At 52.9% G+C, this 57,671-nt stretch carries 52 protein-coding genes, 1 tRNA gene and 1 pseudogene (1 of these 54 running past the window's edge); 25 read left to right on the forward strand and 29 right to left on the reverse strand.

Annotated elements, in window-relative coordinates; genetic code table 11:
* Positions 1–143 precede the first annotated feature (143 nt).
* Complete coding sequence (gene cbl / locus WB371_RS18380; RefSeq protein WP_336221477.1) at positions 144–1,094, reverse strand: HTH-type transcriptional regulator Cbl; 951 nt, start codon at positions 1,092–1,094, stop codon at positions 144–146.
* Between the two features lie 101 nt (positions 1,095–1,195).
* A complete protein-coding gene (gene nac / locus WB371_RS18385; RefSeq protein WP_336221478.1) occupies positions 1,196–2,113 on the reverse strand; it encodes a nitrogen assimilation transcriptional regulator NAC in 918 nt (305 codons plus the stop codon).
* Positions 2,114–2,439: 326 nt separating this feature from the next.
* Here nac and WB371_RS18390 point away from each other — a divergent pair.
* The 5 genes from WB371_RS18390 to WB371_RS18410 all read left to right on the forward strand — a co-directional run bounded on the left by WB371_RS18390 (position 2,440) and on the right by WB371_RS18410 (position 8,143).
* A tRNA-Asn gene (locus WB371_RS18390) sits at positions 2,440–2,515 on the forward strand.
* Between the two features lie 161 nt (positions 2,516–2,676).
* A complete protein-coding gene (locus WB371_RS18395; protein WP_336221479.1) occupies positions 2,677–3,936 on the forward strand; it encodes a tyrosine-type recombinase/integrase in 1,260 nt (419 codons plus the stop codon).
* Between the two features lie 356 nt (positions 3,937–4,292).
* Complete coding sequence (locus tag WB371_RS18400) at positions 4,293–4,931, forward strand: DUF2913 family protein (RefSeq protein ID WP_336221480.1); 639 nt, start codon at positions 4,293–4,295, stop codon at positions 4,929–4,931.
* A gap of 312 nt (positions 4,932–5,243) precedes the next feature.
* Positions 5,244–6,287 carry an SIR2 family protein gene (locus WB371_RS18405; protein ID WP_336221481.1) on the forward strand — a complete coding sequence of 348 codons (1,044 nt, stop codon included), beginning with the start codon at positions 5,244–5,246 and terminating at the stop codon, positions 6,285–6,287.
* Positions 6,284–8,143 carry an ATP-binding protein gene (locus WB371_RS18410; protein WP_336221482.1) on the forward strand — a complete coding sequence of 620 codons (1,860 nt, stop codon included), beginning with the start codon at positions 6,284–6,286 and terminating at the stop codon, positions 8,141–8,143. Before WB371_RS18405 ends, WB371_RS18410 begins: the two co-directional genes overlap by 4 nt.
* Before the next feature lie 66 nt (positions 8,144–8,209).
* Here the strand turns inward: WB371_RS18410 and WB371_RS18415 are convergent, their stop codons facing one another.
* The 26 genes and pseudogenes from WB371_RS18415 to tssB all read right to left on the reverse strand — a co-directional run bounded on the left by WB371_RS18415 (position 8,210) and on the right by tssB (position 41,183).
* Complete coding sequence (locus WB371_RS18415; RefSeq protein WP_336221483.1) at positions 8,210–8,812, reverse strand: site-specific integrase; 603 nt, start codon at positions 8,810–8,812, stop codon at positions 8,210–8,212.
* A gap of 233 nt (positions 8,813–9,045) precedes the next feature.
* Positions 9,046–9,933 (reverse strand): hypothetical protein, encoded by an 888-nt coding sequence (locus tag WB371_RS18420; RefSeq protein ID WP_336221484.1) that lies wholly within the window; start codon positions 9,931–9,933, stop codon positions 9,046–9,048.
* Positions 9,934–10,369: 436 nt separating this feature from the next.
* Positions 10,370–10,753 (reverse strand): hypothetical protein, encoded by a 384-nt coding sequence (locus WB371_RS18425; RefSeq protein ID WP_336221485.1) that lies wholly within the window; start codon positions 10,751–10,753, stop codon positions 10,370–10,372.
* Between the two features lie 157 nt (positions 10,754–10,910).
* Positions 10,911–12,275, reverse strand: a complete 1,365-nt coding sequence (locus WB371_RS18430; protein ID WP_336221486.1) for a VasL domain-containing protein — start codon at positions 12,273–12,275, stop codon at positions 10,911–10,913.
* 25 nt (positions 12,276–12,300) lie between these two features.
* On the reverse strand, positions 12,301–12,756 hold the full coding sequence (gene tssE, locus WB371_RS18435; RefSeq protein WP_336221487.1) for a type VI secretion system baseplate subunit TssE: 456 nt from the start codon (positions 12,754–12,756) through the stop codon (positions 12,301–12,303).
* Positions 12,757–12,758: 2 nt separating this feature from the next.
* Positions 12,759–13,298: a type VI secretion system lipoprotein TssJ gene (gene tssJ / locus WB371_RS18440; RefSeq protein WP_336221488.1), complete on the reverse strand. Its 540-nt coding sequence runs from the start codon at positions 13,296–13,298 to the stop codon at positions 12,759–12,761.
* Positions 13,276–14,361, reverse strand: coding sequence for a type VI secretion system baseplate subunit TssG (tssG, locus tag WB371_RS18445; protein WP_336221489.1), 1,086 nt, complete (start codon positions 14,359–14,361; stop codon positions 13,276–13,278). Before tssG ends, tssJ begins: the two co-directional genes overlap by 23 nt.
* Complete coding sequence (gene tssF, locus WB371_RS18450) at positions 14,325–16,085, reverse strand: type VI secretion system baseplate subunit TssF (protein WP_336221490.1); 1,761 nt, start codon at positions 16,083–16,085, stop codon at positions 14,325–14,327. The genes tssG and tssF overlap by 37 nt, the downstream gene beginning before the upstream one ends.
* A 93-nt stretch (positions 16,086–16,178) precedes the next feature.
* Positions 16,179–16,454: pseudogene (locus tag WB371_RS18455) on the reverse strand (PAAR domain-containing protein); the annotation flags it as partial.
* A 30-nt stretch (positions 16,455–16,484) separates the two neighbouring features.
* Positions 16,485–18,077, reverse strand: coding sequence for a type VI secretion system protein TssA (gene tssA / locus WB371_RS18460; RefSeq protein WP_336221491.1), 1,593 nt, complete (start codon positions 18,075–18,077; stop codon positions 16,485–16,487).
* Between the two features lie 20 nt (positions 18,078–18,097).
* Positions 18,098–19,120 (reverse strand): hypothetical protein, encoded by a 1,023-nt coding sequence (locus tag WB371_RS18465; protein ID WP_336221492.1) that lies wholly within the window; start codon positions 19,118–19,120, stop codon positions 18,098–18,100.
* Positions 19,083–22,556, reverse strand: coding sequence for an ImcF-related family protein (locus WB371_RS18470; protein ID WP_420704062.1), 3,474 nt, complete (start codon positions 22,554–22,556; stop codon positions 19,083–19,085). The genes WB371_RS18465 and WB371_RS18470 overlap by 38 nt, the downstream gene beginning before the upstream one ends.
* Before the next feature lie 12 nt (positions 22,557–22,568).
* A complete protein-coding gene (locus WB371_RS18475) occupies positions 22,569–23,789 on the reverse strand; it encodes a hypothetical protein (RefSeq protein WP_336221493.1) in 1,221 nt (406 codons plus the stop codon).
* A gap of 217 nt (positions 23,790–24,006) precedes the next feature.
* Complete coding sequence (locus WB371_RS18480) at positions 24,007–24,447, reverse strand: DUF6708 domain-containing protein (RefSeq protein ID WP_336221494.1); 441 nt, start codon at positions 24,445–24,447, stop codon at positions 24,007–24,009.
* A gap of 2 nt (positions 24,448–24,449) precedes the next feature.
* Positions 24,450–24,836, reverse strand: coding sequence for a hypothetical protein (locus tag WB371_RS18485; RefSeq protein ID WP_336221495.1), 387 nt, complete (start codon positions 24,834–24,836; stop codon positions 24,450–24,452).
* Entirely contained in the window at positions 24,833–25,681 is an 849-nt protein-coding gene (locus WB371_RS18490) for a DUF6708 domain-containing protein (RefSeq protein WP_336221496.1), read from the reverse strand. The genes WB371_RS18485 and WB371_RS18490 overlap by 4 nt, the downstream gene beginning before the upstream one ends.
* Before the next feature lie 10 nt (positions 25,682–25,691).
* Positions 25,692–28,835 (reverse strand): T6SS effector BTH_I2691 family protein, encoded by a 3,144-nt coding sequence (locus WB371_RS18495; RefSeq protein ID WP_336221497.1) that lies wholly within the window; start codon positions 28,833–28,835, stop codon positions 25,692–25,694.
* Positions 28,825–29,721 (reverse strand): hypothetical protein, encoded by an 897-nt coding sequence (locus tag WB371_RS18500; protein ID WP_336221498.1) that lies wholly within the window; start codon positions 29,719–29,721, stop codon positions 28,825–28,827. Before WB371_RS18500 ends, WB371_RS18495 begins: the two co-directional genes overlap by 11 nt.
* 11 nt (positions 29,722–29,732) lie before the next feature.
* Entirely contained in the window at positions 29,733–32,075 is a 2,343-nt protein-coding gene (locus tag WB371_RS18505) for a type VI secretion system tip protein VgrG (protein WP_336221499.1), read from the reverse strand.
* The gene (gene tssH / locus WB371_RS18510; RefSeq protein ID WP_336221500.1) at positions 32,068–34,722 is read right to left on the reverse strand and encodes a type VI secretion system ATPase TssH; all 2,655 of its coding nucleotides are present in this window, start codon (positions 34,720–34,722) and stop codon (positions 32,068–32,070) included. The genes WB371_RS18505 and tssH overlap by 8 nt, the downstream gene beginning before the upstream one ends.
* A 177-nt stretch (positions 34,723–34,899) precedes the next feature.
* Positions 34,900–35,391, reverse strand: coding sequence for a type VI secretion system effector Hcp (gene hcp, locus WB371_RS18515; RefSeq protein ID WP_042716788.1), 492 nt, complete (start codon positions 35,389–35,391; stop codon positions 34,900–34,902).
* A 14-nt stretch (positions 35,392–35,405) separates the two neighbouring features.
* Positions 35,406–37,112 carry an OmpA family protein gene (locus tag WB371_RS18520; RefSeq protein WP_336221501.1) on the reverse strand — a complete coding sequence of 569 codons (1,707 nt, stop codon included), beginning with the start codon at positions 37,110–37,112 and terminating at the stop codon, positions 35,406–35,408.
* A complete protein-coding gene (gene tssL / locus WB371_RS18525) occupies positions 37,109–37,774 on the reverse strand; it encodes a type VI secretion system protein TssL, short form (RefSeq protein WP_336221502.1) in 666 nt (221 codons plus the stop codon). The genes WB371_RS18520 and tssL overlap by 4 nt, the downstream gene beginning before the upstream one ends.
* Positions 37,771–39,108, reverse strand: coding sequence for a type VI secretion system baseplate subunit TssK (gene tssK, locus WB371_RS18530; protein ID WP_336221503.1), 1,338 nt, complete (start codon positions 39,106–39,108; stop codon positions 37,771–37,773). The genes tssL and tssK overlap by 4 nt, the downstream gene beginning before the upstream one ends.
* A 12-nt stretch (positions 39,109–39,120) precedes the next feature.
* The gene (gene tssC / locus WB371_RS18535; protein ID WP_336221504.1) at positions 39,121–40,671 is read right to left on the reverse strand and encodes a type VI secretion system contractile sheath large subunit; all 1,551 of its coding nucleotides are present in this window, start codon (positions 40,669–40,671) and stop codon (positions 39,121–39,123) included.
* Positions 40,672–40,688: 17 nt separating this feature from the next.
* On the reverse strand, positions 40,689–41,183 hold the full coding sequence (gene tssB / locus WB371_RS18540; protein ID WP_336221505.1) for a type VI secretion system contractile sheath small subunit: 495 nt from the start codon (positions 41,181–41,183) through the stop codon (positions 40,689–40,691).
* 717 nt (positions 41,184–41,900) lie between these two features.
* Between tssB and WB371_RS18545 the strand changes: the two genes are divergently transcribed.
* The 10 genes from WB371_RS18545 (at position 41,901) to WB371_RS18590 (ending at position 48,311) form a co-directional block, all read left to right on the forward strand.
* Positions 41,901–42,122, forward strand: a complete 222-nt coding sequence (locus WB371_RS18545) for an AlpA family transcriptional regulator (RefSeq protein ID WP_336221506.1) — start codon at positions 41,901–41,903, stop codon at positions 42,120–42,122.
* On the forward strand, positions 42,115–43,554 hold the full coding sequence (locus tag WB371_RS18550) for a ParB family protein (RefSeq protein ID WP_336221507.1): 1,440 nt from the start codon (positions 42,115–42,117) through the stop codon (positions 43,552–43,554). Before WB371_RS18545 ends, WB371_RS18550 begins: the two co-directional genes overlap by 8 nt.
* Positions 43,551–44,144: a DUF2857 domain-containing protein gene (locus tag WB371_RS18555; RefSeq protein ID WP_336221508.1), complete on the forward strand. Its 594-nt coding sequence runs from the start codon at positions 43,551–43,553 to the stop codon at positions 44,142–44,144. Before WB371_RS18550 ends, WB371_RS18555 begins: the two co-directional genes overlap by 4 nt.
* On the forward strand, positions 44,137–44,343 hold the full coding sequence (locus WB371_RS18560; RefSeq protein ID WP_336221509.1) for a TraR/DksA family transcriptional regulator: 207 nt from the start codon (positions 44,137–44,139) through the stop codon (positions 44,341–44,343). Before WB371_RS18555 ends, WB371_RS18560 begins: the two co-directional genes overlap by 8 nt.
* A 282-nt stretch (positions 44,344–44,625) precedes the next feature.
* A complete protein-coding gene (locus WB371_RS18565; protein WP_336221510.1) occupies positions 44,626–45,456 on the forward strand; it encodes a PFL_4669 family integrating conjugative element protein in 831 nt (276 codons plus the stop codon).
* Positions 45,440–45,928 (forward strand): DUF3158 family protein, encoded by a 489-nt coding sequence (locus tag WB371_RS18570; protein WP_336221511.1) that lies wholly within the window; start codon positions 45,440–45,442, stop codon positions 45,926–45,928. Before WB371_RS18565 ends, WB371_RS18570 begins: the two co-directional genes overlap by 17 nt.
* 16 nt (positions 45,929–45,944) lie before the next feature.
* Entirely contained in the window at positions 45,945–46,346 is a 402-nt protein-coding gene (gene ssb, locus WB371_RS18575) for a single-stranded DNA-binding protein (protein WP_336221512.1), read from the forward strand.
* A 126-nt stretch (positions 46,347–46,472) separates the two neighbouring features.
* On the forward strand, positions 46,473–47,480 hold the full coding sequence (locus WB371_RS18580) for a phosphoadenosine phosphosulfate reductase family protein (protein WP_336221513.1): 1,008 nt from the start codon (positions 46,473–46,475) through the stop codon (positions 47,478–47,480).
* A 213-nt stretch (positions 47,481–47,693) separates the two neighbouring features.
* Positions 47,694–47,915, forward strand: coding sequence for a hypothetical protein (locus WB371_RS18585; protein WP_336221514.1), 222 nt, complete (start codon positions 47,694–47,696; stop codon positions 47,913–47,915).
* A gap of 27 nt (positions 47,916–47,942) precedes the next feature.
* On the forward strand, positions 47,943–48,311 hold the full coding sequence (locus tag WB371_RS18590; RefSeq protein ID WP_336221515.1) for a DUF3085 domain-containing protein: 369 nt from the start codon (positions 47,943–47,945) through the stop codon (positions 48,309–48,311).
* A gap of 128 nt (positions 48,312–48,439) precedes the next feature.
* Here the strand turns inward: WB371_RS18590 and WB371_RS18595 are convergent, their stop codons facing one another.
* Entirely contained in the window at positions 48,440–49,444 is a 1,005-nt protein-coding gene (locus WB371_RS18595) for a nitrilase family protein (protein WP_336221516.1), read from the reverse strand.
* Between the two features lie 93 nt (positions 49,445–49,537).
* Between WB371_RS18595 and WB371_RS18600 the strand changes: the two genes are divergently transcribed.
* The 10 genes from WB371_RS18600 to WB371_RS18645 form a co-directional block, all read left to right on the forward strand.
* Positions 49,538–50,422, forward strand: a complete 885-nt coding sequence (locus WB371_RS18600) for a LysR family transcriptional regulator (protein WP_336221517.1) — start codon at positions 49,538–49,540, stop codon at positions 50,420–50,422.
* A gap of 336 nt (positions 50,423–50,758) precedes the next feature.
* Positions 50,759–51,172 carry a DUF3577 domain-containing protein gene (locus WB371_RS18605; protein ID WP_336221518.1) on the forward strand — a complete coding sequence of 138 codons (414 nt, stop codon included), beginning with the start codon at positions 50,759–50,761 and terminating at the stop codon, positions 51,170–51,172.
* Positions 51,173–51,255: 83 nt separating this feature from the next.
* Positions 51,256–51,912, forward strand: a complete 657-nt coding sequence (locus tag WB371_RS18610) for a DUF3275 family protein (protein WP_336221519.1) — start codon at positions 51,256–51,258, stop codon at positions 51,910–51,912.
* A 76-nt stretch (positions 51,913–51,988) separates the two neighbouring features.
* Positions 51,989–52,609: a hypothetical protein gene (locus WB371_RS18615; protein WP_336221520.1), complete on the forward strand. Its 621-nt coding sequence runs from the start codon at positions 51,989–51,991 to the stop codon at positions 52,607–52,609.
* Positions 52,610–52,679: 70 nt separating this feature from the next.
* On the forward strand, positions 52,680–53,783 hold the full coding sequence (locus tag WB371_RS18620; RefSeq protein ID WP_336221521.1) for a DUF6094 domain-containing protein: 1,104 nt from the start codon (positions 52,680–52,682) through the stop codon (positions 53,781–53,783).
* A 52-nt stretch (positions 53,784–53,835) separates the two neighbouring features.
* Positions 53,836–54,138: a hypothetical protein gene (locus tag WB371_RS18625; RefSeq protein ID WP_336221522.1), complete on the forward strand. Its 303-nt coding sequence runs from the start codon at positions 53,836–53,838 to the stop codon at positions 54,136–54,138.
* Positions 54,139–54,167: 29 nt separating this feature from the next.
* Complete coding sequence (locus WB371_RS18630; RefSeq protein WP_336221523.1) at positions 54,168–54,431, forward strand: hypothetical protein; 264 nt, start codon at positions 54,168–54,170, stop codon at positions 54,429–54,431.
* 79 nt (positions 54,432–54,510) lie between these two features.
* Entirely contained in the window at positions 54,511–56,748 is a 2,238-nt protein-coding gene (locus WB371_RS18635; protein WP_336221524.1) for a DEAD/DEAH box helicase family protein, read from the forward strand.
* A gap of 103 nt (positions 56,749–56,851) precedes the next feature.
* On the forward strand, positions 56,852–57,106 hold the full coding sequence (locus WB371_RS18640) for a hypothetical protein (RefSeq protein ID WP_336221525.1): 255 nt from the start codon (positions 56,852–56,854) through the stop codon (positions 57,104–57,106).
* 156 nt (positions 57,107–57,262) lie between these two features.
* Positions 57,263–57,671: the beginning of a DNA topoisomerase III gene (locus WB371_RS18645; protein ID WP_336221526.1), read on the forward strand. It continues 1,397 nt past the right edge of the window; the window shows 409 of its 1,806 coding nt (coding positions 1–409); the start codon lies at positions 57,263–57,265; the stop codon falls past the right edge of the window.

The raw sequence follows: 57,671 nt of genomic DNA on the forward strand, positions 1-57,671 counted from the left end.
CCTGCGACACTCCCCGCTAATATTAAGGCGAACGGTGCTGAGCACCGTTCTTAACCACCTCGCCAGAGCCTACCGAAGTATGGTGCTGGTTTATTAGCGCTGTTTTATGGGGATCCCTCAGCGCTTTTTAGCGGGCTTTTTGCTTATATCTGATAATCAATGGCAACGTCATCCGGTTCCATCACCTGCCGCTTAATGTCTTCTACAGATAACCCCGCGTTGCAAAGTTCGATAAAACGCCAGACGTAGTTACGCTGCAATTGCCCGCGCTTTAACCCCAGCCAGACAGTATTAGCGTCAAACAGATGTCGGGTATCGAGACGGACCAGTGCGCCCTCCTCCTGCTCTCCGCTTGATTGCTCCGCCACCAGACCAATCCCCAGCCCTAATGCCACATACGTTTTAATGACGTCAGAATCCTGTGCGCTAAGCACAATATCAGGCACCAGACCTTTACGGGTAAAGGCTTCATCAATGCGAGAGCGTCCGGTGATGCCTTGCCGATAAGTAATGAGCGGCCAGTGCGCAATCGACTCAAGGGTCAACGGCGAAACCTGGGTCAGGGGATGATCATCAGGCACTAGCAGGCTGTGATGCCAGCGAAACCAGGGAAAAGCCACGAGCAGCGGATCGTTGCACAGGCGCTCACTGGCGATACCAATATCGGCACCACCATTTTGCAAGAGCGTTTCAATTTCCTGTGGCGTTCCCTGGATTAACTCCAGGCGTACCTCCGGAAATAATTCGCGAAAAACCTTGATAACCCCCGGCAGACTGTACCGCGCCTGAGTATGTGTCGTAGCAATGGTTAACATGCCAGAAGTATCGTTGATGAATAAATCAGCCAGGCGACGTACATTACTGGCTTCATTTAGAATACGCTCGGCAATAACCAGAAGCGCCTTCCCAGGCTCGGTCATCCCCAGCAGACGTTTACCCCGGCGGATGAAGATTTCGATGCCTAGCTCGTCTTCCAGTTCACGAATATGACGACTGACCCCCGACTGCGAGGTATAGAGCATGTTGGCGACTTCTGTCAGGTTGTAATCCTGTCGCGCCGCCTCGCGAATGATTTTTAGCTGCTGGAAATTCACTGGTTACTCCGGATACATCAGACATTGCACTATTGTTAAAGTCTGATGTCCGGCATAACAAATAATAAAAACCTGCATCTTATTCCGTGACGAAATAACGCTTAGCTCACCAGTTGCAGCTCACGATTTTCCAGCGCCGGATTGCTGACCAGTGACATAAGGATCTCTTTCACCGCTTGTGCCTGTGGCGACAAACTGCCTCTTGCCGACATAGTGAGTGAAAGTGACAGGTTCATCGACGGCGATGTGATCCGTGCCATCCAGCCATTTGCCGCGCTACAAAGAGATCGTGCTGCTGATTCAGGCAAGACTGTCACGCCCATGCCGCTGGCAATGGCTGCGGTCAGCGTGGCTATCGACTCAATCTCACCGATTACCTTCGCGGTTAAGCGCCGTAAAGAGAATGCCTCATCAACACGTAAGCGCACTGCGCTATAATCGCGAGGGAGAAAAAGATTCATCTGAGCGACAGCGGCAAGATCCACGCTCTGCCCTGGACAATCTCGGGTGCCGACAAGAAAAAGGTCCTCTTTCAGCAGCGGTTGGCTGATGATCCCCGCCAGAGGGGAGCGCTCATAGAGAACTGCCATATCCAGTTGACCACTCAATAGCTTATCGTTCAGTACAGATCCGCTATTCTCATGCAGATACACCAGCACGTCTGGCAGTTCTGCCCGTACTGCCTGTAACAGCGGCATGGTTACCGATGAGGCAGCCGTCCCCGGAGCAAGCCCGATAGAAACCGGCCCCGTTAAGGTCTGCCCGACATTGTAAACCGCTAACTGTGCCTGTTCGCACTGGCGCAGGATCGTGCGCGCATGGGTATAAAGGATTTTACCCGCCTCAGTAGGCGTTACGCCTCGCTTGGTGCGAATCAATAGTTGTTGATTGAGTTCACCTTCCAGCGTGGCAACCTGCTGACTCAACGCAGGCTGCGCGATGTGCAATACTTCAGCAGCCTGCGTCAGGCTACCAATATCGACAATTTTCACGAAATATTTCAATCGTCTGAAGTTCATTTTGCCTCCTATCCGGAATGCCAGAATTACCGCTGGCTGGGTGTCAGGAAGGATTTGCAAAATGCTTGCCAGTTTCTGACAAGTACACTCATGTCTCTTAACCGCTAGTAAAATAAGCGTTTATGATTGCTATCGGTCAATATGCCCTGTATCCCTGTTTTTCGTTCTGCCCCATCTGAGGCACAGGCGCACCACAATGGGGCAAATCAGACAGGAGATCGAAACTTCGCCGCTTTGCTGATTTTGTCAGCAAACAAACCAACAATCGCATCTCCCCCTTTGACATCCCGAATGCTCGTCGCTAATATTCGCCCCGTTCACACGATTCCTCTGTAGTTCAGTCGGTAGAACGGCGGACTGTTAATCCGTATGTCACTGGTTCGAGTCCAGTCAGAGGAGCCAAATTCTTGTTTCTATGCGTCTCAGCATGTCTCAATAGTATTTTGATTCAGAGAGTTAGCATAGAAACTTGTCTCAGCGGGTATTGATTTATCTCTCCGTATCGGGACAAATTGGTGGTCTGATTTGGGGTCATTTCAGTTCGATAATGGAGTGACCACCACATGTCCCTTACTGACAGCAAAATCCGCGCTACTAAATCCTCAGCAACATCTTTTAAACTGACCGATTCTCACGGTCTGTATCTGCTTATCAATCCGGGCGGTTCGCGTCTTTGGTATCTCAAATACCGTTTTAACGGCAAAGAATCCCGTATTGCATTAGGCCCGTACCCTCAGGTATCCCTTTCCGATGCCCGACAGCAGCGCGAAGGTATTCGTAAACTTCTGGCTCAGAAAATAAATCCCGCTCAGCAACGAACCGACGAACGGATTGCCCACTCTCCGGATAAATGCTTTAAAGCCGTGGCGCTGGAGTGGCATAAAAGCAGAGCCGATAAAAAATGGTCGGCTGATTATGCCGCACGTCTGCTTGCCAGTATGAACAACCATATTTTCCCGGCTATTGGTCATCTGCCCGTCACTCTGCTGAAAACACAGCATTTCACGACACTGCTGAAAGACATAGAAGAAAAAGGCTTTCTGGAAGTCGCATCCCGGACACGGCAACATCTTTGTAATATCATGCATTATGCCGTACAGCGGGGACTGGTCGAAAATAATCCTGCTATGTATCTGGACGGCGTCACGGCCCCACCCGCTAAACATCACTACCCCGCCTTACCACTGGAACAATTGCCAGATCTGTTCCAGAGAATCAGTAACTATCAGCAGGGACGGGAATTAACCCGGCTGGCGGTGATGCTGACTCTGCATCTGTTTATCCGCTCCAGTGAATTGCGTTTTGCCCGCTGGACCGAGATTGATTTCAGAAACAAAATCTGGACCATCCCTGCCACTCGTAAAGTGATAGAAAAAGTTCGTTATTCCGGACGAGGGGCTAAAATGCGTACCCCGCATATTGTACCACTTTCCCGGCAGGCGATTGCCCTGCTGAAACAGATAAAGGATATTTCCGGCCATCTGGATTTAGTCTTCCCCGGCGACCATAATCCGTACAAACCGATGAGTGAAAACACCATCAACCGGGCACTCCGTCTGATGGGATACGACACAAAAACAGAGGTATGCGGACATGGATTTCGGACAATGGCCTGTAGCGCATTAGTGGAGTCGGAACTGTGGTCGCAGGATGCAGTGGAACGTCAAATGAGCCACCAGGAACGCAACAGCGTGCGGGCAGCGTATATTCACAAGGCGGAGCATCTGGATGCACGCAAAGCAATGATGCAATGGTGGTCGGATTACCTGGACGCAAACAGTAAAGGTTATATTGCGCCCTATATTTATGCGCGACAGGAATAAAGGTTGTCAGAATAACATCATGTAGCGGTAATTTTTCATAACTTAAGAAGCCATCTGCATTCTGTAATCAGATGGCTTCTTATAAACCGAAGCTGTATTCAGTATATAAAATGGATTATCAGGTTCAGAAGTCGGGCAATTGGCCGCGTCTGAAAGATGCTCCAACCTCTCCTTCCCCTGTAGATTACTGCAAAATGCAGTCAGTCACTTTCTGACATCGTAGTCATACGCAAAGATAATTTCAGTCTGATGGCAATATTGGCAGGCTATTCCCGGTACGTTTTAACTGCTATGATCCACAAATAGCTTCACTTTACGGCAACATAGCCCGACAAAAACTCAGCCTGTTTTCTTGCATGAAATCCAATACTACAGCCAGTTATTCTTACACCTCTGACCAGGTGGTTACTGACGTAGCACACCTGGCCTGGCGTGCCCTTGTCGCTTTACGCCTCACACAGCCAGAAGGCCAGGCATTGTCATCGCTGATGACGCATACATTTCTGATGCGCTGGCTTGCCACTGCACAAAAGCAGCGTCGCTTTCCACGCTCCATCGCACCCGATTTAGAAAAACTGTTGCGGCTTGGTCGTCAGAAAGGAGTCGCAGCAGATCTTCACCTGAGACTGGAAAACCTCTGGCATGCCGGTTCTGACTCTGTTTCTCACCAGTCAGATCTTTATAGACTGGCCCTGGCAATCAAAACACTCAAAGACCAGAACTGGCTCAATGCCACTGTCACTGATACTGAATGGGATATTCCAGCTTTGCTTGCTGAGTACGCTGGCAGCTCAGCGTTGCTGGTAAAAAAATCTGATCTGGTGAGTTATTTTTCAGAAGATGGGCGGTTAACCGGACCGGTAACGTTTCTGGTGTTGGGGGATATCAGAGAATGTATGGATGTGATGCAGGCACAGGGAGCCCGCATGGAAGCATCGGAAAATTCAGATGGAGGAAGTTTGCTCACTTTACTTCCGACAGAGTCGTCTGACTAATGCCTACATAAACAACTGGTCACAAGGTAGTTCAGCAATCACTCACTCCGACGACGTTATGCAGTAGAATCTGGGCAAATCTGACCGTCGGCTACGAGCGATGCGGACCTTGCAACTTTGTTGGCACACTTTTAACACCAATTTTTTTGAGGATAGCTAGAAAACTTGTGGCATAAAGGATCAGTTTCCCAATCGTACTTTTGATCAAGAAGGGATCATAACAATCGCCAGAAGAAGTGATGTCAAAGTATTGAGCTCGGCGTTAAGATTAAATAAATTACAGATTAATCCAATGTTTTATGGAAGGATAAGATGGCAGTCAAGCGCGCATACTACGGTAACGATAGTGACCGAGACTACTTTGAGCGGATATTTCAGTCAGCTAACATTAACTTTCTCATCGGATCAGGTGCATCCCTCCCTGCGATTAAAGTACTGGGGACAATCGAAACGGATCTTCAGCAGCTTATTAATGATGAACAGGAAGAGGAATACTTCAGGATGGCAGCTGACTTTTTGTCAGCTGTTTGGCTACCTCATGAATGCATGTTGAAGCGCGGCTACGGCGCCCCCTTCGCACCTCAGGTGATCACCAATTTGGAATGTACCCGTGCGAATTATGATACATTTATGTCTTCACTGGAAAAGATACTGACCCGCCGCCGAACTGGCCTACTTCCGAGACGTATTAACGTTTTTACAACTAATTATGATTTATTCATTGAAGAAGCTGCCACGCGTAATAACAATATTCTTTTTAATGATGGATTCAATAGAAGAGCAAGTATTTTGGGAGATGAGGAATTTGATGCGGGTAGCTTTAACCATTCTGTAAGTGCAACCGGAAATCTGTATAATTATAAAGTTGAGCTTCCTACTGTTAACCTTATAAAACTTCATGGTTCGCTCTCTTGGCAGCATTCTAAAGGAAAAATTATTTATCGTATTGCAGATATTAAGCCGCTTAACTTTCCCACCCTAGCCGAAATGAAAGGATGGGTACTTGCTCATGCACTTATTCTTCCACGTAAGGAGAAATTTAAAGAGACTCTACTACAGAACGTTTATTATGATTTACTGAGAACCTATTCCAACGAGCTTGATAAAGAAGCAACTCTACTAATTGTATTTGGGTTCTCGTTTGCTGATGAGCACCTTGAAACGATAACTAAAAAAGCCTTGCGCAACGCCACCCTGAAACTACTGATCTTTGCTTTCAATGATGCCAGTGTTAGCGGCTTTATGGAGAGATTTCGAGATTACTCAAACGTAGAGATTATTTATCGGCCGGGAGGAAATGTTGATTTTCCGGTAATGAATAACATTATCACGTGCTATCTGGGAGGCTCGAGATGAGCAGGCATTTTACTGAAGAGGAAGCGGTGCTCCGTATAGGCGAAGTCTGTGAGGTTTCTGGACGCGTTGTGACCATTTTAGTAGATAAAAACAAAAATCTCAGTGATTTGTTTTATCAGGGAAAAGTTCTAAGAAATGTATCAGTGGGTAGCTTCATTGAGATCAAAAAAGGTTTCATGAGCCTGATCGGCAAGGTTGAAGCGGAACGAGTCATTGAGGAAAAACATCTCGCTGGGAGCGGCAGTGATGCTTGGCGATATCGGCGATACCTGACCTCTACTCTGACGGGTTACATTGATCGTACTGGTTGCTTCATTGGTGGTTCGCGTGAACTACCTCTCATCGGCAATGAAGCCTTCGTGGTAACTGAAGAGATGATACAGACGGTTCATCAGATAGCTGATGCAGACGAAACTGTAATGAGGTTTACTCGTACAGATCTTGAAGATATTGAAATTGCACTACCAATCAATGGTCTTATTAATTCCCACATTGCCATTTTCGGTAATACTGGTAGCGGAAAGTCAAACACCCTAGCCGCGCTATACAAAGCAGGTACTGCCCAGGTTAAACATATTCTCGGCAACCATTTTAGTGAAAGATGCAAATTTATTCTATTCGACTTTAATGGAGAATATACTGCCCCACACTGTATTACTGACGAGAAGACGGTTTATAATCTCAACACGCACCATGCAGATGGTGACAAACTTCCCCTACCCAGAGAGGTTCTGCTTGAGCATGATATGCTCTCCGTTCTAACCGATGCAACAGACAAAACACAGAAACCTTTCCTGAAGCGAGTGCTTGAGTTTCGCAAGAAAGTGATGACCGCTGACAATCCTCTTGAGTTTATGCGCAATATCCTAAAGAAAAAAGTCAGGCAGAATCTCTTTAGTGGCGATAAGCCCAAATGCGATACTATAAATCAGTTTTTTAGTCCAATTTTTAAAGATGATCCAGAACTTATATCTGATCTTGAGTATCATTCAACTGCATATAAATGGAAATTGAGGGGTGGTAGTATTTTCAATGCAGAAGCTGATACTGAGCGCTCCTATCTATTCAGCCTCGCAAGCAATTTTTCATTTAAAACTGATATGATTGAAGAACTGTTGGATTTTATGTACTTGCAGTTAATACAGGAATATTTATCTAACAAGTCTAACCCTGAACATATTTCACCAGTTATAAATAGAATGAGTGCTAACCGTAAAGATATAGCCAAAATTTTTGACACTTCAGGACAGTTTGATTTTTGGGGTGAACATAATTTCACGGTTGTTAATCTAAATATGGTTAATATAACCATGAAAAAAACGCTTCCTCTTTTGATAGCCAAGTGGGCTTACAATATGAAGAAAATGTCTACCGAGAAATCTACACTGCACATCATTATAGATGAAGCCCACAATATTTTGTCTAATACTTCTTTTCGGGAAACGGAAAGTTGGAAAGATTATCGTCTGGAAACCTTTGAGGAAATCATAAAGGAGGGGAGGAAATTTGGAGTTTTTATCACAATTTCCAGTCAACGCCCTAATGATATATCGTCGACAATCATATCCCAAGCACACAATTATTTTATTCATCGCCTTATTAATCAGAATGATCTCTACGCAATTGAAAAATCGGTATCATATATAGACCGACTGACTGAAGAGTCGATTCCAACGCTATCTACAGGAACCTGTATTTTTAGTGGTGTCGTCTGCCCCATGCCGCTCAAATTAAGGGTAGCTGAACTTCCAATTGAAGAAAAACCTAAGAGTAATACTATTACCTTCAACGAGTTAATACCTGAGAGACTGGGAGAGGATGACCAGAGCGACTACGTAATAACCAGCCCTCACTAATTAACAAAGTGCTGAAGCGGTAACGACCGATTCTGGCACAGGGCTGCTGTTGCAGCCCTGACAATCTTAGACTTCAATCGATTCAGAGATCTCTAACGCATCATCGACTTCAATGCCCAGATAACGGACTGTGCTTTCCAGTTTCTTATGACCCAACAGAAGTTGGATCACCCGGAGATTCTTGGTTTTCTTGTAGATCAGGTAAGGTTTTGTTCTTCTCATGGAATGTGTGCTGTAAAGCGAATCTTCGAGGCCATGCTTTTCTACCCACCCATGAAAGATTCGGTTGTATTGCCGGGTTGAAATGTGCTGGTTAGTTCCGACCCGAGACCGAAACAAGAAGTCTTTACTGTGCAAATTGCCAAGCTTTATCAATGCAGCAACAGCTTCTCTTGTTCCTTTGGTTATCTCAAATTGCACAGGACTACCGGTTTTCTGTTGCAACACCGTTGCTCTGCTTGAAACAGAGCTACCAAATGCAACATCAGATACTTTGAGTTTGACCAGATCACAGCCCCGAAGCTTACTGTCCAGGGCCATATTGAACAGAGCTAAATCGCGCGTTTTACCTTCCAGTTCAAGCCGGATTCGGATACCCCAGATATGAGATATCTGAAGTGGTCTTTTTTGGCCTATGATACGGTCTTTGTTCCACGGTGACGTGTTCATACTCAAATCTCCTGCAATGTGGGAGATTTGAGTATGGTTGTCCCTTATGAGCGAGCAGCGGACTTCAATATTAAAAACTATTCTATTCGCTATAATATATCATACCCATACTTGTTGTCAGACAATGCTCGAAAATTATAGATTCTAGAGGTGGAACAGGTTAAAGGAAAAATATCCCCAGATGATAGATTGCCTTAAATTTATTAATCAATCAGAGTCATAATGACAATGACTCATAGTTTTGCAAGTGTTTCCTCCAACTCAAACCTAGCATTGTTAGTGTCAACCATTAATAAAGGTTCCTCTCCTAACAGCTTTTCATTCCGAAGAATAGACATGAAGTCATAGATTGCCTTAATATGAGTTTGTGCTTTTGTAGATATTCTAAACTCACCCTTCATACCACCTTTGAAATCATAACTGGCACTCATGATGTATTTGCTACAATAAAATCTAATTCTATTACTAGATTTGTCATATTTACGTTTATCCTTCTCGTCACAAAGTTCTCTGAAAATGGAAAAAATTTTATCGCTTACATATTCTAAGAAAACAACGCTACCCGCCGCCCCATCTTTAAAAGGATGAGCGAAGATAGTATTTCTAAGCTGCAAAACACCAGACATCTCTATTTTTTTTCGTAAAGCACTTAAATAAGAGTACCCACTAATTAAATTATTGTTATCTAATAACTTTGCAGCGTGTCTCTTATCTTTTTTATTAAAAAATTCACTGCCGTTATTTAATGCTTCTAAGTCTACTAAAGCTTCATAAAGCTTTGCGTATTGCATAATGACTTGATGCCCAAATGGTTCATTTGCAGCGATGAAGAAATTAGACTCTTCCTTACCCTTATTTAAATAGAATGTTTTATTTTCATGTAAAAACACCATTGAGCTATATAAGGATCCAATATTAATCAGAGAATAATAAATATAACTTAACGCCATGTATCTATTAACATAAAATTGATAATCACATTTAAACCTAGTATAAGCCTGCCTGAATACCTTGGGCATTGACTCATTAGTTTCAAATAAATTCTCAAATGAGGATGCGCTATTTATAGCGTAGTTCCTTATTAAGAAACGCAATGCGGATTCAACTTTATCATCTTCCATTATATAACCTTAAGAGAAGGGTGTTAAAAACATTTCTTTAGAGCCTGCATCAATACAGGTGCGCATGATTAAATTTATTCAACAGCACTATTGTAAGTGTTATCTTGAAAAGAGTCATTAATTCTTTAAGATATTCCTGAAAAAACAAAATCCTCTTTTATGCTTCTAATAGTCCAATGTCAGCTTTTGGCACAGACTGTGTGAAAACCTACCTAAAAACCGAAGTGCGTGAGGTTATGCAAAATCTGGAGTCGATCGACTGGTCAACCTGCGTCAAATTTTACATAGGAGCGCATTTTTCGACTCTGTTCTACACCCTTTCTACGATCGCTAACGTTTTCACACAGCCTAGGCACAAAGCCGCCGGTCAATTCTGATCATCATTGAATAGCAAAAGAACCAGACTCTGTGTCAGTCAGCGCGCACGAGATTACTTTCAGGCCAGATTCTCAATGGCCCGAAAAAATACATCTTCGGTCAACAGAACGTTGCCCTGGGCCCCTTGATGTTCATTGCGGATCAACCAGCCACTATCCAACGCCATGCACAAAAAAAATGTCTGCCTGCCAGAAGCAGTGTCAGACGCGTCAACGTTCATGGTGACACATCCTCTGTCCCCCGCCCGGCAAAGCTGCTCCGGAATAATACTGACGCTGCGGTTCCCGTTCTGTAACCTGATAGTAGTAATTTCATAGCGACATACGCCACTGTTAAGGCTAAGTCCTACAGTGCTCAGGTCATGGAGATATTTTTTCGTTATGATGACCTCAATCCCGGAGTCCCCGAACCACATATTAATCTGCTGTGCCAGGTCATCCATCCTTTGGCAGAATTCCTGAATCTCAGTCTCTGCCGATTTATTACTGTCCAATGCGCGATTGCTCTTCTGCTGCACCTTCTTAAAAAAACGTTCTCTGACTGACACGATATTTCCCTGTACGAATTGATGACCTTAACTTTTCTCCCGACGGGCGAAATCACTCGGGTGTTTTCTGCTTAAGCAACGCATAGCGCGCAGAGAGTTGTTCCAGATGCATTTCGGTCAGACGTTGCAGATCCGGCGACGTTTGATCAGGTTGCGCCATCAGGCGTAGCTGCTCCTCCACCGGAACCGCACTGCTGAACGCCTGCGTCATGGAAAAGACCACCGATTTAAGTTCACTCACTGTCATATACTTGCCGCGCTTTTCGTCCAGCGCATTCAGCTGGTTCGCAAGGTGTTGTAGCTGCGTCATCCCCTGATGCCAGCCAGTGAGTTTTTCTGACGGCAGCGCAGCGGCGGCGACTCGCTGCTGCCACTGCTTCGCCAGCGGTCCGACCTGCTCCGGCCATAGAGTGAGCGCCTGCTGAACAACCTGATTGCCATAATCAATATTCCAGTCCGGCGGAAGGCGGGCAAGTCTGGCAAGTTGCTGCTGTGTCGCGCTGATCCCCGCGTCAGGTGACATGGCTCTGCCCCGCAGAGACTGTAGCTGCGTGTGAGTCACCGTCACCGGCAGGGGCCTCAGTGAATCGGCCAGCTGAACTTCTGCTGGATCGGGCTGATTCAGTGCCTGCCAGCCCCATACCGCGCTTCCGCCGACCAGCAGCATGGTGAACATCCCCGCCATAAACGGTTTCCAGCGTCTGGCTGGCGGGAGTGCCCTTACCACTTCCACGTTCTGCTGCGGTTCTGGTTGTGCCACATAGATCCACCGCACGTTCCCGGCAGGTTTACTCGCCGCCTCTACAGAGGGCATCCGTGCCGGTTCCGCCTCCCCAACTTGCGACATCTTCCCTGTCAGGGTATCGCTGTCGCTGTTAAACGGCGCGGCGCTGTCGGCGCTCTCCAGTCGCACGGCAGCGTTATGTATCAGCGTCTGCAACGGATCAAACTGGCTGACCTGGTTTAATTCCAGCCGTTGCAGCGCCTCACCCAGCGCCTTCAGATAGTGTTCTGCCCGGTATAATGCGCGGAGATCGGCACAGGCAAAGGATTGTGTACGCATGACCTGTTGCAGGCGTTTACTGAGGGTGCTGAGGATTTCCATCCGCACGGCGATCGGTTGCGGCCACAACGTGTTCCACTGGCAGGCTATAAGTGCTTCCAGCAACGCCAGCCCTTCGTTCAGCCCGTACACTCCGGCGATCTGCGTGCGGGCAAGCGTATACCAGGCGGCGGTCTGCAGCTCCACGCCGTTGTGCTCAAACAACGACAGGCAGAGTTTTTCCGCGTGCGGCCAGTTGACGTCCGGGCGCGCCGGGTGGCTCAACTTGTTCATTTCATCGCGAAGCGCAGCGTAGTCCGCTAACGTGCGCGGATCGCCACCTGTTTTAAGGTAACGTTCAGAGAATGTTGTCATGATGGTGGATTCAGTCAGAGAGAAGCTAGATTGCCGCGCGGGCGTCCAGGTAATGCTGCTGTTTCATGTGCCGGATTAAGATTTTACCCTCCGGCATAAACTCCGTGCCGTAGCGCACCAGCCCTACGCCTTTCAGTTCTGCGTCGATGGCGTAACGTAGTTCACCCGGCTGCGTCTGCTCCAGCAGCACCACATCAATACGCTGCAAACGTGGCTCGTATTTCAGCAACACCGTGGAGAGCGTCTCCATCAGTTCATGGGCAGTGCCCGGCATCCCCTGGAGGATTTTTGTCATATCCGGCAGACCGTAGTCCGGCAGATGCGCCAGTGTACCTGCGCGGCAGTTGAGGATGCGCTGCATATTGTCCAGCACCGACAGGATGACCTGGTTTTCCTCACTGACCTGATGCAAATCGAGGCCACCGGCAAAGTTGCCAAAGAGGGTTTCATACAGTGAGGGGGCGTTATGGCGTCCGGGCATACTCAGTCGTCCTTCAGGGGTTGCAGGGTCAGGCGGTTATGCCCGGCTTCGATGACGCGCGGGTTGTCCGGGTCGAGGTCGTCGCGGGCAAGCACCAGCTTCCAGTCATTCTTCGCCATATCCGGCTGACGGAACAACCCTACCACCGCGACAAACTGCGCCTTTTCATCCATCGGCATATCCAGACTGGCATCTTCCCCCGGTTTAACCACCAGACTTCGACTGGCAAGGATTTCCTCCCTCGCCGCATCATCCCCCAGCGTCAGCAATTGCTGATAAACCATTTTATCAAAGGCCTTGCGGTCCCGGAGCTGATAAATACGTACCATCACTGGCTGAGAGAGTGAGGTATTTTCCAGTCCGTCAGTGTTCAGCGCCTGGCGGGCGGTAACGTCCAGATGCAGGGTCTTCACCTGTTTGTAAAAAATGGATTTCATGGCCGATGATGTGCCGTCGCTGACGCTCTGCGTCAGGCCACAGCCGGTCAGCAGCGCTGGCAGGAGCAGCAAAGGAAGTCGTTTAATCAACAGAGTACGCAACACGTCGGTTTCCTTGTGGTGTGACGGCAGGCGACATACCGCAGTAGCCCCCGGCCTCAATGGTGAATGTCGCAGGCAGGTCCGGCGGCACCTCATCGCCCTCCATGCCCAGCACCCCGGTCATACCGAGGATAAAGGGGGTTTCGCCCAGTACCGGGGCCGGTAACAACTGCGTCGGCACGGTAAGCTGAATACGCGCTTTATAGCGCCAGCCGAGATACACCCGCAGCAGTACCAGAAAGTCGGCATAAATCAGCCCTTCCGGCAGCCAGCCCTGCGCCTCAGCGTGGTCTTCGGTATACAGGCCAATCAGCAACTGGCTGCTGACCTCGGTGGTTTCATCGCCCAGCACCTGGTAGCCGTCGAGCAGAAAATCCTCGTCGCCGTAAAAACCTAGCGGCTTATCGATGTAAACCGTGCGCGGACAGTGCGGCGTCACCGTCGTCTGTGTATGGGGTGCCAGCAGCCGCACCAGCGCCTGAATCCCCTCTTCGGTGCGGGCGGGCAGTCGCATCACGCTGAGCAGCGCCAGAAAGCGCGACAGCGGCGCGGTAATATGCCGCTCAGTACCGGGAATGCCCAGCCCGATAAGGCCCAGCAGACTCTGCGAGGTGGAGTCCCGCCCGCCGGGTTCAAAGGTCGCCGGGTACGAATACTTGCGCCAGATGCGGTAAAACTGCGTCAGGATGCGGTGGTTAAAAATATCCAGGAACGCTTCCTGCGCTTCATGCCCCTCGCGCTGCTGGGCGATATCGTCCAGCCAGGCAGTCGGCAGTGGCGAATCAACGCCGTACAGCCCGTTGAAGGTGGTGCGCACCGTCGGCGGCGCATCCGGGTTATCTTCGTCGTACTCCACCGCCTTCAGCTCGCTGACCGGAAATCCCATGCCCGGATGCGGACGAAAGCGCACCGGGTCATCCGCCGGGTTGAGGGTGCTGCCAAGTGGCGGTGCATCCGGGCGGGCTTTTTCCAGTAGCTGACAGAAACGGTAAAAGTTGATGCGGTGGATATCCCGCTCAAGCCGGGTGTTCAGCCGGGAATACGGCGGTTGTGGTTCTCCTGCCATTCGAGACGCTCTCCGGTGGACTGAATAATGACTGTCAGACGGTTAAACAGGTGGATATCGGTATACAGCGCAAAGAAGCGGTTGAGCATTTCGCCAAACAGGCTGATATCGCCGTGACCGGCAAAGCCGTTGTCGTCGAGGGTCACCTCTATCTGCACACCGCGCAGAAAGTGTCCCTGCACAAAACGTTCTGTTTCGCTGTGTTTCACATCAACAATCGCCGCCAGACGACGGATGTTCATCTCACTGCCCGTCCAGTTATACAAAGACAGCGCCCCGCGCAGCACTTCGGCGTTATCCATCATCCACAGAAAGCTGCTGCCAAGATGGCTCAGTACCCGCCAGTGAAAGCGGTCCTGGTCCGGCGGATAGCAGGGCAGCGTCGGCGCGCAAAGATTGCGCACCTGAATGCGCGAGGCGGTGGATTTCACCACCGTATCCAGCAGCGTGCTCTGCAACGCCCGGCGCGGGAGCTGGCCGTTGGTGCCGGTCAGGCTCAGGGAGAGTTTTTCATCGTCCGGCACGGTATGGTTATCGAACGCCTCACCACCGAGTATCAGCCAGGTGTCGTGCAGTCCGGAGGGACCGCGTTTTACGCGAGTGTGGTAGTAATATTCCGGCGCATCATGACGCATCATCCCGCCCTTATGCCGGAAGCTGGTAAACGGGACATACACCTGATGACCGGAATGGCGCGACGAGGTGACCGAATCGACAGAGTAAATTTCGGTATGCCCGTCCTGAACACGCATCGGGCGCAGCAGGTACTCAGTCTGTAACGAGTCCAGATGCAGCGGGTCAGATTCGAGTGAAAACAGATTAATCACCGGCGCGCAGTGCAGTCGCAGATGTTTCTCCGAGAAGGTAAACTCATGCTGCCACTGCGTATCCAGCACCACATCAATTTCAAACCAGAGCATCTCTTCCGGAAAGTTCACGTTTTCCAGACCGCGCAGCGCCACCGACATAAATTTCTCGCGGAAGGTGAAATACTCCAGCAACAGCTGATAGCCGCTGAAGCTGCCGCTTTCCGGTAACAGCGCTTCCTCCCGACTGAAACCGCAGACGGTAAAACGGGCGTCCAGCGCCCTGCGGTCAGTATCACCGGGGAAGCGAATACCCGTTTTTGCCACATTCAGGGTTAGTGCCTCGTGCAGCGCGCAGGCCAGCGGCGCATCGGCATTGAGATACAGCGGGATGCGGCTTAAATCGATACTGCTCCAGTCCGCCAGTTGCCCGCACTCAAAACGCAGCGTGATAACAGAACGCCCGTCCGGTTCAGTACCGATACCCGCGCGGGAGAGCGATAATGGCAGCAGGGTCAGCGGCTGCGTGGTGGTATAACGGCAGCGGGTCTGCTTTTCACCAACGGGACGCGAGCGAACCTCAAAACCCTTCGCCACGGCCACCGGCTCTTTCATCTCCCGCCAGTCAGCAGAAAATTCGACGATGGAGAGCGACGGAATGGTGCGCAGGTAGTGCGGCCAGAGCATACTCACCAGCCCGCCGGTCAGTTCCGGCAGGTCATCGTCGAGTTTTTCCCGCAGACGGCCCATCAGGAAGGCAAAACCTTCGAACAGGCGCTCCACATACGGGTCACGGGCACCAGCTTTGTCGAGGTTTAAACTTGCCGCCCGGTCAGGGTGAGCACGGGCGAATTCCTCGCCCGCTTCACGCAGGTAACGCATTTCAGCGTCAAAATAACGCAGGGTTAAGTCGTCCATAGTGTTTTATATTCAGCCTTGCAGGCCACTGAAAGGAGTTTCGTTGAAGGAATGAAGCGAAAAAACAATCTGAAATACTGTCACTGCACATCACATTTCATAGGTGTCATCCACCATTGACGCGATAAACCGCGCCTGGCAAGGACAGGAGCTTTTGCTGTGTAATGTTCCGGCATATCCTCTGTCATTAAGGCTGTCTCCAGGAATACTGCCCGTTATCATGTATGTCCCCGGATGCTGACCACAGGTTACCTTGTCCATTTCGCGTGCAACCGGAATACCCATAATCGTAAAAGTGTCATCCCCCTCCACAATGAGGCCCCCGCAGGTGGTTTTATCCCCCACAACCAAATAATTACCTTCTGCCATAGTGGCACCTCCGAAAAATTATGATCGGTGTTACTGGCACAGCACTGCCGCCCGAGCCGGATCAATGGCAATCAGTCCACCGAGCAACGATTCCATTTCCGGCTGTAGCCGGATTTTCTCTGCTTCACTACGTCCGGCCTTCATGCGCAGCAGTTTCAGGTGTCTCGCCTTCACCTCAAACAACAGCCCCGGCTCCCATTGATTCAGGGTCAGGGTTGCTGAACGGGAATCCAGTTCACCCAGCAGGTGCAGGGCCAGTTCGTTTTTGCCGGTCTGTTCGGCAATACGCGCCATCAGCAGGCGCAGCAGCCAGCGACTTCGCGGCGTAGTGATGCCGGGACGGCTCTGCAGCCAGGCCAGCGCTGCATCGGGGCCTTCACTGTCGGCAAGCGTGAGCGCTTCCGGCTCCAGTTGCAGGATATCGTCGTCGCCTGATACTGTGGTGGAGTTGGCGGTATGGTCGTCCTGCCAGCCGGCAGGATTATCCAGTACCTGCTGCTGTATCCAGTTCAGCGTCACCTCGTCAGCGAACGGCGTGCCGTCGTTAAAGGCCAGCGTCTCCAGTCCCGTCAGACGCGAGAGCAGCCCTTTCAGGTCGGCCTGAATAATGGCAGCATCAGCGTCACGCCCGGATTTCAGTAATGCCTGGTGCAGATACCACTGAACGTCCAGCCACAGATGGTTCGCGCCGCGCGACAGCAGGCCGTCCGCCTCCTCCATCAGTTCCCGCCAGCTCTGTTGCAGATACAGCCGTTTGAGCTGCGCCCGCTGGTCTGGCTTTGGCGGCTCGATACGGGTTTTACCATCTGCCTGGAGTGGTGGTAACTGATGGAGGGTGTCGTGACGGAGATTCTTTATCAGCCGGTGGGCGGACAACCAGCCATCCGGCTGGCCTCTGAGGTATTCCGCCAGTATCCGCGCCTGCGAGAGCAACTCCTGGCCCGAAGCAATCCCCGTCAGCGATGGTACGCTGCCAGTCGTGGCTGGCGGCGTACCATCGCTGACGTTCTGCGGCACCACCGCATCCATGCCGCCGGATTTCAGCAATCGGCTTTCCAGCGCAGCGTACAGGGTGCCGAACTGCGGGCGCTCTTCTGTTTTCGTTTGTTCCGCTGCCTGCTCAGTCAGCCACAGCGCCCCAGCGATGCGTTCCGCTTCCGTTTTTGTCACTTCCGGGTATAACGACAGGCTGTCGAGCATCCGGCTGCTGCCGAGCCACTCCAGCGCCGCTTTCCGGCTGCGCTCCCGTTGTGGATGCAATTGTGTGCCAAAACGCTGCATCAGCCCGGCCAGCAGTTCCAGTCCGTCCGCCAGCCCGGACTCGCCATCCCGATGCAGTCGCGCCCAGGCGTAATACGTCGCAACGCGGATATCTTTGGTTGTGGTGGTCAGCAGCTTTTCTGCCAGAGTGCAAATCAGGTCCGTATCTGCGCCGGAGAGTTTATTCACCTCCTCACGCATCTGCTGAAAATCATCGTCATAGCCGGGGTCGTCGCCGGTGGGATTGTTATCAGACACAGGCAACAGCCAGTTTGCCCACAGGGCAAGGCGGGACTGAGCCTGCGATGCCAGCGTGTCCGTCTCCAACTGGCAGGCCGCCAGCAGGGTATCAATGGATGCCATAAAAAGAGGGTTCTCCCTGGTTACTTCAGGCTGCGCACCACGGCCTGAAGCATGTCGTTATCTCGGGCGTTAACAAAAACCGGCGCGATCCAGCGCATCTCCCGTTTTTGTGGTGTGTCCTGGTTTTTTTGTCCTGTCCGGTAGCCCTGCCAGTGAGCGCGGCGGATATGCGGACGCAGACAACGTCCACCGGACGGACCTGAGTTCTGCGCATCTGCCGTCTGTTCCCGGAAATGCTGATGGAGCTGACGCAATGCAGCGCCCACCCGCACACCCACATCCAGCACCTGAGCCTGTGGCGGCTCAAAAAAACGTTCGCCCCTGCGCCGTACCTTTTTTGGCATCGGGCGCAGAGGAATACCGCTGCCACCCCAGTCGGTATTCTCCGCGCAGAGGTAAAACAGTACCGGCAGTACGGCGCTCCAGAAATGCCGGGTCAGTTCGGAACGCAGCGCCGACAGCGACTCTCCTGTCGTTCCGGCAACGGGCAGAAAGGTCGTCATCGTGGGATGCACGCCTTTCTGTGAGGTTGCCCCGGCCCCCACCACCAGCGCCAGCAGGTCGGTTCCCCGTCCGTCTGCCGCATCCGTCAGGGTGATAAACGCGCCGTGGGCGGGAATTCTCTGCACGTCGGGATGCGGCATCGCCACCCGGTATGACGGAAACTCCAGATAAAATCCCCAGAACGGCAGACGGAGTAGCGCCCCGGCAGGCAGCGCGTCGTGCAGGCCGGTTTTGTCCAGCGCCTCCAGCAACGCCTCATCGCAGCGGATAATGGTTTTTCCCGTACGCCAGGCTGCCAGCACAATAAACTCGCCCAGCGGAGTGTATGTTTTCAGGGCTTCCCGCGACAGCGGCCCTGTTGCCGGGACGGAATGCGTGCGCAGATAATCCTTCAGCCAGGACTGGCACTGCCGTGAAGTCATAAAACACCACGGTGAGTCCGGGTCCGTTTTTCTGAACGTATCCGCACTTCTGAACACATCGGGACACTGGCGGCTGTATTCAGCCAGAACCCACTGTGCCGGATGGAATGTCGCCATTGTCATCATCCCCGTCAGTTGCACTGAACGCCCCGGCAACGCGGTCTGCTGCGGACGCATTCACACTGAATATTTGTGCCGGAAGGCTGAAGTTACGCAGCTTCAGCAGTGAGAGCGGGCCGTCACCCAGCTCTGTACGCAGCAGCCACTGGAGCTGCCGGTTGTCCGGCGCGGTCACGGTCAGCCGGTACAGGCCGTCGTTTTCCTTCTGCCGCTTCATCGTCTCCAGCAGCCGGATAGCGCCCCACGGGCCACTGTCGTTGGCAAACAATCGCGCGCCTGCCGCTGTTGAGGTCCAGGTCAGCATCGCGCCGGGCTTGTTAATCACCCCCGGCCAGCGGAAGCTCTGCCAGTCGGCAAGCTGGTTAAAATAATGCAGCGTCTGTCCGTCGATGGTCAGTTGTGTCTCGACAATCTCCGGCATCGCCACCCCCTGCATCTCAAAGCTGATGCCCTGGCTGCCGTCGGTAAACAGGATGTCGGAGAGTTCGCTCAACTGATTAATCGCCTTCAGGAATGCCGGACTGAACGCCAGCCCCTGACTGTTGGTGCTGTCCGCCACCCAGGTACTGCCCTCCCGGTGCAGCACGCCGCCCAGTTGGCTGGTCAGGAAACGGTCGATACGCCCGCTGTCACGGCGGATAAACGCCGCCAGCATCGGCAACGAGGCATCATTTTTTCCGGCGGCAAAGGGATAACGACCGTCAAAAGCGGAATGCCAGTTAGCAACCACCGAGCGCTGCCACGCGTCGTTGAGGCTGGCTGCCGACGGCTGTAACACTGTCTCCCAGGCCTGGGCCAGCGGCTGTACGAACATCGTCTGCCCGAAACCACTCCACTCTTCGCCGAGGCTTGCCGCCACCAGGCTGCCGTATTCCCGGGTGTCGGTCAGGTCGACGCTTTTTCCCTGAAAGACCGTCTGTGCCAGTTGCTGCATCATCGCCTGCGGGTCGGGAGCACTCGCTACCTGCTGGAGCCGGAGACGCACGCGGGTCAGGCGCGTCAGGTAAGTCTGTAAACTGAGCGAACTGTCCGCTGCCATCACGTTCTGCGCGCTGTTTTTCCCCATCAGGGCCAGCAGCGGCCCGAAAGTGCCGTCCAGCGGGCTGACAGGCCCGGCAGCCTGCTGGTCAATCACCGGCTTATCGTCCTGCCCCAGCAGATTTTTCGCTGATTTCACCAGCGAATCAGATATCGCCTCTTTCTGTTGTCCGGTCTGCCCCTGGTACGCCAGGGTGTTCATCAGGGCTATCAGCGGCGACTGGCGCACATCCCCCGCCAGGGTCAACTGGTCGGTGACATCGGCGATATTGTGTGCCGGATTCAGCCGGATACTGTTGAGAAAGCCCAGCCAGGCACTGGCGAAATCAGTAAAGTAGCGTTCCGTCAGGCGCTGTTTCAGCGCCTCCGGAGAAACATCGCCGGTGAGGGTTTTACGGTTGTCGCTCAGCACCCAATCGATTTCATCACGCCGCGAGGCCACGGCCTTGTCAATCGCGTCCTGAATGCCGCCCTCCCACGCCTGGCGGGTGAACATTCCCGGCACCACTTCCTGAGTACTGAACAGGCGGCTGGCGTCGGTCTGCGGCGTCATATCCGCAAGGGTCATGTCGGCATAGTTGCGCCGGACAGACATCAGCATGTTCTCGTACAGGGTACTCTCGGCATTGCGCTGGCCGATTTGTTCCAGCAACACCTGACGTACCTGAGTCACCAGCGCCGTGTCCGGCGTGATTTTCCAGGCCGGCTGCGACGGCAGGTTATGCATGTAAAAACCCCATAAATCCGGCGCAATACTCTGCCACAGCGCCGTGGACATACCCGGACGGGAGGGTTCGGTTGTTTTCAGCACCTGAGCGTAAAATACCGGGTCAGCTTTGTCCGGTCGCACCATCATCAGGTACGCCTTCAGCTGGTCGTAACCCGCTTTTGCCAGTGTCGCCCGTTGCGGGCTGCGCGGCGGCAGGTTTGCCAGCACGTTAAGCTTTTGCGTCAGCACCTGCACTGCCGCATCACGTATCAGGCGGTTGTTCGCCTGCGTGTACCAGGGCATCAGTGCGGCAGCAAGCTGCGCATTGTGGTTGAGACCGAAACGCTGATACCAGGGCGCACCGTGTTCACTCTGAATCTGTAAACGTCCGATATCGTTACGCAGTAACTGTAACGCCATCAGTTGTTCATCATTAACAGCCGGGTGCTGCACCAGTTGCTGCGCCCGCTCCGTGGCGCTCACAATATGCTGGCGGTTGACCATAAAGGAGAGGAGACTGCCGGTGCCCCACAGGGCAATCAGCGCCAGCAGGGTGACGCCGAGAGTGCGCTGCCACGGCATCCCCACCCGCACACCGCGCGCACGAATACAGTCTGCCGTCACGCCCTGCCACACCGCCGGGGCGGGCCAGCGATGGGGATGAAGATTTTCATCCGTCACCGGTTCTGCTGTCAGCGACGGGCTGAACATCAGGCCGCGCAGCGGAACACGCTTCAGGTGCTCCGTCAGCCACGGCGTCAGCAGCGTGCGCCAGCGGGCAATGCCTTTCTCCTCAAGAGAGCGCCCGAAACGCAGCAGATAATCATGGGCCGGGTCAGCGTACATCTGCTGCATGCCCTGCTCACGCAGGGACGGCAGAATAGCGCGGAGTTGTCGCTCCACTGCATCCGGCGTGGCCCGTGTCGGAAACAGCGCCCCCAGTGTCTGGGTAATACGGGTATCCTGCGGCCAGTCACTGTCATGCACTTGCCACAGGTACACCGGCGGCTGGTAATGTAACGCCTCCCCGACCTGCTCCAGGGAGCGCAGATGGTTATCCAGCACACCGGCGGTCGCCTGCTGCTCATCCAGCGCCAGCACAATGCCGTCCAGCGGGTGGCTGCGGCTCAGCTTGCGCAGGGCGGTCAGGCGTTCGTTATCCGGTAACGTTGACAGACTGCCGCCGTAAATAAGCACCGTTTTACTGCCTTCCAGCCACTGTTTCTCCGCAAGACCGGGAGCGATGGCGGATATTTGTGCGGGTTCGCCGCAGACCAGCAGCAGGCGGACTTTACTGCGCCAGAAGCGATTATGGCGGCGGCGAAGATGGATGGCTAATTGCCGGAATCCGTAGTTATCGGTCGTGGCAGAATTTTTCTCTGATTGTTTTTGTTTTACGCTATCGTCGCCCTGAGCCTGTTGCAGTGCTATATCGAAATTATTTTTTCCGGATGAACGGGTAATTAAAAAAACCATCAGAATGGCAGCAGTCAGCGCAACAACTCCGAAACGAGCACCAATAAGGTATTTTTCATACAACAGGGTACCAGGAGTCAGGCTGACCCACTCAGGATGCCAGGAAATGATGAACAAAGCCGCACCAGCAACCAGCAATAATCCCCCGGCAATAATCCAGTATCCCAGCGACGGATACTTAATTTTTTGTAATAGCGAAAAAGACTTCACATCCATCTCCAGTCAAGGTGTAACAGGAGAGACAATAGTGCTCCACAATGTGGATACCGCTGACTCCCCGTTAATGATCATTTGCCGTTGTTGACTCTGCTGTGCCGATCTTGCCGCTGCGGCAATAGCAAGCCAGGGGGAAGCACACCCTGCAAAACCGGCACTGTTATCAAGATTGTTTATCCCACTGTCAGGCGTAATCTCACTCAAAGGAAACTTACCTGATAAAGGTATTACAGAAGAAAAACCATCATCGGGGAGAGCAGACAACCAGAGACCAGCTGGCTTACTTCCTTCCGGCAAAATCGGAACCCAGTAGGCGGACTGCATGACGCCTTCGGCCAACTCATCACTCCCGGACTGTTGCGGACGATGCAATAACGCTATTGGGCTCAGTACGTTCTGTGTCAGGCGATTGCCCAGTAATAATGCCACTACGGCTTCACATGATTTATCTGTGTGTTCAGGAGCAATCTGTAACGCAATAACCAGAAGCACTGCATTATCCTGAATACGGGTATCCAGCCATTGGTCGATAAAAGACAGTCCTGAACCCTGAACATATTCCACGGATTGTTGTATATCATTTTTTTCCCATGCTTTTTGCCAGTGCTCCTGAATATGCTTTGTTGGTATTGAAGTTGAAGATTCAAACAGAACAGCGATGGTATTATTCACAGGAAGACGGGACATCAATGATGACAGAGGACTCAATAACGATGAGAACGATTTCGCTAGTATATCCTCCGACGACATGTTGACATTGCCTCTGTCACCAATCCGGCTGTGCTGAACATTATCAACCCCCTGACGAGTAGGATGAGAAAACAATACTGACTCGTTACGCAGCAATGCTTCCGGAGAGAGAGAAAAACAATCATCTTTGAATACGGAATGAGCCGTAATAAATTCGGCAGATAATATCTGCAATGCCCGTCTTCCCCTGCGGGTTTCCTGTAATATTTTTTCTTCCCGCCGTATGTCCCAGGCATTCGCCTGAATATGTTGTAAAAAATAAAACATCAGACGTAATATACCCAACCCGCCCCATACTACTGTGGACACTACCACAGGAAAAAACCAATAATATGTATTATCCGGATGCAAACCGAAAAAACGACTCACCAGCACTCCGGTGACAAGAAATGCCATCAGTGCCACCAGCCATCGAAACATGACAGGCGGCGCAGGCCGCCATGCAGGTTCTGGTATTTTCTTCATCACAACGGGCATGTGACACTCCTTTAATACATATAATAAATTAACTCACGTTCGGAAAAAGCCAAACGATAGACATTCTGTATTCCCCGCAGGCTTTGATTACGAGAAATTTATTTTAGATATATCACTTATAAAAACTGACACATCACCAATACAATAAACAGTCAGTAACAGAAGTATCAATATAATAATACCTTCACTAACTTTATTAAATTAAGTGGTAAATATTCTATCGTTCCGGTTCACCGGGCACAGTCCGTGACTCCTTGTCAATTTCCTCCGGCCAGCGCACTGTGTCCCACAGCGCCCAGGTCTTCGGAGGCTCCGTCACCAGTGGGTAAGGCGGTACTTCTTTGCCCTGCATATACTGGCAGCAGTGGCTCCACAGACCGTGCAGCATCGCCGGATCTCCGACCGTATAACTCAGGACAAAGCGTTCGTGCACATTGTTTGTTCCCGGATCACACACCGCGCCGTACAGCCGGTAGCCCTGATCGTAACGATCCACCTCGCGGGTCATTTCGCCGTGGATATCCACCCAGTCAAAAACTTTGATGGTGGTCGGCCAACGCACCCAGGGATTCCAGCGGCGCTTATAGTCGTAAATATAGATTTTCTGACGAGAGCGATTGAGACGAAATGGGGATCCTCGTGGAACAAATAAAACCATTTTTAAGTTGAAGAGAAATAAAGATAATATTCCACCACCACCAATAAAAAAATAAGATTGATGACATTGTCATCGCCACGATATGAGTGTGATAAAATTGAAGCAATAAATATTATCGCAATAACTATAACTAAAGTTAAAATCCATCCTCCTCCCCACATAATATTTTCATAACGGGGAATTTCCAGCCAGGTATCATTTATCTCATTGACCCTCACCAGACGCGGTGGTGCAAACTGTTCCTCCCGGATACCGGGCATATCCTCCGCCCATTTATCCAGCCGGGGCGTCAGTTCAGGCTCACGGTGAAACAGAGCATCCGTGGCTTCTTTCAGTCTCTGCGGGTCCATTCGCCACGAATCTTCCGATCGCTGATTTTCTTCTGTCATCCTGATTCCCTTAATGACCGTTCCTGCTCACCGGGTGCAGTTCTTGACTCCTTGTCAATTTCCTCCGGCCAGCGCACTGTGTCCCACAGCGCCCAGGTGTTCGGACGCTCCGTCACCAGCGGATAAGGCGGTACTTCTTTGCCCTGCATATACTGGCAGCAGTGGCTCCACAGGCCGTGCAGCATCGCCGGATCCCCGACCGTATAACTCAGGACAAAGCGTTCGCGCACATTGTTTGTTCCCGGATCACACACCGCGCCGTACAGCCGGTACCCCTGGTCATAACGATCCACCTCACGGGTCATTTCGCCGTGGATATTCGCCCAGTCAAAAACCAGGATGGTGGTCGGCCAGCGTACCCAGGGATTCCAGCGGCGCTGATAGTCGTAAATATAAATTTTCTGACGGGCACGGTTAAAACGGATAGGAGTGCCACGGGGAACAAGTAATACAGTTCTTAAATTCAATAGAAATATAGAAAACAAACAAAAAAAACCGATCAAAAAAATTAATAAATCCATTACAGGATAGTAAGTCGATGGCTGAAAAAAAAATGGAAAAAGAAATAAGACAGGAAATAAACACACTATCGAACCAATCCACCCTCCCCCCCACATAATATTTTCATAACGGGGAATTTCCAGCCAGGTATCATTTATCTCATTGACCCGAATCAGACGCGGTGGCACAAACTGTTCCTCCTGAATACCGGGCATATCTTCCGTCCATTTATCCAGCCGGGGCGTCAGTTTCGGCTCCCGGTGAAAGAGTGCGTCAGCCGCCGCTTTATATTTCTGCGGATCAATCTGCCACGCGCCGTCTGGTTGTTGATTCTCTTCTGTCATCTTTATTCTCTTAATCCTCCGCCATGATCTGCATTTTCATTATGGCATCAGGGCTGGTTTTATCCGGCCAGTAACTGACCGTCAGCGTTACCGGAGCATTATCCTGACTTCTCACCCAAGTTTCATCCGTAATGGTCATGACCCCTTTATCCTCTTTACACATCGGCAGGCCGTTACGCTGTTCCACAATCAATGGGCGATCTGCTGTGTTGCGGCTCTCTTCCAGCAACGGTGAACGGCCACCGGCTATTTCCAGCCGGTATGACCAGGCAGATAACAGTGGATTGTAACCCGGCAGACTGATACGGACTTTTACCTGGTCATCTCCGTTCAACAGTCCTGACAGCTTATCCTGATATCCCACCTCAGCGCTCATCCCATTAACAACGGCATTAAACGCTGCCAGCGCAGCATTGAGGTTCTGGTTATTGACCTCGAGATTGCTGCTCACCGACCAGACCACATCCTTATCCGCACCATTACTGTCTCTGTTGCCAAAACAGCAGCGGCGCAGCCAGACTTCAAACGGCGTGCTCCGGGCGTTATCTCCCGCTATTGCCAGCATGGCCCCGGTCAGGATTAACAATGCAGCCCAGCCAGCAGGCCCTATCCCCAGAAGCCATCCATCGATCGTTAGAGCGAATCGACATGACCAAGCGGCATAAACAGCCGTACCGCCACCAAGTCCTGTTGAAGCCCCTGCAAGAAAATACCATCTAGAAGCTTCATTATCTCCAGACTGCTTTGCATCTGACCACTTAATAAAATACCCAATCCCATCAATCACCGCCGCGATCCCCGCAATCACCCCGGCGCTGCGCAGCAATGGATGCACATACTCGGCCACACCAGGCACATTCGGTGCCAGTTTTCCGGGATCAGGAATACTCAGCAGATGAGTAAAGCCCACGCACTCCGCCAGCAGACTGCCTGTCACCATCATGCTTGAGAGCAACTTGAGCTGGGCCTGCGAGTTATCGCTCACGACATCCGCCACCGCCTTCAGGTTATCCTTTAGATCACTGACCTGGAACAGCGTCAACAATCCTGCCGACAACACCAGTCCCAGACCATTACCGCTGACAAAACGACTCATCATCCGGCTCTGGTTATCCAGCGTATTCTGCACCTGTACCGGCGTTAACCGGGTGGTACTGACCGGGCTGTCCGCCAGGGTTAGAGACGAAATCCGCAACTCAGCTGGCGAGAAGTTATCCAGATGCGATATCTGCGTTAATGGCTGGCGTTTTACCGCCTCAGGACTGGTCCCTGACTGACGCAATTCGGTATAAAAAGTTTCCGGCGCCTGGTCGCTGACCAGCGTAACCGTCACTCTGCGGGCCAGTATCTCCGGATCGCTGATGCCAAACAGGTTTCCCGTCGATACCGTCCGGCTGACCTGACCGCCCTGCGCCATTGCACCGGTAAACGCCTCCGGATTGGCTAACACCGAAAACCGGGCCTGCTGCATCCCGCGGTGCAGGGTCTGGAACTGCCCCAGTGTCATATCCAGCGAAAAAAGCGTCACCTGACGTTTTTCCGCCATACCAATCACGCCCTGTACCACGCGCCTGTACGCATCGCTGATCGGTTGTGCGATATTGTTTCCCAGACGACTCATTGCCCCGCCCATCGCCACCAGCCGCATGGACAGCGCCTGTTGCACGCCTTCAGAACCAATCCATTTTCCCATCTCCTCTGAACCTGCCAGCGTTTTCAGATTGCCAAAACCATCCTTGCCATCAAATACAGCGTCAAGTTTGGATTTCTCATTGCCCATCAGTCCCTTATAAGCGGGACTGTTTTTATCCTTCAGCCAGTTACCCCACACCGTTTCGGTGGCGGGATCCGTGGTACTGCCCTGGATACAGGCCGTCAGCGTCCCCAGTTGAAACGCCCAGCCTGCCGGGCTGGTTTCCGGGGCATAGTCATACTCGATGGCATCCAGCCAGTGACGCGACAGATACCATCCGGCAAGGTCGCTGCCGACAGCATTCAGCTTCTCCTGATAGGCATTAAGGGTCTGCTCATACTGTTGGGAGAATTCAGTGCGGGCCGGTTCATCATAGTAAGTCTGTAACCGTGCAATCCTCTGCGCGTAAGTCTCCTGGGCAACCTGCTCTTTTGACTCTGTTTTTCCTCCTGATGCCGGATATCCGCTGACAGGCGGTGTATAACGCGGCTGGCTTTGCTCTCCGATAGCTTTCTTCAGCGTATCCAGGTATTGCTGGATCGCATCCGCGATCAAATGCTTATGCCGGACCACTGGCGATTCATTCCAGCGTTGCCGGGCTTCCACCACTGATAGGCGTCCGATATTCAGTTCCTGTACCACGCCCACTTCATCGTTTAGCGCCAGCGCGGCAATCGTACAGTTAAACTGCCGGCTTAACTGCGCCACCTGGTCCCCTGTCGCCGCAGCCCTGCTTTGACGTGAGTAAAAACCATGCGCTCCGCCAGTCGTGGCCGCATTTTCTTTACCCGCCGCAGTACCCGCTGGCTGGTTATGTACCGGGGCAATATCCGTCCAGTTTGCGGTGGCAAATTCCGCCACATTCGCCTTCAGCGCTGACAGGGACCTGTCCAGCGCCAGACCGCCGGGAACTCCCGCCGGATTTGCTTTCAGTGCCGCCAGCGTCACCTGCGTAAAACGCGTGGCCGGACGTTTGCCGCTGGCGTACTCCTCCAGCACCTGTTCACTCCACGGATCGCTACTGAACGCCAGCCACGCTTCGCTGTACTGCGTGTCGTCGATATTGATAAAACTCGCGGCAATATCGTGTCCGTGAGTCAGGCAGGACTGGCTGAGCGGCTCCACCGTTTCGCTTTCCGGTATGGCAAACGGGTTAAACTGCCGCAGATAACCTTCCGCCGTTACCTGATATCCCTGCCAGACTTTTTTATTCAGTAGCACATACACATACCCCTCCCGCAGCGTGCGCAGGGCGTATTTATACTCGCCGCCGCTTAACGTCACGGGTTGCGGTGGCACAGACGGCTGCCATGATGACCCCGCCAGCCCTTTTGGTACGGCGGCAACCCGCAGCGGGAAAATGGGTAATCCCTGACGCTGGCAGGTCTTACACCCGGACGGGAGTTCCGCCGCCTGTTGGGCGGCGGTCGTATTCTGTTCTGACTGTGATTTAAGCGTCATATTTCCCTCCGGTATTGCTGCTCAGTGCCTGCCAGACGTCTTCAGGCACCGACGTCATTAATTGTGTAAAACGTAATGAAGCGCTGGATGCCGCCTGTTGTAAAAGCGACTGAATATACGGATGGTCAGTGATATCAACGGGAAGCGTCAGTTCACTCAGCGCCAGATAATGGCGATCCTGACGGTGCGGCAGTCGGTATTTTGCGGTGTTTGCCCATGCGCTGGCTGCCCTAGCAGTGGCATTGTCCGGTAAAACAGCGCACACACGCCACCAGGCAAAAAGTACGCCCTGAATATCCCGGATATTTTGTTGATTACGCAGCGTTCCCCAGTCTGGCTGCCATTTTTTGTCGGAAGCCTGACCTTCCAGGTAAACCATTTTTCCGCTGGCGGAGGCAGACCACCACTGCAATACCGGCCAGATGAATTCATTAAACCCTTTTGTTGCGTGCAGTAATTCAAAACGAAGAGGCTCAAAAAAAGGTAATATCTGCTCATCACCGATTAACTGGCCTGACTGGCTGCAGCGTTCAGCCAGAACATTCGCAACAATATTGGTCGGCTGCTGGCTGGTCAGCCAGCCACAAACATAACGCTTGTCATGCCCGACCTCATTCCGGGAATAACTTACAGAGGTACGCAGCAGTTCCGGGTCGACAGACCTACCGGGCGAAGCAAGACATACCAGCAGAGGACAATGCTGAGGGGAATGCGCCAGATCGGCGCGCTGAACAACCATAACAGCGTCATTCCCCAGAAAGGCACGTAACCTGCTGGCATGCAGGGGGTTTACCCGGGAAACAGGCTTTAGAGGATCAAGCAGCAGATAACGATAACAATCCTGATTGCGCTCTATCTGTGATGGATAATCAACGATTTCGTCCATACCACCGTCTCCTATTTCGCCTGCTCTGAGCACGTCGCGCCGGGAGGAAGCTCCGGTAACGCTGGCTGGTAATTTTGTGGCCCCATGCGTTTATGACTGGTCGCTTTCATCACCAGATTTCCCGGCGTGAGAATACTCACGCCAGCATTCTCAATCATCACAGCACTCCCACCACAGGCCAGCGTAATTTTCTTCCCTGCGGCAATATAAACCTCATCATCCTTACTGGTAATTTTCATATCCTTGAGTGAGGTAAGCGCCATTGCATCCCCCTGGGCCTGAATATCCACTTTACCTTTGTTGGCAAATATCTTGATCCCCAGCGTTTTTGCGAACAGGCTAATCATTTCCCCCGCTGCGACAGTAAAATTTTTGAACACACTAAAGTCACTATTCTGCGCAGATGTTTGTGAAAAATTATTGCCGGTACTGATCTGAATATTTTGTGGCGATACCTGAGCAATACCTGCGGGAGCGCTCATCAATAAAACAGACTGTTGTAGATCCTTCAGCGCAGATTCATACAGGGATTTTTGCGCCTGTATCTGCGCCAGCTCCGCCTGAGCAGTTTTCACAGCGTTACTCAGTGATTCAGCCAGTTGCTGAGCCTGCTGAAGGGAGTCCAGTGCAGGCTGCATATCCAGCTGTTGTCCCTGCGCCTTCAGTTGCGCGTCGGCAGTGATGAATATTCCTTTCCCGGCACGTATGGCGCCCCAGCTATCGGTACGCAGCTCAAATCCCTCGCCACGCTGTTTCTTCTCCTGGTCCACCAGATGCCCGAGGTTCAGCTGGCTCTTGCCGCCGTACTCTGTACTGACCTTGATATGCTCCTTCCCGCGCGTGTCGTCGAGGCGGATTTTGTTGTTCGCCGGAGTTCTCAGTACGTTACGTTTGTAGTTGTAAATAGTGACGTGGTCACCATGCGCCGAATCATGCAGTACCCCGGCGATATACGGACGATCCGGGTCCCCCTGCTCAAAGGCTATCGCCACCTCGGTGCCCGCCAGCAGCGGCAAGTGCAGGCCGTAGGTGTCTCCGGCGTAGGGACGGGACTGGCGCACCCACAGGCTCTCCTCACCCGGCTGCCAGTGGTCGCGGTCAAACAGCAGATTGACTTTATAGCGCCCGTCGCGGTCGATATGACCGTAGATATCGTTAGTCTTCGTACTGGTTACACGTGCAGGAAGCGTGCCCGCCATCTTCGGTTTATCGCCCGGCTCAGGGCGGAAGCAGTAATCCTCCGAATACGGAATCGCGTGAAAGGTCACTTCAAAACTGCGGTCACGGCGGGCGTGGCTGTGAATACCGGTAATCACCACGCCCTGGCGGAAGGTGTCGGTGACCTCCTCGCCGCCGGTCACTTTCAGCTCCTGACCGGGAGCCAGCGTTGCGCAGTTGGTTTCGCCGTTCAGTTGCGTCTGGCGGTTCAGGTAGCGCTCATGACGAATACGGGCGTAGAACGCCCCGCTCTCCGGCTCCGGGTCGCGCTGGTCGCTGTTACCCGGCGTCAGGTAATTATCTGCCCAGTGATACGCTTCGCCATAGGTGGTGCTGTCGCCCCGGCTGACATCGACGCTGAGATTCATGTCTTCCGGCGCATTGCGGTAGTTATAGTCCCGGGTGAACACCGACTGCTCCACCACGTTATGGTGACTCTCCAGCGCCCACACCGATTCCCTGCAGCTGTCATGCTGACCGGAAGGCGGCACTGACGGCAGAGATGTCCCTTGTTCGACATAGCGCTGGTCGTCGTAAAATTCCACCACATCAATGTTCAGTCGGGTGTCGGCGGTGATTTTGTACCAGATACCCACCTCTGCCAGCAGGCGGGAGATAAAGGCCAGGTCGTCCTCGCCGTACTGCATCACCTGCTCGCGGCGCGGATACTCGTTTGCCAGGGTGAAGACAAAATCCTCGCCGCGCATATCGTGGCGGGTGCGCAGAATGTGCTCGACAATATCCGGCACCGACATATCCTGGTAAATCCGGTTCTGATGGCTGCGGGAGAGCAGCGCCAGACGCGGCTGCAGGGTCAGTGAATAATGGGTTTCATCCTTCGAGGTGGAAAGCCGCTCAAAACCGGTGACCACGCCCTGAAGCGTGCGTACCGGCTGCTGCACCTTTATGCCGTAGCCCTGGTCTACGGGGGCCACCAGAGTCAGTGACGCATCCTGCATCAGCATCTGCTGCGGGGTGACTGCCTTGTCCGTACTGGTGAATTCAATGGTGTACTTAAACGGTTTGCTTAGCGCTTCGTGGCCTTCAAAGCACAGTACATCCAGTAATGATTCGCAGCCGCGTACTTTCAGCAGATTATGGCTGTGACTGAACATCAGGGATTTTGCGTCACTCATGGATTATTTCTCCTTCGTCCAGGGCCAGCACAATGCCCTCGTCGTCGTCCCAGCCGAGGGTCAGATGCTGCGGCTTCTGACCTGCAGCCATATGGGTTAACAGTTGCTGACTCAGCGCCGGCAGGATTTGCTGATTCAGCAGGCTGTCGATGTTGCGCGCCCCGGTATCCGGCAGCAGGCAGGCGGCGGTCAGCGCGTCGTACAGGCTCTCTCTGATATCGGTCTTCATACCGTAATGCCGCGCCAGACGCTGACTGACCTGATCCAGCTTCATTTGTACGATGGTGCGCATCGCCGCCTGTTCCAGCGGGCGATAAATCACCGTCTGGAAGCGCGCCAGCAACGCGGGCTGGAAATGGTCGCGCAGGACCGGACGCAGCAGTTCATGCAGGTCCGCTTCTGTCACTTCGGGTTGCTCACTGGTGAGTTGCATCAGGTGGTCACTGCCAAGATTGGAGGTCATCAGAATCACGGTATTACGGAAGTCGATTTCCCGCCCTTCGCCGTCGCGCATAAAGCCCCGGTCAAAGACCTGATAAAACAGATTCATCACGTCACGGTGCGCCTTTTCCACTTCATCCAGTAGCACCACGCTGTACGGGCGTTTGCGCACTGCTTCGGTGAGAATGCCGCCCTGTCCGTAACCGACGTACCCCGGAGGGGAGCCCTTGAGCTGGCTGACGGTGTGCGGCTCCTGGTACTCGGAAAGGTTAATGGTAATCAGGGCTTTTTCGCCGCCGAACAGTTCGTCAGCCAGCGCCAGCGCGGTTTCGGTTTTACCGGTGCCGCTCGGGCCGGTCAGCAGGAACACGCCCTGTGGGCCATTCTCCGGCGCAAGGCCGGTTTTACTGGCTCGCAGACGCTGTGCGATGGCGTTCAGGGCAGTGTCCTGCCCCACCACCCGTTTGCCGAGGTTCTGTTCGAGGCTCAGCAGTTCCGTCTGTTCATCCTTCATCAGTGAGGAGAGCGGCACGCCGGTCCAGTCGGCAATGACGGTGGCGACGGTGCGCGCATCAACGTCGAGGCCCAGCAGCGGGTTATTCTGCTGAACGGCAGTCAGCTGATTTTGCAGGTCTGCAATTTCCGCCTGGCGGGAGATATCCGCGCGGCAGGCGAGCAGGGATTCTGTCAGTTTCCGCTCTTCGCCGTACTGTGTTTCCAGCGAGTCGAGTTGCAGGACAATGCTGTTTTCCTCCTGCTCAATGACCACCAGACGCTCACCGTGGGCAGCGTTGCCCAGCGCGATATCCTCCAGCAGCGCCTGTTTTTCCATCTCCAGGGCAGTCATCTGCGCTTTCAGCCGGGTCAGCGGCTCCGGCACGGTATCAAGGCTCATGCGCACGCGGGCCGAGGCGGTGTCCAGCAGGTCCACCGCTTTATCGGGTAACTGGCGTCCGGTGAGATAACGTCTTGAGAGTGTAACAGCAGCACGCACCGCTTCATCGCTGATATGTACGCCGTGGTGCTCTGCATAACGGGACTTCAGTCCACGGAGCATCAGGCAGGCGGTATCGTCGTCCGGTTCGTCCACCTTCACCATCTGGAAGCGACGCTCCAGCGCGGCATCGCGCTCAAAATACTGCTTATACTCGCTCCAGGTGGTGGCGGCGATGGTTCTGAGTTCACCACGCGCCAGCGCCGGTTTCAGCAGGTTCGCCGCATCCGCGCCGCCCGCCTGGTTGCCCGCGCCAATAATGGTATGCGCCTCATCGATAAACAGCAGCACCGGCTGCGGCGACTGCTGCACCGCATCGATGATGTTCTTCAGCCGCTGCTCGAACTCGCCCTTCACGCCCGCCCCCGCCTGCAGCAGCCCGAGGTCGAGAGTACGCACGGAGACCGGCTTCAGCGCGTCCGGGACGTTGCCCTCCGCAATCCTGAGCGCCAGCCCTTCCACCAGGGCGGTCTTGCCAACGCCGGGTTCACCCACCAGAATTGGGTTGTTCTTTCTTCTGCGTGACAGGATGTCCACCATCTGGCGGATTTCATTGTCGCGCCCGAACACCGGATCGATTTTGCCCTCGCGGGCACGGGCGGTGACGTCGAGGGTGAACTTGTCCAGTGCGTTCTGGAGTGCATCGCTTAAGCTGTTACTGGAAATATCGCTGTCATGGTTCTTCTCATCCGTCAGCCCGGAAGGTGACTGACTCAGACTTTCCTCCTGCTGCACCTCCGGGCGTTCGTCCGACAGTGCATCCAGTAATGGTCGCAGGCGTTCCAGTTGCGATGACCGCAGGCTTAACAATGGCCACAGCCCGTCGCAGGCAACCAGCTTCGGGCTCTCCACCATCGCCTGTAGCAGATGCTGACTGCGTATCTGGTTGTAGTCGCTATCGAGCGATGCGGCAAGCCACGCCTGCTTCAGCAGCGTCTCCAGGTTATCAGACAGTGCCGGGCGACTGCGCACCGAACGCGGCAGCCGGTCAAGGTGTGAGAGCAAATCCTGCCAGATGCCATCCATATCCCACTCGTAGCGCCGCGCCAGCACGGTGATATCGCCTTCGCCCTGCTCCAGCAGTTTCAGCAGCCAGTGTTCGATGGTGATTTCGGCGTGCGCCCGCGTCTGGCACAGCGAGGCCGCTCCTTCCAGCGCACGGGCGCAGTAAGGGTTAAGACGTCGTAACAGAACGGCTGAATGGTGTTCCATGGTGATGACTCTCTCGTCTGGTCGTGTTCAGGCACGCTACCGCCCGTAGCCGTTAACCGATGCCCATAAGGTGAATAACAAAAATACTGTGATGGCTTTGCGTAACGTCCGCTGTACAGGCGTTATGCAAAGAGCAAATAAAGAAAGCGGGCAAAGAAAACCCTGCCCGCTGTCCGCTTACGCCGTGGCGCGTTCGTTCCAGGAATCGGAATGAATGATGTTGCCGTCTTTGTAAGTCCAGGTGATTTTCTCGTAACGCAGCTCAATTTGCTCCAGATGGTTGTGCTTCTCAAAAGCCGGGTCCTTGATGTCGTGCATCTTCGGATTGACCTTCACCAGCTTCACGTTCTCGAGCTTCGTGTTGAAATATTCGACTTCCTGACCCGCGTCGTTGATTTTGTACCACTTGAATTCAGCCGACTTCAGGGTCTGCCCGGTGGTCACCGCCTTGTACAAATACGGGCTGGAAGAATCGATTTCCTTGGTGAACAGGAACGGCGTGTGGATACGCGTACCGGTCAGTTTGCCGGTGTTGTTGTCGGTCGGGATGTACAGGTTATGCTCCTGAGCGACGACTTCGATGCTGCCTTCACGATCCTTGACATCCACAGACCCTTTAATGTCCGCACCGCCGTCGTCTTTCAGCCACAGATAAACAGGAATTGCCATACTTAAATCCTCAGTTACTTTTTATTGATGCCGCCGTTTACGGCGACGTTATGTGGAGCCGGGGCCATACAGGCGTCCGCCTGCGGCACCAGACTGATTTCGACACGGCGGTTCAGCTCCCGGCCTTCCACAGTGTCATTGGTGGCGGCAGGACGACTTTCTCCATAGCCCTGTACCGCAAAACAGCTCTCCGGCACATCACCGGTGTCACGCATCCAGTCGCGCACCGATTCGGCGCGTTTCAGGGAAAGTTGCTGGTTGAACTGGTCATCGCCGGTGTTGTCGGTGTGTCCGGCCACCACAATCAGCCAGCCGGGCTTCGCCTTAATGCCGACCAGCGCATTCACCAGCACTTTTGTTGAGCCGGGTTTCAGTTGCCATTTTCCGGTATCGAACAGCGACATACTGTCGAGGCGCACTGTCTGCGGCCCCTGTATTACCTGCTTAATCACCGGAGGAGGTGGTGGCGGCGGAAGCACATAAGTCTTAATGGCTGCCAGCACCGCCGGACGCAGCCGTTCTCCCCGGTACAGACCCAGCCCGTAACGCAACGGCTCGCCGTTACGCGACCAGTCATTGAGCAGTGCCGCGTCATTACGCAGCACGGCCACCGCGTTTGCCTTAGGGGCGGTGTCCGTCATCGCAATCCGGTAATACTGCGCAACATCAAAGGAGAGCCGGTGTAGCAACTGGCGGTTGTTCCACGCGCTGCTGCACAGGGCAACCAGCACGGCGAGGGTGAACAGGCAGAACGCCCGGTGCAGGAAACGGCTGCGCGGCGTGATGCCGCCACCCTGCGGCAGGAGTGGCAGAATAAAATCCGGGAATGGCGTATCGTCCGGTGATGCCGTGCCGGGCAGCCAGCCCGGAAGCGACTTCAGGGTGGTATGGCGGGCCAGCCAGCGCGACCACAGAGAGTCCGACATTATCGGTGCGGCAACTGATGGTGTCTGCTGGTACAACACCATCGCAGGCACAGCAGGCGGCATATCCGGCGATTCTGCGGTCAGCGCCGGTAATACCGCCTCCGCGATAAAACGGGCCTGAGCGTTTATCCGTACCTGAGCACTCGTGCGGAAGGCGGCATCATCCTGCGATATCCAGCGACTGACGCTGCACGGAGCCTCATCTGCCTGCCAGACCTGCGGCGCGTCCCCCACCCGCAGCGACTGCCACAGCATCTGTGTGACGGAGGCGCCTGCAACAGAACTGGTCAGTAACAGAGGCACAGTCCGCCGGGTATCGCGTCGTACCTGCGCAAGCTGCCAGCGCAGTTCGTGCAGCCGTGCCGTCAGCACCGTCTCGTCGTCATGCTGCTGCGGGCAAACACAGACCATTACCGTCAGTTGCGCAGCCAGTTCCGGACGCTCCCGAAGCAGATGGCGTACCGTCTGTTGCAGTTGCGCAGTGGAAACCTTCAGCCAGCAGCCCTGCGCAGTACGGTAAACCGCACCCTCCCCCGGCCAGTCCGGCGTGTCGCCACAGACCAGCACCACAGGCAGACGGTACGGCGCTTCCGGCAGGTCGTTCAGCCCAAGCTCACCCTCCGGTAATCCACCCGGACGACGCCCGGCAGAAACCAGACCGGCAATCACGATCATCATTATCAGCAGAATGGCAAAACCGCGTTCACCGGCAGTCAGCGGCAGGAAAAGCAGACACAGCAACGCCGCGAGCAGCCCGCCCCACAGCCATAACAGACGCGACCCGCGCAGACTCATTTTCCGGCTCCCTGCAGCAGCGTGGTCACCAGCCCGTCAAGCCAGTGATTCAGCCCCAGCCACAACACAGCCACCACGATGGCGGACAGCCCGATGCACACCGGCCAGTGGCGCAGCCATTCACGCAGCCCGTGACTTCCTGAAACCGGGGCCAGCAGCGGCCTGTCCGGCGCGAAATCAAACGGCGGCACGCGTTCTGCCAGCGCCCGGACAAACTGCTCGCGGGCTGAGTCTTTCAGCGAATAACTGCCCTTAAAGCCCAGCATCAGTACCCGGTGAAAACAGGTGAGTACCGCCATATCCGGCGCGGGCTCGCGCAAAACCTGGCGCATCCGCTCGTACAGTTCGCCCCCCGCATCCATAGAGCCAAAGTATTTCACCTGTAGCGGACGGTCATACCAGACGATGCAGGCATCGTCCTCGCCTTCACGTCCCTTGGCGGTTTCATCCAGCAGCGCGCACCAGGCATAGAGAATGTGCTGACGGCTGGCCTCGCTGACGTCCGCCTGTTCGAGCTGTTTCATCACCCGTTCAATGTCGTTCACGCAACGCTGCCAGAGCACTTCCCCTTCGCCTTCAGCGAGCCTTGCCCCGTAACGAAGCTCGGTGACCGTCAGCCAGGCATCTGCCAGCAGGGCGTCAGTATCGATATTCGTTTTCATGAACGCAGCACCGCCCACAGTTCAAGCTCCGGCTCGCCCAGCAGGCCGGGCACATAAAACACGCAATGTCCTTCCGCCAGCATCGCCTGCGCCGCCGGGTGGGTCATATCAAGGGTGAAATACTGATTCTCCAGGCGCAGCGGAATGGCCGCCGGAACATGCGTCATCGCCTTCAGCGGTACACCCCGCTCAGAGCTGTTAACGATACGGTCAACCTCGTCCGGGCAGCCGGTCCGGCACTGCGCCGGAAACTGCTCCAGCAGCTGCGCCACCGGCAGCGGGGAACGCACCGAGAGATAAAAATCGGCCTCTTCCCGCAGGCGCGGGTCATGCAGCCGGGCGTGCCAGCGCTTACGCCGGTCGTCACGCTCAAGTGCAATCGCCACCACCCGTGACGGCAGACTGGCTTCCAGCAACACCTCCAGCAGGGCAAACAGCGGCGGAAAGACCGCCGTCAGATGCTCATGGCGGTATGCCGGTATATCGGCAGTGGTATGCTCAAGGGAAAAGGTCAACAGGCTGCCCGCCAGTCCCGCCAGCGCCTGGTACAGACGTTCGGGATGCACCTGTGGATGAAGCATGAAATGGCCCAGCACCGGCTCCGCACTGTTGAGCGCATTCAGCAGCCAGAACAGTGACACATCCGCCACCGCAAAGTCGGCCATCCGCTCGTTACTCTCGCGGCGCATCGCCATCAGGCGTTTCAGCCGGTTGCGTAGCTGCTCTGTCAGTTGTTCCAGTTGTTCCGTCAGCCAGGGACTCGCCTGCACGCCAAGCAGCGGCGGGATAAAGGCACTGTCCTGCGACCAGTTCCCCTGGCTGTCACGAAACAGACGGGCCACCGGCACCGTCTGGTAATTACCGTTATCCTCATCCGCCGGTCGCAGCGTCAGTTCCGGCAGCATCACCGCCATCTGGCGGCTGTCGTCGCCGTAACGGTTACGCACTTCCCGCCAGCCGAGACGCCAGCGCACCGGACGTTCCGCTTTTTCCTCCGGTTGCAGGCAGTTGCCGCCATTTTCATGTTCATGGGGCAGTGCCAGCACCACCGTCAGTTCGCTGCGATCGGGTAACGTAAGGACGGATGGCAGAGGATCGGAATTGTCGGTATCAATGAACGTGCCATCGGCAAAACGCACGCACAGATGACTGGCCTTAAGTTTCCCCTGTTTCAGCAACGCAGTATCAAATTCCGCATTCTGTATTCCCCAGGGATTCATCGTCCCCATCCGCGCAATACTCTCGGCAGACCAGGCGGCAAGCGCCGCCTGTTGCTGAAAATGCTGTGGCGAGACCATCTGGCCCCGCCCCCACAGTGGTCGTACTGTCTTCATCGCGCCTCCGCCCTACGCTTTCGCCTTCGGCATCTGCGACACCAGTGACAGATTCACGTCCATCCCTTCCACCTGGAAGTGCGGCACTGCGTACAGTTTCACGCGGAAGAAGCCCGGGTTGTCCTCGATATCCTCAACCACCACTTTCGCATCGCGCAGCGGATGGGATGCCTGCAACTCGTCGCCCGGATCGGTCATTTCGGTCACCAGACTGCGCACCCAGGTGTTGAGTTCCAGTTCCAGCAGACGACGGTCCTTAGTGGTACCGATGTTTTCGCGCTGAATAAGTTTCAGGTAGTGGGCGATACGCGACAGCAGGAAGATATACGGCAGACGCGCGTTAATACGGCTGTTGGCGGTCGCGTCCGCAGTGTCATAGAGCGCCGGTTTCTGGGTGGAGTTCGCCGAGAAGAAGCAGGCGTAGTCGCGGTTCTTGTAGTAAGAGAGCGGGATAAAGCCGAGATTCGCGAACTCAAATTCGCGGGTTTCCGGGATCATCACCTCAGAGGGGATTTTCACCTGGTTGCCTGTGCCCAAATCGTAAAGATGGATCGGCAGATCCTTCACGGCACCACCGGCCTGCGGGCCGCGGATTTGCACGCACCAGCCGTTATTAATAAAGCTCTTCACCATATTGGCGGCAAAGGCAAACGACGCGCTGGTCCACAGGTATTTCTCGTGATCCGGGCCTTTCACCTGCTCAATATAATTAAAGCTGCGTACCGGTACGGTATCCGGGCCATACGGCAGACGGCCCAGCACCCGCGGCATCACCAGGCCGATATAGCGGGAATCATCGGTGTCGCGGAAGGACTTCCACTTGATGTACTCAGCACGGTCAAAGTAGTTGCCGATATCTTTGATAGCAGCCACTTCTTCCATCGAGGATTTCATGAAGAACGCAGGACCGGCAGAGCCGATAAACGGCATATGCGCGGCGGCGGACACTTTCGAAATGTTACGCAGTAACGCCACATCCTGCGGACTGGCATCAAACTCATATGCCGAAATCACCGCCGCAACCGGCTCGCCGCCCGGAGTATCGTACTCAGAAATATACGTATGCCAGTATAATCCACTTTGAATCAGCTCTGGCGAATCTTCAAAATCCTGACGCAGGTCGTCTTTGGAGACATCCAGAATTTCCGTTTTCACGTTCTGGCGATAGTCGGTGTTGTCCACCAGGTGCTTCAGACCGCGCCACAGGCGCTCTAACGCCTGGAAATCCGGATGATGAAGCACCTCATCAAGCTGGCGGCTTATCTGATAATCCAGTTCGGCAATATGATGATCGATTAAGGTTTTGTCGAGCTTCTCAACCTGCTGGCCCGATTTGCGGATGCAGTCCATAAAAACCTGCACCCCGGCGGTGATACGCTCGTTCGCATCAGCTTCCGCCATCGCAGCTTCATCCTGCCAGGTATTGATATCACTCAGGTGAGAAGCCGGTTTCAGGTTGATTTTTTCAAATAAAGAAGCGTAAACGCCCCCTGCTTCCGGACGTTCCAGCACAACGGTTTCGCCTGCAGACGAGGCATTTTCATTCTGTACAGACATCAGCATCTTCCTTATTTTATCCGTCAGTCTTTTGGCGCAAGCGCGGCAATTTCGTCACGCAGTTCATTACTCAACGCCGGGTCACGTAGAATCGTCTGCAGCTCTTTGCGGAACGTGGAATTATCCAGGAGGTTAGATTTGAGATCGCGCAACAGGCTGCGCATGGCAAGAAGTGCCTTCATTTGTGGGATCTGTCTGGCTACCTGCTCCGGTTCGAAATCTTTTATATTTTTAAAAGTAAGCCGGATATTTTCTTCGCTGTTATCCCCGACCAGGGTATTCTGGACAGCGATATTGACCGACGGGTTAAATTTCTCTAACACACTGTTGAAGTTATTCTTATTAATATCTACCTTTTCCCGCTCAGACAACGGACGCTGCTCCAGGCCATTACTGAAATCCCCCGTAACCAGTAATTTCAGCGGCAGTTCCACTTTCTTCTGCCCATTACCTGTGTGCAGGTCCAATTTGATGTTAACGCGTGCTTTCGGTATCTCATTCTGAAACGAATTTGCCATATCCACCCTCTTCCTGTCAGATGTTCAGCTGTCATCACTGACACGCCTTTACAAATCGCATTATGGAGCAAATAACTACGAAAGATCGGTGATTCAGATCAATGATCTAAAACAAAACCATTACACAGAATTTTAGTCCAAAAAAGGACAGTGGCAGGCACAACAAACAGAACGATATCAGGAAGGCAGACAACATACGATTTCAGCTAAAAAGGCTGCCTGTGCACAGAACAGAAGGTGAACTTCCGGAAAAGAATATTCCTCACAGGAATCCGTTCAATGTCGAAAAAAGTAACAAAAAGTGATCATGCCTGAACAAATGTGGCGCAAGGCCGCGCCATATCAGAATAAACTCCGCAAAAACCCCAAATAGGACCAATTAACTTTTAGGAATAAACCCTGCAAAATGCTCACAATACTCATTAATTATTTGCATACAGTTTTCCTTCAGTAACAAAACCCGTTCCAGGAAAATGAAGAATTCTGAAAACACGATGAAAATGCATTTTTCATTCACGTGATGAATGGTAATCACGCCAGACGTTACCATGTTTTTCATTGCCGATTTTCAGCAATGAAAACATTCATCCGACAAATACAAAATTAAATATGTAGCACCTCACTTTAATTCCCATACTGGAAATTCATTTAATTCTTTTTTCAGCGTTGACTGACGAGTAATAAAGCTCTCCCCATCCGACTGAACCGGAGAGACTGATGGCACCGTACCAATTACTGCGCATAAAACAGGTTGAGGCCAGAACCGGACTCCATCGCTCACAAATCTACGCATGGATGAAAGAAGGCCATTTTCCGCAGTCCATTAAGATAGGCCCTGCAAGTGTGGCATGGCTTGAAAATGAAATTGACGAATGGATTGAGCATAAACTCAGCCTGAGACCGTTGCGCCCATCTCACAGGAGCAACAACCATGACTAATCTCCCTGAAAAGCTGATTACCGTCCCTCTTAAAGATTTACGCCCGTTTGACATGAACCCCAGAATCACCCGTAATCCGGATTATGAGAAAATAAAGGCCTCAATTCGCTTACGGGGACTGGAGCACCCTCCGCATATCACCCAACGTCCGGGAGAACTGTTTTATATCATCTCCGGCGGCGGCAACACGCGCCTGGCCATACTCAATGAATTGTGGCAGGAAACCCGCGACAACAGATACCGCAGTGTTGCCTGTATTTTTCGCCCGTGGCAACAGGAAAAAAGTGTGGATGAAGGCAATCTGTGCTGCCTGCTGGGTCATCTGATTGAAAATGAAATGCGTGGTTCACTGACATTCATCGAGCGTGCGCTTGGGGTCTGTCGCGCCAGAGAGTTGTATCAGCGCGCTTCTGCTGCCGTGCTGTCACAAACCCAACTGGCACAGCGATTACGTGATGATGGTTTTCCGGTTACGCAGTCCGATATCAGTAAAATGGAATCAGCCGTCGAACTGCTGTTACCTCACATCCCGGATGTACTGTATGGTGGCCTTTCTCGCCTGGGCGTCGAAAAAATTCTGTTGTTACGCAGTAATGCTGAACAGTGCTGGCATCAGCAATCAGCCGGGAAAGCGGGATTGCCCTTTTTTAGTGATATTTTCGCTCTCGCGCTGTCACCTTTTAATGGGCCACTGGCGGGTTTCTCGTTCGATCACCTCCGGGATGAGCTGACCGGATTAATGAGCCAGGCGCTGAATACTGATTATAATACCGTCGCGCTGGCAACGGACAACCGCAGCCAGAAACGACAGCAGTTGCTCGGTGTTGCTGAACCCACGCTCCCCGAGGTCGCACAGCAACGGACCTGCCCCTCACCTTCAGAAGAGAAGCAATCCCGTTTACCCGGAGATATCCAGGCGGAAGCCGTGCAGGCTCACCGGGATCCTCCTGATGGAAATACTGAGCCGAAAGAGCATGAGGAGCAGTCTGTTTTCAATCCTCCCCCGGAAGACAACCAGCGTATTCGCCCACAATCCGGAGAAAACATCAACAGAGATACCGCCCCTGACATCATCTGGACAATCGATCCGTTGTCCGACACTCCCGAATGCCTGGCTTCCGTTGCCGATCAAACAGCATGGGAAGTAGCCGCCACTGTCGGGCTGGAAAATCTGATTAGCCCTTCAGAAAACAACGGATTTGACATCACAACTCCGGAAGAAACGATCCCCGCAGACGCCAGACTTATCTTCCAGATCCTGTCGTTTCTGGCCGGTAAAATGACGGGGGGAGCGATGGTCTGGCACCAGTTACTGACGGGAAACAGCACCCAACCCGCTCTGCTTAATGACATGACCGTGATCCAGTTGTTCCGGCTGATACGCACATTACGCCGCCTGCACGAAAAACAGCAGGAAGGAGTAATATCATGATCCCCACACTCAATTTTGTTGTCCTGACCGATGCCCTGCATGCCCTGAAAGAAGGCAATATTCGCCACTGTGAAGCGCTGGGCTTCACCTACGATGAGCTTAACGCCATCAATGCGCTGTCACTGGATGAACTGTTTGTTCTCAGTCGCGCATCCGCACAGTTTATGAACGTCACGGTAAACCATGAGAATCTGCGTCAGATCCTTGCACAGGCCCGGCAGGAACTCCTGCTGCAAAGCAGGATCCACCGGGCTATCCAGTTAGGCGGGTCCATCGAACTGCTGAATAACTTCTTTGGCCTCTCTTCCGGTGAAATCAGTGCCCGCCGCCGGTTACAGGGGATCTCACTTCCTCAGGGACGAACGCAGATACCCGATGAGGACATTGATGCCCGTATATGGCGACGCTGGGAGCAACTGCGCCCGGCCAATCTGTATTCTATGGATGCACTGGATGCCATGCTGCGCATAACCGAAGAAATGCAGTCACCGGAGCATCCGGGTTCACACCCTGATGAACTCACTCTGACAGTGGTATGGAACCGTATCATGCAATGTGAGAAAGAAAAGGAGGAGAACTGCCATGATTGATGACGTTGATCGTGACCAGGCATTCAACGAACAATACCTCCAGACACTCATTGCTCAGTCCCGGGAAAGGCCGTCTCCTACACCATCGCAGTATTACTGTCTGGACTGTGGAGAGTCGATTCCTGAAAAACGGCGGCAATTGATTCCTGGCGTCAGGTTGTGCATCCACTGCCAGCTCGCCAGGGAACGCAGCCCTTAACTGGTATGGCGACAGGGCAGGAGGCCCTGCGTCGCAAGACCAGGTAACATTATAAAAATCATATGATTATATTTTTGATAGTCCCTGACTATATGAGCTGTAAGGTAAAACCTTAAATTATTACAGCTGTAATAATTTAAGGTTTTACCTCTCGGTTGTCATAATTTCAATCGTCGAAAGCTAATAAATATCCTTTATCCTCTGTACCTGATTTCCCGTTGTTGACCGGATTCTGCCAGTGCATTTTTATCCACGTCTGCCATCTTATCTGTGGAGCGCACCATGAACGAATCTGATACTGAACACCCCTATATACTTACCAGCGGCCCATTACGCAGCACCATTACTATCGAGCTACACACCCATCTTGCCACCCGCACCTGGACCGGACGACAGGCCAGCCCGGAAGAGAATATCCACGGCATTATCGGGATCCCCCGCTTTCTCAATCTGATGAATATTATCAGACTCGATTCGCTGACGGATAACCCCTACGCCGATTTATGGATGCTGCGTATTGAAGAGCGTCTGCTGGCTGCACGCGAAGAAATGAACGCGCTTATTGACAGTATGAAAAGTATCTTCAGCCTGCTACCGGAAATGATGACGGTGGAAAGCTGCGCCAGTATTCAGCCAGCACGATTCCCGATTTTCGCCAGCTCACAGCTGGGTTTTATCGCAGTTTATTTGTTGACGGATTTTGATGAACTGATGCGTAAAGCCCTGCTCGCCCAGCATATGGCGCTGATTAACCGGGTTGAACTCAACGACCTGCGTCAGCGCGGCGGCAATCTTATCCGCAGCATTCTGGTGCTGGCCCAGAAATACCGGCGTATTCCTGTCACCCGGCAGGATATCCGCGACGGTAATGCCAGAGCCATTGCAGCAGAAGAGAGCGCCGGGCTGGTTCCTGAAGATATTTTCGACGGTACGCGCCGCTCCACCTGGGCACCGCCGCTGCGCCAGACTGAAGATGAGTCATCTGCGCCTGCTATAACGTCTGAATTTTCTGAATCTGCACCAGATATCCCTTCCGGCGATGATGCTGAAACAACGTCAGTCCCGGCACCGCTGACTACCGCAGAGGCGGAAGACGATGAATCAGAGGAGTGATTCAGTAACGGAATACCGGGCGCTGACCGGGGCCGACTGGCTTGCTTACGAAAGCTCGCTAAAAGGCCTTTTAAGGGTAAGGGAGCCGGTGCTTCTGGCGCGATATGCAACAGAGGCGGCGGCGACCCTGCACCAGATACAGACTTTGATCCTCCATCGCGCCTGGCGCTGGCCCCTGCAATATTTACCGTTACTCCTTTGCCGTGGGCCAGCCCGTTCTGGTGCAACCTTTCTGCGCTGGCGCAATCAGCAAAACAACCGTTCCGGCACTGCCGCCTGGCTGGCGCTGATGCAGGATGCCTCGCTGCCGCAGGCAGTACGCGATGCGCTGCTCGCGATTGAACGGGATCGCATCGTGTTCAATATGCAGATGTCGGTGACGACATTTATTCAGCGCCAGATACGTGAATGCTCAGCAAAAATGACGGATGCCGAAAATATTGCGGCATATCCCTTCCCTGCAAAAAAATAACCGGAGAAATAACATTATGGCCCAGCGTGGTTTAAATAAGGTCTGCCTGATCGGATTTGTCGGGCAGGATCCGGAAGTGCGTTATACCGCCGACAAACAACCCGTCACGGTATTTTCCATCGCCACCGGAGAGTCATGGAAAGATAAAGAGAGCGGAGAAACCAAAGAACGAACACAATGGCACCGGATTGTGGTTTATAACAAGCTGGCAGAAATTGCCGCAATGCATTTGAAAAAAGGAATGCAGGTTTATCTTGAGGGACGACTGCAAATAAGAAAATGGAATGACAGCATTGGCGCAGAACGCCAGTCTACCGAAGTGGTGGTGGATATTAACGGGACGTTGCAGATGCTGGGTAAACCTGATGCAGAAAAACCGAATAATACAGATGAAGAAAACAATAACACCGAAGAATAAACACCACTGACATTAATAATGGCATCACTTCAGGATGCCATTATTTTTTGATATTCAATTAATACAGGTCAGAGTCTTTCTGAACATTAATTAATGAGCCTCATTTATCACAATGAGGCCATTATTATGTTTCCTGAAAATCCTATTTCATCTGATTCAGTCCGGCACGTTATCAGTCTGTCGGGTGGTAAAGACTCGCTGGCATTATGGTTACTGGCCCGGGAAAAGAATATTGATGCCACCGTTGTCTTTGCCGATATTGGCCATGAACATCCATATACTTATGATTATATTACATTACTGGAGCAGAAGCTTGGCCCGGTTATTCGGGTCCGGGCTGATTTTCAGCAACGCATTCTCAATAAGCGCACCTATATTCAGACGGTCTGGCCTGAAAAGTTAGTTAAAAAATACGGTTATTCGGTGCCGGACGCTGAACAGCGCATTGCGCAAGCGCTGAAGCAACTGTTTCCCCGGGATATTCCCTTTCTTGACCTGTGTATGCTTAAAGGGCGTTTCCCTTCCACGCGCGCCCGGTTCTGCACGTTCGAACTGAAGCACCGCCCCATTGATGAACAACTTATTCAACCGCTACTGGCTCAGTATTACGAAGTGATAAGCTGGCAGGGCGTGCGGGCACAGGAATCCGCAAGCCGCGCCAGACTCCCGGCGCTGGAACTGGATGCAGACAACCAGCCCGGACTGCACGTCTACCGGCCTCTACTGCACTGGACGCACGATGAGGTTTTTGCGCTGGCGAAACGTCATGGCATTCCACCCAATCCTCTGTACCGGCTGGGTTGCTCCCGTGTCGGTTGTATGCCCTGTATCCACGCACGTAAAAAAGAGCTGGGCGTGATATTCCGGCGCTTCCCGGAACAAATTCAGCGGGTGGCAGAATGGGAGAAGATTGTGGCGGACTGCTCCACACGCGGAAACTCCACTTTTTTTCCTTCCACCCGCGACCCGAATAAAGCGGAGCGGGATATCCGCAAAATCACACTCACCAGCCACGGTATTAATACCTACCGGGACTGGGCATTTTCCCTGCACGGCGGAAAGCTGTTTGACGAGATCGCGGCAATTAATGACAGCCAGCCCTGTTACGGCATCTACACCGGTATCTGCGAATAAACTGAATTATTCTCCGTGAATAATGAGTTCCCCCTGCCCCTCCTGTTGCTTTTTTCATTCAATGGGAGGGCATTAACTGCCCGCAGGGCGCCCGGTAATACGAGCTGAAAATTACCCACAACAGTGACGCTCACTCCCTCACATCTGCAAACGACTGAAAACAGATGCATGCCGTACCGTCGTTTAATTTTCACAAAAGAGAAAGGACCACTTATGAATTATTCAGGTCACGACGAGTTGCGGCAGGATATTGCCGCACTGTCGAATGATATGCATGAACTCTACCAGCGAATAAAACTGCTGGAGCAAAAATATCGCTGGAACAGCACCAGTCTGACGCATGGTCTTGCCGGGCAGATATTACGAACTGCCGGAAAAACCTGCTCTGCATTGCATCAGCAAATATACGAACTGGATCTTATCTTCTCCGACTGAATAACTTCCCTGATAAAGGAAATAATCATGATAAAACATACTGGTAGTGTCACCTTCAAAGCTGAAACACTCATCCCTGTTATTCTTGAGGCAAGGAAAAACCATTGTCCGGTTCTTCTTGTCAAAGATCACGGTCTTTATATGATGTCAGAAGACGGTGGTTTCGATCCGCAAACGCAAAAACGATTAACGCTCTCTTATGCAGAGGGCTTTGATCCGGATCGCGCTGAATTTGATGACTGGTACGAAAACCTGCGTGAGATCTGCGGCGGTGATGACTTTTGCGAAACGATAGAATCAGACAACGCCGCACTCAGTGACGTGGTCGATAACAACAGGGATCTCCTGGTTGTCTTTACGCCCACACAGTTCAGAATGAGTTCCCGTAGTAAGTAACACGTATCCCCTGTCATTTTATGGCAGGGGATTTTTCATGAATTCACTATTTCAGTCTTTCATAAAGGTAGTCAGATGTTAAAGACAACGCACCTACGGGCGAAGATACGTTGTTTGAACCTGTGAATTTATTGATCTTTCCCTTCATCCCCTCCAACGTTGAAAGAAGGGATATCCTCTGAGAACCTTGCCGTTCTGGCATCGCGCTCATAGCCCTGAGATTCGCTCAAAATATTGTACAGTTCAGGCCGTCGTCCATGAATCCACCGTCGCCCTGTAGACATAGATAATAACTCCAGCTCCAAATCTGCAAATACTATCGCATCCTGGAATGAGTCCGTTTCGCTGACAACCCTTCCATATGGATCAAGAATCATGGCATTACCTGTACGGACCTCGCCATTATCGAGTCCTACGCCATTGCTGAACAGGATGAAAAATCCGTTATCATGTGCTCGTGAAGGTAACCAGCGCATTATCCAGCCCCGCCCACTGTCCCCCTGGAATGCCGATTTAAGTGCTTCCGGATCCCTGTGCCTGTTTTCCCAAAGACTGACCGGAACAGGCTTCATGCCAAGGGGACTGCGTGAATTCGTCCCACCAGTTTGATGCGGGGCAATCAGAATATCGGCTCCCATCAGCGCGGTAATGCGTGCATTTTCAACAAGATTGTTATCCCAGCAAATAAGGATCCCAATGCGTACTCCCCAGGGGGTGTCGAAGACCGTAAAGTCATTACCCCGGGCAATATCCGGATGTTCGAACGCATGCAACTTCCGGTGTATATGTCGCTCACCGTCAGGCATGCAGACGGCATAAGCGTTATATAGTTTTCCATCAGCACCTTTTTCAATAAACCCGGCACCGATGGCCATGTGATATTTTTTCGCAAACCCGGTGATGATATCCAGCGAGGGGCTACTGTCTGCCCGTTCAGCCAGGGCATTCAACGCCTGGCTACTGAGGTCGGGAACATGCCAGTATCCGGTAATGCACATTTCCGGGAAGGCTAAAATCTGGACATTTTCCTGCCAGGCTTCGGCGATGAATTTTTCCATTACGGCCAGGTTATACGGCTTATCGCTGGCGCGGTGGCAAAACTGAACAGAAGCCACCCGAATGCTCATTTCCATGATGTTTATCCTCATTAATGTGGAGCCTTATTCCAGCAGACAGAAGATAAGCATGTATAATCAGAATTTCTCCTCATTTGATAACTGACTGGAATGGATATAAAGCTACTGCGTGCATTTGTGACCCTCTCCCAATCAGGAGGATATCGTTCCGCGTCGGAAAAACTTTGTGTGACGCAACCCGCACTGACAAAACAGATCCAGGTGCTTGAATATCTCTGCGGCGTCACTCTTTTTCAGCGTGACCGGCTTGGTGCAAGACTGACTATCGCAGGAGAGCAATTGCTTCCGGAAGCCCGCGAAGTTTTGAAATGCTATGAAAAATTTCTTAATAAGGCGGGAGATATTCAGAAGGGAAAAGCAGGAAAGCTTATTCTCGGGTTTGGTATTTCATCCTTTCAAATGGCTCCTGCAAAAGTGGCTGTTTTTCGTAGCTTGTTTCCTGATGTGCAGGTTTTTCTTAACGATATGCCTTCGACAGTACAATGCCAGGCGTTGCTCGAAGGTAATCTTCAGGCCGGATTTGTGCGTCTGCCTGTTTCTGAAAAACTGCAAAGTCAGGTACTGACAGAAGAGAAACTGGTTCTTGCCGTGGCTTCCGACCGCTCTGCTGGTTCAGAGAATGTCCTGAAACTGATTGAAAACAGCCAGCTTCTTCAGCTTTCACCAGACCGTGGCGAAGGGTTATCAGCACAGACATCCCGTTTCCTTACGTCGCATCATTTATCTCCCAAAAAAGTGGCAGCGGCCGATGATATTCAGACCCTGCTGGCGCTCGTGGCGGCGGGAGATGGCGTGGCGCTTTTGCCCGAAAGTGTCCGGCATATCCTGCCATCACGGGTAAATCTTATGGCTCTGGAAGGCGACTATACGACGTGGCAGACAGGTATTGCCTGGAATTCACGGATAAATGATCCCATAAGAGATAATTTTCTGAATATCGTGGTAACAGAGTCGGCAACACTTAACCAGGGATAAAACCACACGTGTCAGGTAACACCGCAATACAGCCTGTATGTGACGCTTACTGAGGCTATTAATTTCCCGGACAGAAAAACAGTTTTAGCTTTTCGGCTAAAGATCATCGTTGTTTACTGAGCCTGCTTAAATCCATCCGTGCGATGGGCCCAGACAGCCGGGCTGCAAGCTGTCCACGCTTCAGTGTTATGCCCACCCCGATGCTCAATACGGCTGCAAATGAGCAACATACTCCGGTATGACGCCGTCATCCTTTAACCCTCAACACCCTTTACCCCTGCGGGAGAGACTTCCCGCCGGGATGTCTCCGCCGCGTTAATCCTCCGGAGACACACCATGAACGAAGAACGTAAATACTTTGATCTGCACACCCGTGGTATTGGTTATGTTAACCGCCTGCGTACCGTGACGCCCAAAAAGGCAAAGCCGTTTCTGGCCTGCACGATTGCGGCGTTACGCGGCACCACCGATGAACCCGAATATACCTATATTGATGTCCGGGTTTATAACGATCGTGCCGTTGAACTCCTCGAAAGTTGCCAGGATGCCCTGGCGCGTAAAGATAAAGTCCTTATCTCCTTTAATATTGGTGATATTTACCCCGAATGCTTCACCTACGAGAAAGGTGAGAAAAAAGGTCAGTCCGGCTGTGGTCTGAAAGGCCGTCTGATTAAAATCACCCTGATTAAAATTAACGGGCATGAAGTTTACCGTGAAAAACCCGGTGAGAATGCTTCTGCCGATGCCTGATCCTGGTCACGCCTTTTCGGGAGAGTAGAAACCGATGGTTTTTATTCTCCTGCCTACCTTTTTCTTACTCAGGAATTAATGCTATGAACACCTGTACCCAAAGCCCGGTAATGGTCATCGGTAAACTGGTGGTTAAAACCATCAATGGCCGCAACGGTGCCTTTAACGTTGGCCTGCTGGAAACCAGCATCGGCAGTTTCTCGGTAAAAGATCGGGAACTGGAACAGTACAGCGCCGGTACTTATGAAGGCCAGTTTATTATCGGTAAAGTTTTCATGCATTCATGGAGCTACGGCGCGAACTCAGGTTCTGAAATTCGTGTACGCCTGGATGCCATGAAGATTGCCAGCAACAACGACCTGACGCCGGATGATGAGCGCAAAGTCATTCCACCAGTAAACGATCCGATGGAAGAAGAAACACCCGCTCCGGCAAAACCGGCGCAGGAACAGGCTGATTTACCGGCAGCACAGTCGGCTCCGGCTGAAAAAACGCCTGACACCAGAGGCACAAAGCGCCCACAATTTACCGTACCCAGCCCTGCTGAACAGGAAGCGGGGGATCAGACCCTGTTTGGCTCACTCTGGCCGCTGGGGGATGTGGTAAAACTGGATGCCACCGTGTCCCGCCAGGTACTGCGCCAGCAGAAAGCCCGGCTGACCCAACTGGGCTATGATTTCATCGCGCAGGAACAACACTTTGTCAAATCAGCTCCGGCTGCCGACGCCACGCTGCACTGATCCCTGAACCAGATATCACTCACCCACTGTCGGGTTTTCCCGGCTGGGAAAACCCCGTTTTTTAAGGAGTTTTCCCGTGACAACACTGCTTCAACTTAACGAAATCCCCCACATCATGGCAGATGGCTACGTCTGTGATGAGCGTCGCTCACTGGTGTTTCTTTCCCTGTGGGGCCGGGATACGGCCATTCAGGAATTGCTGGCGCGACTGACGCTCAAAAATGAAGATGCACTGTCGCAACTGACGCTAATCGATGATGCCCTCCACGAGCATTCGCTGTTCCCTGGTACCGGCAATCTGGATAAATTCTCCTCCCGGCACCCACAAACCCGCTTCGGTACGCTGGTGAATCTCTGGCTGTTTGATAAACGCTGCTGCGTCCCCGACCGGGCAAACGGCCAGGCTTTTCTGCTGCTTCAGCGCGACGATCCGCACTGGTGTGAGCGTGCCTGGGCATTGCTGAATGAAACCACCACACTGCCTCTGCTGGCACATTGGCGTGACAGGATCCTCACCCTGCTGCAGGCATCACAGATGCTGGTCCCGTTATCGGGATATGGCGATCTCGCTGGCTGGCAGCTTGTACTGGACACTGCCCGGCTAACTTCGCTAATCAGTGAAGCCATTATCACCGGGGAACTGCCCACCACGCCCCGTCCTGTTGACGTCAGTCATCACTCCCTTCGCGCCGCCTGATGGCTCTCACGGACGTACCTGTCGCACAGGTACGTTCCGGTTTCTCATTCTTTTTTAAGGAAAACACACTATGGCTCTGATGTTTCCCCGCCTTGCGCGCAATTTCGTGCGCAATGGCTACTTTCCCACCGATGAAGCCACGCTGGAGCGTATCCTTGCGGCACTGGCGCCTGAAGAGACAAATGGTGCCATTCGCTTACTTGATCCCTGTGCCGGTGAGGGCGTTGCCATCACTGAAATCGCCTGCCACCTGGGCGAACAGGCTCAGGCTTACGCCGTGGAATACGATGCTGAACGTGCCGCTCACTGCGCTACGATGGCTGATATCACGCTGCACAGTGATTTAATGGATACCATTATTTCGCAGCAGGCATTTTCGCTACTGTTTCTCAACCCGCCCTATGGCGATCTGGTTACAGACAACGAACCTGTTGCAGATAAAAAGGGTCGCGCCCGGCTGGAGAAACAATTCTACCGGCGCGCGACAGACAGCCTGATGTACAACGGCATTCTGGTGCTGATCGTACCGTATTACACCCTGGACAGGGAATTTTCCGGCTGGCTGGCAAACAGCCTGGCGGATGTGCAGATATTTTCTGCGGCAACGGATCAGTTTAAACAGGTGGTGCTGTTCGGGCGGCGTATTCGCCAGCACCGACAGGATATCGCCAGTGTCAAACAGGTTTATCAGACATTAGTCGCTGTCGGAAAAGGTGATGAAACCGCCGTATCGTTACCCGAAGCCTGGTCTGTACCTTACCGCGTTCCCGTTGCCCGGCAGGCGCTGCAACATTTCTACCGGGTGACAATAGAACCGGTACAGCTTGCTGAGGAAATTCAGCGTGTTAACGGACTCTGGCCTTCCTTCTCCACACAACTCTGCGCTCAGCCCCAGCTCCCCCGTCCTCCGGCCTGTCAGCTTTCCCGCTGGCATCTGGCACTGGCGCTTGCTGCTGGCGCGATCACCGGTGTTATTACTTCACCAGCTGGCCGCACACTGGTTGTACGCGGCGACACCTACAAGGTGAAGGACCGCAAAACAGAATTCACCGAAGATGATGACGGGAATATCAGTGAAACCATCACGATGACCGACCAGTTTATTCCGGCAATTTCCGCCTGGGATATGACACCCGGTGCAGACACTTTTGGTGAATTACTCTCCATTCGCTGATTTGCAATGAATTAACTCACCTGCTGAATGAACAGACTAAGGATTTTTCATCATGAAACTTCGCCTTATTAACCTTCCGGCTTTTACGCACAAAACATCGTTCTCCTGCGGCAATATTCTGCTGGATGATGATGATAACAAACTCAGCTCAGATGCACTGCAACAGTTGTTACGCAGGCACACGACGGCAGACTGGGGTGATATTCCCCGTAAAGCCCGCCTGACCAACAGATATGCACTGGAATATAACAATAGTTTGCTGTCCTGTTATTTTCACCCTTACAGCGGCATACGCATGGTTGTAATAAGCACCTGCGCAGACCGCAGTGAAACCGTTATTTCCGTTCATGCCTGAATCCTTTTCTCAATCCAGAGGACAGTCTTATGATTAAAGTTCACTCAACCGAAGTACGCGTCACTCCGACTGTCGAGTCCCTGATGGCACAAGGGATTAACTTCGGCCCCTTTGTCCATAAACATCTGAACGGTGACTGGGGCGATATCAGCGAGTCCGAAAGGGCCAGAAATATCGAATCACTTGAAAAGGGTAACGGCCACATTTTATCCGTCCATCAGGTTACTCCCGACATAACCATCTGGATCACAACCAGAGCGGGAATCACGCTCATTATTCTGCCACTGGCATAACTCACCCTCTGTATTCACCCTCGCGGGACAGCATCCCCGCCGGGGCGTGGTCTGTCCCGTTTTTTTAAGGAATATGACCATGACCACAAATCAACTATCATCCTCAGTTCCTGAACCCACCGTTCTGCCGCTGAACGCCTTTATTGACGAATTTGGCGACAGTCTGCTCGACTCACTAAACCGCTCTAATCCCCCTGTCTACGACGGCATACCTGACATCAGACGCCAGTCCGTCATGGATGCGTTAAAGCGCCCGCCCTTTCCGGCACAGACTGAGGTTGTGCAGGCAGTTACGCGACTTCTTGTCGATCGCGGTGAACATGCCGCCATCATCAATGGTGAAATGGGCTGCGGAAAGACGCTACTAGCTATCGCTACCGCCGCCGTGCTGTACCCGGAAGGCTACCGCCGCACGCTGGTTCTCTCTCCGCCGCATCTGGTCTACAAATGGCGTCGGGAAATACTGGAAACGGTCAGTAACGCCCGCGTCTGGGTACTTAACGGCCCTGACACGCTGGTAAAACTGATGGCCCTGCGCGAACAGTTCCATACGCCCGCCACCGGCCCCGAGTTTTTTATTCTGGGTCGGGTGCGGATGCGCATGGGTTATCACTGGCGACCCGCGTTTGCCACCCGCCGTCAGGGGGGAATCCCGTTTGCCGTCTGCCCGGACTGCGGGCGGCGTATTACCGACACTGACGGTAACTGGCTTCCGGCCAGCCTTATCCGACTTGAAGAGAAAAACCGCAAATGTTCCCATTGCCGCACACCACTGTGGACGCTGATGCGCCCGGGCGTCATCTCAGGGGATTTGCAGGCCCGGATGGTCAGTAAAGCGCTGCAACGTATCCCGACAATTGGCGATGCGACGGCGAAGAAGCTGACCTCAACCTTCGGAACCGACTTTCTGGCCTCCATGCTGGGCGACAATCTGTACGAGTTTATTAATCTGATGGACGGAGGTGGCGAAATGGTCTTTTCCGACCGCCAGGCACAGCGTATGGAGCGCGCAATGGCGAACATGGAGTTCGGCTTCGGCGAGGGGAATTACCAGGCCAGCGAGTATATCAAGCGTTATTTACCCAAAAACACCTTCGATCTGATGGTGGTGGATGAAGGGCATGAATACAAAGGCGGTTCGTCCGCTCAGGGCCAGGCGATGGGCGTTCTCGCGTCACATGCCCGGAAAATTCTCCTGCTGACCGGTACGCTGATGGGGGGCTACGCGGATGACCTCTTTTATCTCCTTTTCCGCATCCTCACCCGACGCATGCTCGAAGAGGGCTATAAACCCGGACGCAACGGCAGTCTGACTGCCGCCGCCATGCAGTTTATGCGCGACCACGGCGTACTGAAGGAGATTATCTCTGAAAGCAACGACGAAGTGCATAAAACCGCGAAGGGTAAAAAAACCTCAACCCGCGTCTCAAAAGCGCCGGGGTTCGGCCCCAAAGGCGTGTTGCGCTGCCTGCTGCCCTATACCGTCTTTCTGAAGCTCAAAGACCTGGGAAGCGGCGTGCTGCCACCCTATCAGGAAGAGTTCCGGGAAGTCGCAATGACAGAAGGACAACGCGATGCTTATCAGGGATTGTCCGGCACACTGACCACCCTGCTGCGCCAGGCACTGGCCAAACGTGATAACACGCTGCTCGGCGTGGTGCTCAATGTCCTGCTGGCCTGGCCGGAGTGCTGTTTCCGCCCGGAGACGGTGAAGCATCCACGTACCCGCGCCACGCTGGCATTTGTCCCGTCGCTGTTTGCCGATATGCAGGCCACTCCGAAAGAGCGGGAACTGATAAACATCTGTCTGGAGGAGAAAGCAACAGGCCGGAAGGTGCTGGCATACTCCACCTACAGCGGCACCCGCGATACCACCTCACGACTGAAAGCCCTGCTGACGCAGGCCGGACTGAAAACCGCCGTTCTGCGCGCCACCGTGTCGCCTGAACAACGGGAGGACTGGGTGGCAGAGCAGGTGGACAGAGGGATTGACGTCATTGTCACCAACCCTGAGCTGGTAAAAACCGGGCTGGACTTGCTGGAATTTCCGACCATTGTGTTTATGCAGACTGGCTTTAACGTCTACACGCTGTTGCAGGCCGCCCGCCGCTCCTGGCGTATCGGCCAGAAACAGGCGGTCAGGATTATTTATCTCGGCTATGCCGGAAGTTCCCAGATGGCCTGCCTGGATTTGATGGCACGGAAAATCACCGTGGCGCAAAGCACCGCTGGTGATGTACCTGAATCCGGACTGGATATTCTCAACTCTGACGGCGACTCTGTTGAAATTGCCCTCGCGAAGCAACTGGCCGCATAACGCCCTCTTCCCGTTACCTTCTCACTCTTCTTATCCACTCACTGCGGGTGGTTTCTGCTTTTGCGGAAACCACCCACACTTTTTATTAACGATGAGGTTATTTATGGAACAGTCATTAACAGAACATTCAGGTACTGAACGTGAAAACAATCAATTTCTGGCTGAATACCAGGCCTATATTATTGACGAATTAATTACTGATTTTGACGCACTTCTGACCTGGTGGCTTGTCGATTGCGGCTATGACGAAAATACGGTACGTATTCACCGCTGGTCGGAAGTCGGCGCGTTTGAGCTTCATTTGTACCACCCTGAACTGGTCAAATTTGCCCGTCAGGTGGCATGGTCCCGTATCTGAGTCTTCCCGGTTTAACTTGTTTCCCGGAAAACAGTTTCCCCTGTCTGAATAACACGCCCCTCATTACTCTGATGTTGCATTTCCTTCCCGTACCACATGGGGTTCCCAACCCGTTCGGGCATCATCTCCTGATGCCCGTTTTTTTCAGGAGCGATAATGAAACTATTTTTGTGTGAAAAACCGTCTCAGGGACGGGATATTGCAAAAGTGCTGGGCGCAACGCAACGCGGTGATGGATGTCTTACCAGCAAGGATATTATTGTTACGTGGGGATTTGGTCATCTGCTGGAAATGGAGCAGCCTGAAAGTTACGATATCAAATATAAAAAATGGCTGCTGACAGATTTGCCCATTATTCCGGAGCAATGGAAAGTCGCGGTGAAGCCTGCGACAAAAAAGCAATTTACCATTATTCAGAAGCTACTGAAGAAAGCTTCTTCCGTTGTTATTGCCACCGACGCTGACCGCGAGGGCGAAATGATTGCCCGGGAAATTCTGGAGGCCTGCAAATTTCGGGGGCCAGTATCCCGGCTGTGGTTATCAGCACTCGATGAGAGCAGTATTC

The organism is Citrobacter amalonaticus, assembly GCF_037053465.1.
Taxonomy (GTDB): Bacteria; Pseudomonadota; Gammaproteobacteria; order Enterobacterales; family Enterobacteriaceae; genus Citrobacter_A; species Citrobacter_A amalonaticus_H.

Bases quoted from the DNA above. Each gene is read 5' to 3' on its own strand.
- WB371_RS18585 (WP_336221514.1), top strand. From the start codon at position 47,694: ATGAATTATTCAGGTCACGACGAGTTGCGGCAGGATATTGCCGCACTG.
- WB371_RS18550 (WP_336221507.1), top strand. From the start codon at position 42,115: ATGACTAATCTCCCTGAAAAGCTGATTACCGTCCCTCTTAAAGATTTA.
- ssb (WP_336221512.1), top strand. From the start codon at position 45,945: ATGGCCCAGCGTGGTTTAAATAAGGTCTGCCTGATCGGATTTGTCGGG.
- tssL (WP_336221502.1), bottom strand. From the start codon at position 37,774: ATGAAAACGAATATCGATACTGACGCCCTGCTGGCAGATGCCTGGCTG.
- WB371_RS18500 (WP_336221498.1), bottom strand. From the start codon at position 29,721: ATGGACGAAATCGTTGATTATCCATCACAGATAGAGCGCAATCAGGAT.
- WB371_RS18555 (WP_336221508.1), top strand. From the start codon at position 43,551: ATGATCCCCACACTCAATTTTGTTGTCCTGACCGATGCCCTGCATGCC.
- WB371_RS18595 (WP_336221516.1), bottom strand. From the start codon at position 49,444: ATGGAAATGAGCATTCGGGTGGCTTCTGTTCAGTTTTGCCACCGCGCC.
- WB371_RS18580 (WP_336221513.1), top strand. From the start codon at position 46,473: ATGTTTCCTGAAAATCCTATTTCATCTGATTCAGTCCGGCACGTTATC.
- WB371_RS18465 (WP_336221492.1), bottom strand. From the start codon at position 19,120: ATGGCGACATTCCATCCGGCACAGTGGGTTCTGGCTGAATACAGCCGC.
- WB371_RS18560 (WP_336221509.1), top strand. From the start codon at position 44,137: ATGATTGATGACGTTGATCGTGACCAGGCATTCAACGAACAATACCTC.
- WB371_RS18410 (WP_336221482.1), top strand. From the start codon at position 6,284: ATGAGCAGGCATTTTACTGAAGAGGAAGCGGTGCTCCGTATAGGCGAA.
- WB371_RS18610 (WP_336221519.1), top strand. From the start codon at position 51,256: ATGAACACCTGTACCCAAAGCCCGGTAATGGTCATCGGTAAACTGGTG.
- WB371_RS18430 (WP_336221486.1), bottom strand. From the start codon at position 12,275: ATGACAACATTCTCTGAACGTTACCTTAAAACAGGTGGCGATCCGCGC.
- tssC (WP_336221504.1), bottom strand. From the start codon at position 40,671: ATGCTGATGTCTGTACAGAATGAAAATGCCTCGTCTGCAGGCGAAACC.
- tssE (WP_336221487.1), bottom strand. From the start codon at position 12,756: ATGCCCGGACGCCATAACGCCCCCTCACTGTATGAAACCCTCTTTGGC.
- tssK (WP_336221503.1), bottom strand. From the start codon at position 39,108: ATGAAGACAGTACGACCACTGTGGGGGCGGGGCCAGATGGTCTCGCCA.
- WB371_RS18405 (WP_336221481.1), top strand. From the start codon at position 5,244: ATGGCAGTCAAGCGCGCATACTACGGTAACGATAGTGACCGAGACTAC.
- tssF (WP_336221490.1), bottom strand. From the start codon at position 16,085: ATGGACGACTTAACCCTGCGTTATTTTGACGCTGAAATGCGTTACCTG.
- WB371_RS18570 (WP_336221511.1), top strand. From the start codon at position 45,440: ATGAATCAGAGGAGTGATTCAGTAACGGAATACCGGGCGCTGACCGGG.
- WB371_RS18475 (WP_336221493.1), bottom strand. From the start codon at position 23,789: ATGCCCGTTGTGATGAAGAAAATACCAGAACCTGCATGGCGGCCTGCG.
- WB371_RS18480 (WP_336221494.1), bottom strand. From the start codon at position 24,447: ATGGTTTTATTTGTTCCACGAGGATCCCCATTTCGTCTCAATCGCTCT.
- WB371_RS18640 (WP_336221525.1), top strand. From the start codon at position 56,852: ATGGAACAGTCATTAACAGAACATTCAGGTACTGAACGTGAAAACAAT.
- WB371_RS18395 (WP_336221479.1), top strand. From the start codon at position 2,677: ATGTCCCTTACTGACAGCAAAATCCGCGCTACTAAATCCTCAGCAACA.
- WB371_RS18490 (WP_336221496.1), bottom strand. From the start codon at position 25,681: ATGACAGAAGAGAATCAACAACCAGACGGCGCGTGGCAGATTGATCCG.
- WB371_RS18420 (WP_336221484.1), bottom strand. From the start codon at position 9,933: ATGGAAGATGATAAAGTTGAATCCGCATTGCGTTTCTTAATAAGGAAC.
- tssH (WP_336221500.1), bottom strand. From the start codon at position 34,722: ATGGAACACCATTCAGCCGTTCTGTTACGACGTCTTAACCCTTACTGC.
- tssB (WP_336221505.1), bottom strand. From the start codon at position 41,183: ATGGCAAATTCGTTTCAGAATGAGATACCGAAAGCACGCGTTAACATC.
- WB371_RS18600 (WP_336221517.1), top strand. From the start codon at position 49,538: ATGGATATAAAGCTACTGCGTGCATTTGTGACCCTCTCCCAATCAGGA.
- WB371_RS18590 (WP_336221515.1), top strand. From the start codon at position 47,943: ATGATAAAACATACTGGTAGTGTCACCTTCAAAGCTGAAACACTCATC.
- WB371_RS18415 (WP_336221483.1), bottom strand. From the start codon at position 8,812: ATGAACACGTCACCGTGGAACAAAGACCGTATCATAGGCCAAAAAAGA.
- WB371_RS18605 (WP_336221518.1), top strand. From the start codon at position 50,759: ATGAACGAAGAACGTAAATACTTTGATCTGCACACCCGTGGTATTGGT.
- hcp (WP_042716788.1), bottom strand. From the start codon at position 35,391: ATGGCAATTCCTGTTTATCTGTGGCTGAAAGACGACGGCGGTGCGGAC.
- WB371_RS18545 (WP_336221506.1), top strand. From the start codon at position 41,901: ATGGCACCGTACCAATTACTGCGCATAAAACAGGTTGAGGCCAGAACC.
- WB371_RS18630 (WP_336221523.1), top strand. From the start codon at position 54,168: ATGATTAAAGTTCACTCAACCGAAGTACGCGTCACTCCGACTGTCGAG.
- nac (WP_336221478.1), bottom strand. From the start codon at position 2,113: ATGAACTTCAGACGATTGAAATATTTCGTGAAAATTGTCGATATTGGT.
- WB371_RS18425 (WP_336221485.1), bottom strand. From the start codon at position 10,753: ATGGATGACCTGGCACAGCAGATTAATATGTGGTTCGGGGACTCCGGG.
- WB371_RS18620 (WP_336221521.1), top strand. From the start codon at position 52,680: ATGGCTCTGATGTTTCCCCGCCTTGCGCGCAATTTCGTGCGCAATGGC.
- WB371_RS18485 (WP_336221495.1), bottom strand. From the start codon at position 24,836: ATGACAGAAGAAAATCAGCGATCGGAAGATTCGTGGCGAATGGACCCG.
- tssG (WP_336221489.1), bottom strand. From the start codon at position 14,361: ATGGCAGGAGAACCACAACCGCCGTATTCCCGGCTGAACACCCGGCTT.
- WB371_RS18505 (WP_336221499.1), bottom strand. From the start codon at position 32,075: ATGAGTGACGCAAAATCCCTGATGTTCAGTCACAGCCATAATCTGCTG.
- tssA (WP_336221491.1), bottom strand. From the start codon at position 18,077: ATGGCATCCATTGATACCCTGCTGGCGGCCTGCCAGTTGGAGACGGAC.
- WB371_RS18495 (WP_336221497.1), bottom strand. From the start codon at position 28,835: ATGACGCTTAAATCACAGTCAGAACAGAATACGACCGCCGCCCAACAG.
- WB371_RS18625 (WP_336221522.1), top strand. From the start codon at position 53,836: ATGAAACTTCGCCTTATTAACCTTCCGGCTTTTACGCACAAAACATCG.
- WB371_RS18565 (WP_336221510.1), top strand. From the start codon at position 44,626: ATGAACGAATCTGATACTGAACACCCCTATATACTTACCAGCGGCCCA.
- WB371_RS18635 (WP_336221524.1), top strand. From the start codon at position 54,511: ATGACCACAAATCAACTATCATCCTCAGTTCCTGAACCCACCGTTCTG.
- WB371_RS18520 (WP_336221501.1), bottom strand. From the start codon at position 37,112: ATGAGTCTGCGCGGGTCGCGTCTGTTATGGCTGTGGGGCGGGCTGCTC.
- WB371_RS18400 (WP_336221480.1), top strand. From the start codon at position 4,293: ATGAAATCCAATACTACAGCCAGTTATTCTTACACCTCTGACCAGGTG.